The following is a 54483-nucleotide window of genomic DNA, read 5'->3' as shown; positions in this document are numbered from 1 at the left end:
CGCGCAACTCCGATTGCGGATCGGTGACCGCGTCGCGGGCCCAGGTCTGCCCGCGGGAATCGACGTGGATCGCCGGGCTCGACGCGACGAAGACGTTGCCATCGACGCGGTTGTCGCGCCCGCCGCCGAGGAAGACCGGCTGGTCGACCCGCAGGAAGAGGTTGCCGGTGACGGTGAACCCGCTCGCCATGTCGTCGAGGTAGACCCCCTTCACCTCGGTCTCGGGCCCGCCCCGGATGTCGTGCAGGAGGTTGTTCGCGATCACGCCGCCCCGGGCGGTCCAGTCCCGGCCGGAATAGATCGCCCCGCTATCGGTGGCCCCGGCGAGCAGGTTGGCGACCTCGTTCCCCGTCACCCGGTGGTCGTTGCCGCGGATGTGGACCGCGTAGGCCGGCGAATCGTGGATGTAGTTGCCCGCCACCTCGGCGCCGACGCCGTCCAGCGCAACGGCCGGGTGCTGCGTCCGCTCCCGGCGGGCGTAGCCGGTAAGCCGGCTGTCGCGCAGGAACAGCCCGCCGGGGGTGAGCGTGCGCCGGTCGCCGCCCGAGAGCACCACGCCCTCGGCACCGGTCCCGGCGATGTCGCAGCGCTGGAGCCCGCTGTCTTGCGTGCCCGTGAACACCGCCCCGCGCCCGCCGGTCAGCGAGAGCACGCTGTCGGCGATCACCACGTCGCGCCCGCCGCGTACGGTCACGAGGTCGCCCCGGGCCATGGCGAGGCGCAGCGATTCGACCCGCAGGTGGGACGCGCCCTCGACCGACAGCAGCGTCTCGGCGACCGACACCTCGACGGTCTCCTCGGCCCCCCGCGGCCAGGCGAGCAAGATCCCGGCCTTCGCGTCGCGCCACCACGTCCCGGGCCGGTCGAGGCCGGCGAGCAGGTGGACGAGGCGGACGGGCGCGCCCGGGCGGATGCCCTCGTAGGGCGTGCGGTCGAGGGTAAGGCGCGTGCCCGCTCCCGTCGGCGCGGTGCGGATCACCGGCAGCGCCTCGAACAGCCAGCCCCAGCGCCAATAGCCTTCCGCCCACAGGTCGGGCTCGCCACTGAGCGCGCCCGGCGGGAGGCCCGACACGGTGAAGGCCGGCCCGTCGCCGCCTTCGGCCTTGGCGAAGCCCTCCGCCGGCCAGCGCGCCGGATGCATCGCGCCCTCGCCGTCGAAGACCTCGAAGGCGGGGGGTGTCGGCGGACCGTTGAGGACGATCGGCGCCTGGATTCGCGCCGGCGCCTTGGCCGAGGGGGGCAGCCGGTAGGCCCGGACATGGCCCCGCGCCGCCGCCGGCAGGCGGGCCGCCAGCGCCGGATCGAGCGGAACCGGCGCGAGGCGCCGGCTGCCGACGAGGCGGGCCGACCCGTCGGCGGGGCCGCGGATCACCAGCGGCGCCCCGGCTTTGCCGCCATCCTGGCTCCCGAGCCGCACGGGGGCGGCGAGGCGGTGCGTGCCGGAGGACAGCGCGACGACGATCGCCGCGCCGGGATCGCGGGCGCGCCGGCGGCGGGCTTCACCCAGGGCCTCGGCGAGGGTGGCGGTGCCGCCCGGCGAGGGCCGCGCGCCCTCGGCGGCGACCCGGATCTCGATCGGGGCGGCCATGGCCGGGGGGCGGCGAGGAGGGCGGCGAGGAGGAGCAGGGTCCGCATGGTGGGGTGTCTCGGAGCCTGGCGGGTTCGGGGGCGGGATGCGGCCCTGTCGCGCCTCGAGTCGCGATATGAGGCGCCTGAATCGTCTTTACCTCGTGACCGAGGCGATCCGGGGACAGTCGAGGCGCGGGTTTTCCCTCCCCCCTGTGCGGCAGGGCTGTCCGGGGAAAATCCCCTTTAGAACCAAGCGCGGGATCCCCTCTCCCGTGTGGGAGAGGGGTAGGGGTGAGGGTGCTACGGTGCCGCGTATAGCGCGTACCGTAGAGCTGCCAGCACAACGTTTACAGCCTTGCACGGAAGCGCGTCACCCTCACCCCCGACCCCTCTCCCACACGGGAGAGGGGAGGCGCGCCACAGTTTTCCCCGGACAGCCCTGCCTCTGCGGGGGAGGGTGACCGGCGGAGCCGGGGCAGCGGGACGCAGTCCCGCCGAGAGGGGCAGCGCGACGCTGTTCCAGATGGCGCCCTTCAGAACGGTCCAGTCTTATCCGGAAGCGGCGTCCCCTCTCCCGGCCTGGCACGAGTGCTGCGCACTCGCCGCAGGCCACCCTCCCCCGCAGAGGGGGGAGGGGGAAACCCGCGCCTGTTCTTTCCCCTAAACAGCAACGTCTTGGGAGAACGGCATCCCCCTACTCCCGCAAATCCGCATCCGTCACCACCACCCGCGGCCGCCGGCCTGGGCCGATCGCCTTGAGCGCCCGGTCCACCGCCGAGAACCGGCTGCGCCGCGCGCTGACGGCGAGCAGCAGCATCGGGATGCGCTCCTCGGCGATCAGGCGCTCGGTCACCACGTCGCCGCCGACGAGGCCGAGATCGACCACGACGAGGTCGGCGTCGCTGCGCAGGAGCGCGTCGGCGAGGTTGCCGGCGAGGTCCCGCGGCAGGCCGGCGGGGCGGGGCAGCACCCTGAGGCCGGACGGCAGGGTCACCAGGGCGTCGCCCAGCGGCGCGCGGCTGCGCAGGAGGCCGGCGAGGTCCCGGGGCGCGGCGGCCCCGAGGTCGCGGGTGAGCAGCCCCTTGGGGTCGGCATCGACCAGGATCACCCGCTCACGGTCGGCCGCCGCCGAGAGGGCGAGCGAGCGGGCCAGCACCGACTTGCCGGCCCGGTCGTCGCCCGCGGTGACGAGGACGACGAGGGGCTTGGCCCCCGGTTCGGCGGCGGCGAGGCGGTGGCGCAGGCGCGAGACCGCCACCTCGTAGGGAAGATCGCCCCGGGCGCTGCCGAAATCGGCCTTGAGGGCGGCGGCCTTCGCGGCCGTGCGGGGGGCACGCGGCAGGGCATCGAGGCCGGAGCGGCCGAGATGGCCTTCCAGGCGCCGGCGCGAGCGGACCCGGCCGGCGAGCAGTTCGAGCGCGAGGGCGCCGACGAGGCCCAGCCCCGAGCCGGCGACGAGGGCGGCCACGAACAGGACTGGCGTCGGCGGGCCGATGCGCTTCTCCGGCGGCGAGGCGGCCGAGATGATCCGCGAGGCCGAGGTGTCGAGGCGCTGCTGCTCCTGCAACTCCCGGGCGCGGACCAGGAAGGCCTCGTAGACCGCCCGGCTCGCATCGGCCTGGCGCTCCAGCTCGCGCAGCTGCACGAAGTCGTCGCCGACCTTCAAGGCATCGGCCTTGCGCCGCTCCAGCGTGGTGGCCAGCACCTTCGCGCTCGCCTGGGCGGCCTCGAAGTCGTTGCGGCTCGCCGCCGCGATGCGGCGGATCTCGGCCTCGATCGCCGCGCGCAGGGCCTTCTCCTGCACCAGAGCCGCCATGTAGCTCGGATGGCGCTTGCCCAGCGTCTCCTCGGCATCGGCGCGCAGGCGCTCGACGCCGGCGAGCTGGCCGCGCAAGGCGGTGATGGTCGGGTTGGTGACGATCTCGTTGGCGGAATCGAAGCGCCCGCCGGTGAGCACGCCCTCGACCTGGCGCATCCGGGAGCCGGCCTCGAGCGCCCGGGCGCGGGCAGCGCCGAGCTGCTCGCTCAACTGGGTCAGCTGCTGCTCGCTCACCAGCTGGGTGCGGGTGCCGACGAGGTTGTGCTTGGCCCGGAACGCCTGCGCCTTGTCCTCGGCCTTGCGCAGGTCGGCCCGCAGCTCGGCGAGCCGGCTCTCGATCGCCGCGCCGGCCTTGCGGGTCGTCTCGGAGCGGGTGGCGGCATCGCGGGCGAGGTAGGTCTCGGCGATGCCGCCGGCGAGGCGGGCGGCCTTCTCCCGGTCGTCGGAGGTCACGCCGAGCTCCAGCACGAAGCTGCGCTCCAGGCGCCGCGCCCCGACCCGGTCGCGCAGGATGCGGAGCGCCGTCAGCCGGGGCTCGACCGGCGGCTCGGTGCGCCCGGTGATGCGCGCGACGAGGTCGCGGGCCGCGCCGACCAGGGTGAAGCGGCCCTGGAACTCGGGGTCGCGGGCGAGGTCGAACCGGTCCACCACGCGGCCGAGCACGTCGTCGGAGGTGAGCACCCGGAGCTGGCTGTCGACGAAGAGCAGGCTCGCGTCGCTCGCCTGGTCCGGCGGGGTCAGGCCGTCCTTGACCACCTGCAACCCGCGCGGGTCGATCAGGATCTGCGTCGAGGCGGTGTAGAGCGGCGGGTTCAGGTGCATCCAGGCCGCGGCGAGGCCGAGGCACAGGAGCACGGGCAGGAGCACCGTGAACCAGCGCAGGCGCACGGTGCGCAGGATCTCCCGCGGATCGAGGAACCAGGGCTCCCGCGTGCGCTCCCCGTCTTCCTGTCCCTCCCGCGGGGCGGCGCCGACGAGCAGCCCGCTGCGGACATTCTCGACCATGGTCATGATGGGCCCGAGGCTCCCCAAAGGCTCTCGCTGCGGGTCGGACCTGTACCATTCCGGGACGATCGGAGCGGCAGGCAGGCCCTTTGCCGCCTGCGCTTCAAGCCGCGGGCCAGGCCCGACCCGTCCCCCGTGGGGACGGGAGCGGAGCGGCGATCTCCCGTCGGCCGGCCTCGGCCTCGCGCCGCGCCGCCCGCGCGGTGGCGAGCACCGCCACGTAGGCCAGCACGTTGACGTTCCAGTCCTGGAACAACCCGGGCGTGGTCAGCCCGTTGAGGGCGAGCATCAGGATCAGGCAGGCGACGATGCGGCGGGTGCCGCGATCGGTGCGGGCGGCGAAGCGGATCGGCTCGATCAGGGTCATGATCGCGAAGGACAGGCCGATGATCCCGGTGCCGGCCCAGGCGCTCAGGAACATGTTGTGCGAGCTGGTGATGAACACCGCGTCGCGGCCGAGCTCGTCGGCGAGTTCGGTAGTCGGGATCAGGAGCTGCACGAAGCGGTCGGCGGCCGAGAAGCCGGAGCCGAGCAGGCGGTCCTGCGTCGCCGCGATGAAGGTCGGCCAGAACTGGCCGCGGCCGGTGGCGTTGGCGAGCTCCACCCGGGGCTTCTGGAGGATGACCGAGAGGGCATCGAGGAGCGCGGGAAAGCTCGACAGGCCGACCATCAGGAACAGGAACAGCGCGATCGAGACGAGCGCCAGCACGATGCCCGCGACGCGGATGCCTGGGCGCCGCGAGGCGATCATCAGGGCCGGGCCGACGCCGATCAGCGCCCCCGTGGAGGCGGCCGAGCCCGCGACGACGAAGCCGATCGCGGCCAGGACCAGGTAGCGGCCGCGGCGCCGGTTGGGCGGCCCGAACCAGGCGGCAAAGCCCAGCAGCGCGCAGACCAGCGGCATCATGTTGTTCTTGGCCGAGGAGAACACGATGCCCGAGGCCAGGCTCTGGAGGATCTCCGGCGTCACCGCGGCCAGCCAGGCGAGCGTCACCATCGCCAGGATGTCGGCCAGGCGGTGGCGGATGTCCGGCCGGTCGAAGATCAGGATCGACGAGAGGGTGAACACCGCCAGTTCCGCGGTGCGGTAGAGCGTGTAGGTCGGCACGATCGACCAGGCGGCGCTCATCCCGTTCACCAGGATCATCAGGGTGAACGGCAGGTAGGGCATCGCGAAGGGCAGGAGCAGCACGCGGCGGTCGGCCGCGACCTTCACGACGAGGTAGAAGGCCGTGAGGCCGGTGAGCACGATGGTGACGAGGTTCGAGGCCGTCAGACCCTGCTCCAGCACGGCGTTGCCGTCCTCGCGCGGCACCGTGAAGACGAGCGGCATGAAGGCGAACACCACCGTGAGCGCCAGCGGCCAGAACAGGGGCGCGCCGCCCGACGGCAGATGGGTCTCGAGGCGGCGGCGCAGGACCGGATAGGCGACCGTGAACCAGGTCGCGACCGCGACGGCGATGAGGGCGTTCAGCATCGCGGGCTCTCCGGGCTCGAGGCCTGGGCCGTGTGGCTCGGGGCTCGGGGCGCCGGGGCTTTCGCCAGGGCCGCCACGAGGGCGACGAGCGAGGCGCCGTGCGCCAGGGCCACGACCGCCGCGGCACCCACGGCGCCGTAGCGGGCGAGCAGCGGCTGGATCAGCACCAGCGACACCGCGAGGCTGGCCGCGAAGGCACGAAAGATCACGTCGGTGCGACGCCGCGCCCGGAAGATCTGTGCCACCATGTCCCGCAGGAAGATGAAGACCACGCCGAGCGCCAGCCAGCGCAGGCAGGATGCGTAGGCGGCGTAGGGCGCACCGAAGACGAGGCGCAGCCAGAGATCCGCCGGGAAAGCCACGACGGCGAGGAGGAAGCCCACCGGAACCCCGAGGCGCCGGGTGACGCCGAGGAGATAGGCCCGCAGCGCCGGCTCGCCGCCGGTCTCGTAGGCGCGGCCGGCGCCCGTCGGCACCACGTTCTCGGTGGCGGCGAGCATCAGCAGCACGAGGCCGACGAGGTACTGGGCCGCCCGCAAGCCCCCGAGGGCTTCGTCGCCGAGGGCACCGCCGGCCAGGATCCAGATCAGCTGCTCCTGCCCGAAGGTGACGAGGACGACCGGCAGCAGCCAGCGGGCCATCTGCCAGTGGCGTCGGGCGGTCAGCGCGAGGCGCCGGCGCCCGGTGCGGGGGGCTTGGCGGAGGAGCACGGGCAGCGTCGTCAGGAACGCCGTCACGGCCAGGACGGCGACGAGCCCCGCCGCATCGAGCGGGATCCCGGCCGCCCACAGAACGGCGACCGTAAGCGGGGCCGCCGCGGCCCGGGCCACGTCCATCGCGAGGGCCCTGGAGCCCCCGTCATAGGCGAAGAGCAGCCGCCGGGCGGTGAGCTGGAGGTTCTGCGACAGGGTGAGCGCGCCGGCGGCCGCGACGAGGCCGACCGGGACCTCCTCGCCGCGGGCCGAGAAGTACAGGGCGAGCACCCCCGCGACCCCGAGGCTCAAGACCGCCGCCAGCGCGACGGCGCCGGCGCCGACCGAAGCGGCGTAGCGGGCCGGATCGCGGACGGAGCCGGCGAGCGTCATCAGCGGCGCGGTGACCAGCGCATTGTGCAGCCCCTGCGCGAAGCCCGCGACGATGAGCACGAGGGCGAAGCGCCCGAACCCCTCCATGTCGACCAGGCGCGCCGCCGCGATGCCGGCGAGGAAGCCGAAGCCGCTCACGGCCCCCTGGTCGAGGAGCGAGAGCAGGGCCGGGCCGCGCAAGCGGGCCCGGAGGGCGGACGAGACCGTCACCGGGCGAGCACCGCCCCGGCCGCCGCCGTGACGAGGCGGTGGCGGCCATGGAGCCAGAGCGGCCCGCTCGACGCGACGTTGCGGGTGAGCCCGCGCTTGAAGTCGTAGACGCCCCGGTTGCCGGCCGGGTCGATGCCGCCGAAATCGAAGATCCGGCACCCCTCCTCGGCGGCGCGGCGGATGAAGCTCCATACGGCCAGATAGGCGGCGGCATTCGCCTTGGCCCGTTCGGTCGAGGCGGTGAAGAAGTCGGTGAAGCGGTCGCGGCTGAGATGCGCGATCCGCACCAGGCACAGTTCCTCGCCGTCCCGCACTTCGAGCATGACGTGGCGCGGATCGTTCGCCGCGAGGTCGCGGTAGGCTCCGGGATCGAAGTCGTTCGAGAAGCCCTTGCGGCTCTTGAGCAAGGCATACATCGTCGTGAAGGCGTCGAAGGCGGCCAGCCGCTCGGCCGGGTCGTCGAGGAAGCGCACCGTCAGGGCCGGGTTGCGCTCGGCCTTGCGCAGGGCCTTGCGCCAGCGCTGCTCCATCCCGGCCTGCACCGCGTCGAGGCCGCCGGCGAGGTCCACCTCCAGGGTATGCCTGCCGGCGGTCGTGACAGGCCGGAACCCCGTCGCCAGCAGGCCCAGCACCGTGCCTGGGCTCTCGGTACGGTTGGCATCCGCCACCAGCAGATCCAGCGGCCCGAGGTCCAGATGGGCGAGGAGCGCGCGCAGGACGGCCTCGCCGTGGCGCTCGCCCTTCGCGGTCAGGAGCGGCCCGCCCTGGACGTAGAAATGCCGGACCGGGCCGCGGCGGCGGCGCTGCACCTGTGCCAGGCCCATCACGTCGCCGTTCTCGTCGACGACGCTCAGCCGCTCGATGGCCGCGCCGCGCCGGGACTTGTAGGTACCCCAGCCCGACGCCGCGAAAATGCTGCCGCGGGCTTGCTCCCACACGGCTTCGTCCCAGGTCGGGACATCGGTGACCGCCAGGACCCGCAATCCCGTCTCACGTTCCGTCTTGGTCATGGATGGTCCCGTGCCAGGATGTGACATCGTCCGTATCTGATGCCGCCAGGACGCAAGCGGCGCACCGCGCCCCCCGTCGGCGGGCCGAACGGCACGCGCGATCGGCCGCCATCGACGGGGTTTCCCCGGTCTACGTGATTTTCTTGGATTGTCCCTGCACTGGGCCGGTCTCACCTACGGCGGACGTCTTTTCGATGGTGGCGGACGGGATGCTGCACTCCCTCAAGACCCTCGCCCGCGACAATCCCGTGGTCCGGGCCCTGCTGCTGCGCGGGCTTTCGCGCTGGCGGCGCCTCACCCATGCCCCGCCGGGCCTCTACACCCTGTGCTACCACCACGTCCCGGAGCGTCATCGCGCCGGGTTCGCGGCGCAGGTCGCCTTCTTGCAGCGGCACGGCCGCTTCGTCGGGGCGGACGAGGCGGTGGCGCTCCTGTCGTCCGGCGAGATCGCGCGGGAGCGGCACTTCCTCGTCACCTTCGACGACGGCTATGCCGACACGGTCGAGGTCGCCTTGCCGGTCCTGCGCGCCGCCGGGGTGCCGGCGATCCTGTTCCTCGTCGGCGACTGGCTCGATGCCCCCCCGGAGAACCCACCCGGCCCCTATGCCGGCCGGGCCCTGGTGGACGACTGGCTCGCCGCCGGGATGGAGATCGGCTCGCACAGCGCGAGCCACGCCCGCATCGCCACCCTCGACGATGCCGAGGCCGAGCGGGAGATCGCCGGGTCGCGGACCGCGCTCGAAGCCGCCCTGGGCCGGCCGATCCGGCACTTCGCCTGCCCCTGGGGCGTCGCGGAGCGCGATTACCGGCCGGGCCGCGACCCCGCCCTGGCGCGCGGCGCGGGCTACACCACCTTCTTCACCACCCGCCGCGGCGTCGCCACCGGCGCCGACGATGCTTTCGCGATGCCCCGCCACGTCCTCGAGCCGGAATGGCCCCTGCACGAGCTCGACGCCCTGATGGGAGCCCCCCGTGCCCGCTGAGCGTCCCGTCGTGGTGGTGACCGGCGCGCTCGCCCCCTACACCCAGGTGCTGTACCGGGCGCTCGCCGCCGCCCTCGACCGGCCGCTCACCGTGCTCGCCTGCGCGGCCCGGGAGCCCGCCCGGCAATGGGACCTGGCGGCGGCGGACGGCTACCGCTTCGCCGTGCTGCCGGGCCTGCGCTGGCACCGCGACGCGGTCCGCAACCTCTACGTCAATCCGAGCGTCGTCCCGCGCCTCGCGCAAATGCGGCCCTCGGCGGTGATCCTCAACGACTTCTCGCCCACCATGGCGATGGCAGCGCTGACCGCCCGGGCCCTGCGCATCCCCTACGCGATCCGGACCGACGGGGTACCGGAGACCGATCCCGGCGCCCGGTCCGCGGCGCACCGCGTCTTGCGCCGGGTGATCGTGCCGGGCGCCGCCTTCGGCCTCGCCGCGAGCGAGGGCAGCCGGACTTTGCTCTCCTCCTACGGGCTCGCCCCCGAGAGAATCCACCGCGCACCGCTCTTCCCGGCCTGGGAGCCCGCGCCGCCCCTGCCCGATCCCGAGACCCGGCCCTACGACGTCCTGTTCTGCGGCATCCTCAACGAGGAGGTGAAGGGCGCGCGGTTCTTCACCGACGTGATGCGGGCCTGCGCCGCCGCCGGGCGCCCGTTGCGGGTGCGGGTGGCCGGCGATGGCCCGCTCCGCGCCGAGATGGCGGCGCGCCTTGACGAGGCCGGCATCCCGGCCCGGTTCGACGGCTACCTCGCGCAATCGGCCCTGGCCGAGGCCCATACCTCCGCCCGGCTGCTGCTGTTCCCGAGCCGCGGCGACGTCTGGGGCATCGTGGTCAACGAGGCGTTGCAGAGCGGCACCGCCGTCCTCGCCTCGCCCCATTCGGGCGCCGCCCGCGAATTGCTGGAGGCCCGCGGCTGCGGCACGGTGCGGCCGCTGGATGTCGCGGACTGGGCGGGCACGACGCTGGCGCTCCTCGACGATCCCGGAGGGCGGGCGCGCCTGCGGGAGGCGGCGGAGCGGGCGCTGCCGGATGTCTCTCTGGCGCGCGCGGTCGAGGCGTATCGGGCGGGGTTGGCGTCGGTGGCGTGAGGCGAGCCTGTCGAGCGCGCGCGACCCCTTCCCGCAGAGAGCGGGGCTGCCCGGGTAGAATCCCTTTAAGAATCAAGCGTGGGATCCCCTTTCCCGTGTGGGAGAGAGGTAGGGGTGAGTGTCACGTTCTTTCCCCTCCCCCTTGTGGGGAGGGGTCAGGGGTGGGGGTGGTGCAGAAGGCACCGCTCAGGCTTCTCCGGCACCACCCCCACCTCCAACTCCTCCCCACAAGCTTGAGCGATCTCGGGCAAGCCCGAGATCGCCTGGGGAGGAGAGGCGCGCTACCTCCAAAGGGGAAAGCACTCAGACCGAGATGTGTGAATACGCTAGCCCGCAGAGGGGGAGGGTTCGGACGAGTACCGTCACTATCTCAGCCTCACACCCCATTCCGGTCCAGCCCCGCCGCAGCGAGCAATGCCTGGTCGAGGCCGTCGGCGCCGGCCGACAGGGCCTCGCGCAAGGCCGCCTCGTCGGCGTAGATCATCACGTCGCAGGTCGGATCGCTCCCGAGATGCAGGCAGGTACGGATCGCGTAGCCCTGGTCCGGGGTGCGGTAGAGCGTCTGCGTGACCGGCACGGGATCGCCCGGCGGGCTCGTCGTCCGCCCGATCGGAACCGCGAACAGGCTGACCGGATCGAGTGCGGTCGCGCCAGGCGTCTCACCGGGAGCCGCTTCCCGGGATCGATCCGGATCCCGCCGCGACGGTGACGGCGTTCGCCGGAGAGGCTCATGACGATCGGGGTCACGACGACGAGAGTCTCGGCGGTCAGGCATCGTCATCCCTCTGTCTCGGAAATCGGGCAATCATCTCGAAGAGTGTCTGTCGGATTGCACCTCGCGCGCGCGATCTTCATTCACTGCGACAACTTCAAGTTTCATTGCCGTGTCGGGGCGGTCCGGATGGATTGTCGCTCCACGTCGGGATCATAGCCTAACGCGGCCGTCACCATACCTTCATTCGCGGGCATGACTGGCGTCAACAGGCAGTCTTCACGGTTAAATTGTACGCAGGCGGCGCGAGCGGCCGCGTCGTCACGCGTCCGGCGCGGCTCCGTCGAGGGGTGCGATCGGCTCGTCCTTGATCTGGTCGAGGGCGAGCGCGGTCCGCACGGTGCGCACGTTGGGCAGGCCGGTCAGATGGCCGACGAGCTGCTGGAAGGCGCCGAGATTCGGCGCGACGCATTTGAGCAGGAAATCGGTCTCGCCCGAGAGCGTCCAGCATTCCCGCACCATCGGCCAGTCGCGCATCTGCGCCGCGAAGGCGGCGAGCTCCGCCTGGCCCTGCGCGGCGAGCTGCACCATGGCGAAGCACACCACCTCGTAGCCCAGCGCCTTCGGCTCCAGCAGGGCGCGGTAGCCGCGGATGATCCCGGCCTCCTCCAGCGCCCGGACCCGGCGCAGGCAGGGCGGCGCCGACAGGCCGACGCGGCGGGCCAGCTCCACGTTGGTGATGGAGCCGTCGGCCTGCAGCTCCCGGAGGATCGCCCAGTCGATGGCGTCGAGGCGGGCGGGCAAGGTGGCGGGCGATCCTGGCGGCGGGAGGGAGCCCCGGTGAGTACCCGCCCGCCGGGGCCGGCACAAGGTGACGCGACGGCGAACGAGCGTCGGTTGCCCGCCGCCGGCTCGTCTCTTATGGGGGGCTGTCCCGCGTGACTGGCGAGGTTCAAGGTGGTCCAACCACCGGGGAGCGCGGGACGTCGCTGCCGCTCGCCTGGGCACCCTCCCCGCACCGCTCGACGGGTGACCCGTGACGCCGATGTTCTCGCCCCCGCTCTCCGACCCGTCTCCCCTGCCCGCCACCCTGGACCGCCTCGACCGCCTGACCGACTGGGAGAAGCGGCCGCGGGGCGGGATGCGGGTCGGGCTCGCTCCGATGCGCGACCTGCTGGCCCGGCTCGGCGCGCCGCAGGCCTCCTTGCGGGTGATCCATGTCGGCGGCACCAAGGGCAAAGGCTCGGTCTGCGCGCTGATCGAGGCCGGGCTGATGCGGGCGGGCCTCCGGGTCGGACGCTACGCCTCGCCCCACGTCGAATCGGTGACCGAGCGGGTCTGCCTCCAGGGCCGGCCGGTCGCGGATGCCGCCCTCGCGCGGGCGCTGACCCGGGCGCTCGACGCCCACGAGGCGGCGCGCCGCGACGGCACGGCGGGCGCGGACGCGACCTGGTTCGACGTGCTGACCGCCGCCGGCCTCGCGATCTTCGGCGAGGCCGGGCTCGACTGGGCGGTGATCGAGGTCGGGCTCGGCGGGCGCCTCGATTCGACCAATGCGGTGGATGGCGAGGTTGCGGTCGTCACCAATGTCGGCCTCGAACATACCGAAATTCTGGGGCAGACCCGCGCGGCCATCGCGGCCGAGAAGGTCGGCATCCTCAAGCCCGGGGCGGCCCTCGTCACCACGCTCGACCCCGACGACGAGGCCGGGGCGGTCGCCGCCGCCCGCGCCGCCGCGCTCGCATGCCCGATCCTGCGGCCGGCGATCCCGCCGGGCGCCCCGATCGCCGAGGAGAACGCGGCCCTCGCCGGCCTCGTCCTCGACCATCTCGGCCGCCGCGGCGCGCGCGGGCGCGACTGCCTCCCGTTGCGCGCCGCTCTCCTCGACGCGGAAGCCCGTGCCGGCGCCCGCCTGCCCGGGCGGCTCGAACGGCGGACGATTCCAACGGCGGCCGGCCCGGTGCCGGTGGTGCTCGACGGCGCCCACGTCCCGTTCAACCTCGCGGCGGTCCTGCGCGACCTCGCCCGCGCGCCCGACCTCTCCGGCCCCTGCATCGCGCTCGTGGCGATGGCGGCGGACAAGGATGCGGCGGGCTTCCTCTCGGCGCTCGCCCGGTCCGCCGAGGCGGTCGTCTGCACCGAGATGCCGGAGCGGCGCGGCCACGGCGCCGCTGCGCTCCGGGCGCTCGCCGCCGCCGCGGGTCTGGAGGCCGAGGCGATGGCGACCCCGGAGGCCGGCCTCGCCCAGGCGGCGGACCTCGCGGCGGCGCGCGGCGGCTGGCTTCTGGTGACGGGCTCGCTCCACCTCGTCGGGGCGTTGCGGGGATCGACGCAGGCTTAGCGCAGGAATCCCAGCGCCAGCGGCACCAGCACCGCGGTGAGAAAGGCGTTGAGGCCCATGGCGATGCCCGCGAAGGTGCCGGCGACCTCGCTGACCTGGAAGGCCCGGGCGGTGCCGATGCCGTGGGCGGCGAGCCCCGCCGCGAAGCCGCGGGCGCGGTAATCCGTGATGCCGAGACGGTCGAGGAGCGGCGTCACCATGATGGCGCCGAGGATGCCGGTGAGGATCACCAGCACGGCGGTCAGCGTCGGGTCGCCGCCGAGCGCCGAGGTGATGCCCATGGCGACGCTGGCGGTGACGGATTTCGGCGCCAGCGCGATCAGGATCGGGTCCGGCACGCCGAGGAGCTTCGCCGTGCCGATGCCGGTGACGAGGGCGGCGGTGGAGCCGACGAGAAGCGCGGCGAGCATCGGCACCAGGACCCGCGTCACGGTCTTGCGGTGCTCGTAGAGCGGGATCGCCAGCGCCACCGTGGCGGGGCCGAGCAGGAAGTGCACGAACTGCGCGCCCTCGAAATACACCGAGTAGGGCGTGCGGGTGACGACCAGCACCAGGCCGACCATCCAGATCGCGTGCAGCACCGGGTTCGCCAGGGGGTGGCGCCCGGTGGCGGCGGAGACCCGGTCGGCGACGACGTAGGCCGTGAGCGTCACGGTGAGCCACAGGAGCGGCGTACGCGACAGGAACACCCAGAGGGCGAAATCCCCGGTCATCGCCCGGTCCGCTTGGCGACGAACTTGGCGACGGTGGAGAAGGTCAGCACCGTGGCGACGAGGGCGACCGCCGTCGAGACCACGAGCGAGACCGCAAGCGCAAGGCCGTGGGCGGCCAGCACGTCGAGCCGGCCGATCACCCCGGCGCCCGCCGGCACGAACAGCAGCGAGAGATGGGCGAGCAGTCCCTTGCCGGTGCGCTCCAGCGTGCCGTCGGTCAGCGGCGCCGGCAGCCCGCCGGGCCGCCGGTCGCGCAAGGCGAGCACCGCGAGGAGCAGGGCCATGCCGACCACCGGGCCCGGGACCGGCAGCGCGAAGGCGCGGGCCAGGATCTCGCCGGCGAGCTGGCAGAGCAGCAGAAGGGTCAGGCTGAGGATCATGATGCGGCCTGCGGGCTCCCCGTCCCGGCGAGCCAGTGGTCGAGGAAGGCGTCGAGCCAGGCCACCACGCGGCCGTCATGCATGAACCGGCCCTCGATCTGCCGCGCCCGGTCCTGCGCGCCGGGCAGGCGCAGGCGCTCGGCGGCCCGCACGGTCCAGCAGCAGATCATCGCGTGGGTGACCTCGGGGTGGAACTGCAGGCCGAAGGCCGACGGCCCGACCCGGATCGCCTGGGTCGGAAAATCGTCGCCGGTGGCGAGCGTGTCGGCGCCGGACGGGCAGGTGAAGCCCTCCCGGTGCCAGTGATAGACGTGGGACGGCCAGGGCTGGCCGATCTCGCCGGCGAAGTCGCGCCCCGCCTCGGTCGGCAGCAGGGGATAGTAGCCGATCTCGGCCCGCCCCTTGGGATGGGCGCAGACCGTGGCGCCGAGGCACTTCGCCAGCATCTGCGCGCCGAGGCACAGGCCGAGGAACGGGCGCTCCTCGCGCAGGGGCACCTCGATCCAGTCGATCTCCCGGCGCACGAAGGCGTCGGGGTCGTTGGCGCTCATCGGCCCGCCGAAGATCACCGCGCCGGCATGGTCCCGCATCGTCTCCGGCAGCGGGTCGCCGAAGCGGGGGCGGCGGATGTCGAGGGGGTAGCCGCGCTCCTGGAGCAGCCGGCCGAGGCGGCCGGGGGTGGATTGCTCCTGGTGCAGGACCAGCAGCACGGGCCGGCGTCCGGGCTCCGGCATCACGACGGAACTCACCATCGCCGAATCACCGGGCCGGCACCTGCTGCGCCGGCAGCCCCGCCAGGGCGACCGCCCGCGTGGCGGTGATCGCGGCATCGTCGAAGCCGAGGAGCTGGCCGACGCGCCAGACGAGGTCGTCCTCGAATTCATGCACCTGCCCGTCGGCGGCGGCGACCGCCCAGGCGAGGCCGAGGAGGCCGCGCCGTTCCTCCTCCGGCACGTCGCGGCCGATCAGCTCGACGAGCTCGGCCACGTCGCGGGTCTCGTTGTCGAAGCTGATCGCCCGCTCGATCAGCGCCCGCGCCCCCGCCTCGGTGGGCGCGAAGCGGTGGATCAGCAGGCGCGCGAGCCGGTCGCGCTCCACCGCCGCGAGCGTGCCGTCGACCCGCGCGACGTGGACGAGCAGGGTCACGGCGGCGAGATGCTGCTCCGCCTCCGGGTCGGGCGGCGAGGCGGGCGTGCCGAACATTTCGGCGGCATAGGCGCGAAGGCGGGCGATCAGGGGCATTCCGGGGATTTCGCGAGGAGGTCTTGGCACTTGCGGTTGACCCATGGTCCGGAATCGGCGGCCCACCGTCAAGCGCCCCGGGCGCCTGACGGCGGCGCCGAGCCCTGCATCCGCGGTCTGCGCCGCCTCAATCCCCGGACGGTCCGGCGCGGCATCGCGGACCGCCCCCATGGCCGAGGACCCCGTCGAGAGCCTTGCCAAGGAGAGCCTTGCCAAGGAGAGCCTTGCCAAGCCCCCGCCCCGCGGGTATGAGGACGCCACTGACCGCCGGCCCAGCCGACCTGGTCGACGCCGCAATAGCTCAGCTGGTAGAGCACCTCATTCGTAATGAGGGGGTCGGGGGTTCGAATCCCTCTTGCGGCACCATTCTCTTCAAGCACTTAGGCTTCGATCTAGTGTTTGCGCAGGGGTTCACCAGAACCCTTGAACCCCAGACGACCGTCCCAACAGGTTCAGATCATCCCACCGTTCGCAGCCGGGGCCGCCCGACTTCGAGCGCTTGCGACGCTCTTCGCAGGTGCGTTGGGCTCAACTTGGCGTAGACCCTCTGCGTGATTTTGTCGTCGCTGTGACCAAGGTAGGTCGCGATCTCGCTCATCGAGGCGCCATCCTCCGCCATCCAGACGGCCGCCGAGTGCCGCAGCACGTGCGGTGACAGGCCGACAATCTTCGCCCGCGCCGCCGCCTTGCCGAGCGCGGTCCGAACGCTCTTCACCGGCTCGCCTGCCCACTCGATGACATGGTCGGTCCGAGCGCCCTCCTTAGCCGCGAAGAGCGCGGCGCGAACCGTGTCCGTCATGGGGACGGTCGCTCGCCCCTTCCTTGGCCGCAGGGCATCCTTCACGCCGAGGTAGATCAGGTTACGCTCGAAATTCACGCGGTCCCATGTGAGCTCCAGGATGGCTGCGTTCCTTCCCGCCGTGGCGATGGCGAGGTGCAGGTAGAGCACGAGGTGCGGCGTGCTCGCGGCCGACAGCAGCGCGTCGAATTCCGCCCTGGTCAGGTGCCGCTCCTTGGGCGTCGAGGCCGGCGGCATTTCCATGGCTGGCGCCTTGGTGATCAACCGCGCCTTCTCGGCCCAGAGCAGGGCGGTGCGCAGTTGGTTCATCTCCGTGCGGATCGAGCCGTTCTTCCGGCCCAAGGCGCTGCGCTTGGCGATGTAGGCGCGGCACACCTTGATCGTGATGTCCTCTGGCTTCATGTGCCCGAAGAACGGCAGAACGATCCGGCCTGAGGCGGCCATGTTCTTCGCGATCCGCCGTCCGGCCTTGTCGGCGCAGTAGGCCTCCCACAGTTCCTTCACAGTCGGATCGACGGGGCGCGTCAGTTCCGCGACGACGCGGGCGAACTCCGCTGCCGCGCTTGCCGCATCGCGGCTCTTAAGTCCCTGGCGGCTAATTCGCTTTCCGCCTTCGTAGGCAGAGCAGGCCCACCCTCCTCGGAACCGCTGCAGCTTGTACTCTGGCATCGCTCGTAGTCCTCGATCGCTGACCCCTTGATGCGTAGAAGTTTGCCGCCGAGCCGGAAAGCTTCGAGTTCGCCGTTGGTGATGAGGTTGCGCACGTGGGCGGCCGAGCACTTCCAGCGCTTCGCGACCTCGTCCGGGGTGTAGGTGTCGCTCGCCACGTCAGTCTCCTTTTGGGGTAGGGCTAGTGCAGTCCGCCGGAGCCGCCGTCGACCTCGGCTTGCGCGCGGGCCAGGAGCGCGAGAACAGTCGGCACCTCGGCCAAGGCCTCGGCCATCGTCTGCCCAGTGCAGAGCAGACCGCGCGGGTTTGGCGATGTCACAACAAACATCCCGGATGGGCATTCCTCGACCCAGAGCGTCAGCCGCTCACCATCGGGAGCCGGGCCGTTCTTCGTCTGGTCGGGCAACGCAGCTTCGTTCTCGGTCATCCTCTACCCCTCCTCTTGTTCTGGGGCCGGGGCGGTGGGGCGGGGCCGGCGCGCCAGGGCAACCCGGGCTCGGGTGCCGCCATCGGCGTCCAGAGCCTGCCGGCCGGCATCGCCCTCCGAGTGGACGAGGCGGCAGAGCCGCGCCTGTTCGCCGTACCAAGACAGCGCATCGCGAAGCATGGCGTTGTCGGCCTCGACCTGCGCAATGCTGGCCGGCTGTGCGGGAGCGCCCCAAGCCCGGCCACGTAATCGCGCATTTCCATTGCCGCCATGTCGAGGTGCATCCGCAGCGTCTCGGCCGGCACCCACCGAAGAGCAGGGTCTGTCGCCATGCCGAGGCGGGTCAACTCGCCGTCGATCATGCGGACACGGCGGCGGATCTCGTCGAGTTGCTGGTTGAGGTCAGTCATCCTCACCTCCCTGGACCGGGATACCGGAGGCGCGGGCGCGGGAGAGAAGAACCCGGTTTGCTGCCTGGATCGCCTCGACGAATGCCGGGCCCGGTCCCATTTTGCCGCCGTGCCGCGGGCGCCACGTATCCCACGCTGCGGCGATCATCTCGGGGTCGGGCCGCTCCAGTCCTGCGATGAGGACGCGCAGCCCTGCCTTGGTGCTATCGGTCATGGGAGGGCTCCGGGATCGCTTCGCAGGAGAGGCCGGCGGCGAGTTCGAGCAGCACGTCGGCATGGCAGGGGTCGCCGGCCCGGCACCAGCAGGCCGCATTATGACCAGCGAGTCGCGGCAGACCGACAGTGCGCAGCCACTCGGGCCAGGCGTAGTGCAGGCCGTTCGCGTGAACGTTCCGGGCAAACTGGAGCCCGTCCGGTCCCATCTCGAAGCTCTGCGTCCCACCGCGGCAGTAGCGCCGGAATGCCTCGACCGCCTGCGCCGTGTCGGTAGCGTGGACGAACGGGTTCCCGAAGAGCGTGGGCCGCGCCACGTTGACAGCCGGCAGCCCGTTCATGGATCGGCTGTGCGCTTGGAGGTCAAAGCCCTTCCGGCGCGAGAGTTGGAGGCGGACAGGCTGAGTCACGACTGCCCCTCCCTCTTCAGGGTCGGGGTGGGGGCTTGGAAAGCCGCCGCCTCGAACAGGGCTGCACGGTTCGGCCGATCGGGGCTGGGCGGGATCCAGCCATCGCGCCGAGCCTTGGCGAACCGCACAGCCTGCCGGATCAGCTCGTCCCGGCAAGCCGATGTGGAGACCAGTCCGCAGGCCTCCCGCATGTGCGGCCACGCCCGGCGAATGTCGGCCGCCGTCACGGTGTCCGTGTCGAGGTAGCCGCGTTCACCGGTCATTCTCGACCTCCTGGGTGATGAGGGCGGGGAGGAGGACCGCCCTCCGGTACGTCCAGGACGGACGGCATGGTCTCTCCACCCTCGCCAGCAGCGCCCGCAGATCGTCAGCTCTCGACATGGGGTGTCTCCTGGGTGGGGGTGGCGAGACGAGCGGTTCGAGCCTCAAGCGCCCCGGACCACAGAATGTCGGCTTGGCCGAGCGTGAGGCCGCAGCGCTCGCCAGCACGCTGGAGGTCAACGAGTTGTACGGCCTGGGTCTTGGCGCGGTGCAGGTCGTCTCCAAGAGCCGCGAGGCGATCGAGGCTGCGAAGGTGGGCTGCCTGGGCTTCGGCGCGGCCGGCATTCGCCATGGCAACCTCGGGACAGGCGCCGGGGCGCTCCCCCCTCTTGCGCTCGCTTTCCGCGAGGGCGGCTTCGGCTGCCTTGGCCCGCTTCACGGCCTCGCGGCGTTGGCGCCACAGCCGCAGCAACAGCGTGTCGCCCGGCCACTCCTCCAGCATCCGCATGGTCCAGAGATCCGCGTCACACTGGACATCTGCCGCCTCGCGACGCGCCTTCACCATGGCGCCGCGCAGGCCACCCGCATCGTCCAGGATCACCTTGCGCCGAAGCTCGGTGCCGAGCGGGCCGGGTTTGAAGCCGATGGCGGCCAACAGCGCATCGCGATCGGCTTCTGCCTCGTCACGCTCCCGCGTCAGGCGGGCGATCGTCTGCTCGGTGGCGCCGGCCGCAAGCCGGGCGCCATCACGCAGAAGACACGCGAGGCGGCTGAGCGGCTGATCGCCGACGGCCTGACCCCGCTCGACTACATGCTCGGCGTGCTGCGCGGCACGATGCCCTACGACCAGCACCGGTTCACGGCTGCCGAGAAGGCTGCTCCCTTTATGCACCCCCGCCTTGCCTCGGTGCAGCACGCTGGCCCCGGCGGCGGAGCCATCCCGATCGCCAACGCCGACCTGACCAACGCCTCACCCGAGCAGCTTGATGCCCTCGAAGCTTTCTTCGGTCGCCTTGCCGGCGCCGCCGGCGGTGCTGCTGAGGATGGTGAGGGAGGAGAAGGCCCGGCGGGCGGCTGAGCGCGAGCGGCAGGCGCTGGCGCAGGATGCGGAGCGGATCCGGGCCCGGTGCCAGACCCTGGCGGGCTTCGTGCGGGAGGCGTGGCATGTGCTCGAACCGAACACGCCGCTCGTCTGGAACTGGCACCTCGATGCGATCTGCGCCCACCTCGAGGCGGTCTCAGACGGGCGAATCAACCGGCTCCTCATCAACGTCCCGCCCGGCTCGTCGAAGTCGCTCCTGACCTCGGTCCTCTGGCAGGCATGGGAGTGGGGGCCGCTCGGGCGTCGCTCGCTCCGGTACCCGGGTGCCCGATGGACGTTCTGGGGCGCGAAGGTGGCCTCCGGGTCGTGGCGCGGTCGCGCCGGGCGCACGATGATCTGGAACCGCGCCCTTCTGCCTGCTGAGATGAAGAACCTCATGCAGCAGTGGCGCGACTATTACGGCGTGCTCGTCTGATGGCCGCGCCCGGTCCGCCAGCTACGCGAACCGTGATCCGGCCGTAGGCGGCGCCGCACCACCCACGACAATCTGGAGATCCTGATGACGATCGCTGAGATCCAGCGCGCTCTGATCGCGCGCGGCTATGACCTCGGGCCGGGCGGCGCCGATGGTGACGCCGGCCCCCGTACCATCACAGCCGTGACCGCGTTTCAGCGCTCGGCCGGCCTCGTCGCGGACGGGATCGCCGGGCCGCTCACGGTCAAGGCACTGGGCAGCGTCGATCTTACCGAGCGCCGAGCCGAGCCCGAGCAGCCGGCGTGGCTCGCCCTAGCGGCGCACGAGGTTGGCACTCACGAGGGCGTCGGCAAGGCGAACAATCCGGTTGTGGTCCGGTACTTCGCCGACGCCGGCTTCTCCGGGGTCAAGGACGACGCCACCGCCTGGTGTGCGGCTTTCGTCGGAGCCATGCTGAAGCGGGCGGGTCAGACGCCCTCCGGCAGCCTCGCAGCGCGGTCCTATGAGACATGGGGCGTCGGGCTGAAGGATCCCGCCCTCGGCTGCATCGCCACCAAGAAGCGTGCGGGCGGCTCCTGGCAGGGTCACGTCGGCCTGGTCGTCGGCGCCAACGCCTCGACCATCTACCTGCTCGGCGGGAACCAGGGCGATGCTGTGTCGATCGCTGGGTTCAAGCGGTCCGAGTTCACCTCCTTCCGCTGGCCGGCCGATATGCCGCTGCCGGTGGCGATGAAGCTCCCGACCACGATTGCTGGCGCCCGGTCGGGCGTAAGCGAGGCATGATGCGCGCCCGCCGCCTCACCCCGCCGAACGAGCCGGTCCTGCCGGCCCGGCTCACCGGGCCGATGCCACTCGGCGACGCGCAGGACCCGCCGGTGGACGCCCTGGCACTCGCTGCCGCGCGGGAGATCGGCGACCTCTGCACGCTCCAGCCCGGCGCCCTCCGCACGGCCCGCATCCAGATCCTTGTCGCTGCGGCGATCACCGAGGCGCTGGACCGGTGCCAGGCGCTCGGCGGGCGGCGGACGCGATGACCAACCGCCCGGGATTTCCGGGTAGTTCACCCCTCAACAGGAGAGCGCAATGCGACGCTGGCTCGCGAAGCTGATCTGCCCGGAAGCCTTCAAGGAGGCGGCCGACACCGCAGACCGCCTGCAATATCTCCGCCACAGCCTCGATGAACTCAAGCAGTGGTGCGGCTACGGTTTTCCTGAAATCGCTGCGGCGGTCGAGTGGACGCAGAAATCCGAACGCGTTCACTTCATGCCGCTCGCGGAATACGACGCCGCGGTGGCTGAGGCGCAGAAATCCGGCAACTGGTCGCCCATCATGGTCGGTGGCATCGACAAGTTCCGCGACGAAATCAGCACGCGCTTCGACCGGCGCCCGGGCCGCGCCGCCTGACCAACCCTTCGGAATTCCCGAAGGGTTTGCCTGCGCAGGCCGGGCGATCAAATACCCGCGCCGGCCGGGCCAGCCGAGCACCTTGTCCCTTCTGCCTCCTCAGATGAGGCCGGAAAACGGGACATCCCCCACCAGGATCATCAACATGCACCGCATCATCCTCGCGGCGCCGGCGCTCGCCTGCGTCTGCTCTCCCGCCATGGCCGGCGCCGGCCCGATCGCCGAGATGCTGCCCATCGGCGGCAACCCGGCCCACGGCCTCGCCTTCGGCCTCGTGCTCATCGGCGCGCTCGCGCTGGCCGGCGGCGTCTGCCTCGCTGCCCGGGTCCGGCCGCCCATCCTCGGCATCCTGGTCGCGGCGCTGATCGCCGTCATCGCCGGGCCGGCGTTCGCCGCCGAGGTCGCCACGGTCGGCGGCACGTCGGTCGATCTACCCTGGGGCGCCTGGCTGGCGGCGGCGATGCCCTCGGTCGCCTCGGTCGCCGTCACGATCCTTGGCGGCGTCGCCTCGGCCGCACTCGCGAAGCTGGCGCCCTGGGCGACGCTCTTCATCAGCCAGAAGCGTATCGAGGCGACGATCCAGACCGGGCTGGACTACGGCATCAACGCCGTGCAGGGCGCCACCAAGGACGCCAAGCTGACGGTGCCGGTCGGCTCCCAGGTGCTCGCCGTCGCGCTCCAGCGGATCATCGACAGCACGCCCTCCAAGATCATCGATGCGGTGGGCGGTCCGGCCGAGATCGCCAAGCGGCTGTTCCGGGCCATGCACCTCGACGAGAATTCGTCCGCGGCGCTGATCCTGGAGCCGATCCTGGCGCGCCTGCCGGCGACGGTGAAGTAGCTCCCGCCACCAGCCAGCAGCATCAGGAGACGCGCCATGCGCTTCAACCGCGGTCGCTGCTGGCTGGCTTACCTCGCCCCCTGGCATGACGGAACGATGCTCCACTACGATCCCGATCCCGTCCTCAACGAGCGCATCCGCCGCGCCGTCCGCTACGGACAGACCCGATGGGCCGAGGTGTGGCTGAGCGCCATCATGGTCACGGTCGGCCTCGTGATCCTCTCCCCGGCGCAGACCTTCGTCGGGCCGCAGTGGCGGGTGATCGCCTCGTTCGTGACCGAGGCGCAGGCCGGTACGATCTCGGTCCTGGTCGGCTCGGCACGGCTCGCCGCGCTGATCATCAATGGGCGACGCGGTCGGGAAACGAGCTTCGTCCGTACCATCGGGTGCGTGGGCGGATTCGCTTTCTGGCTGGCGCTGTTCGTCGGCTTCGCCCTTGCCTACCCGCCGGCCAATATCGGCATCGCGATGTTCTCGGTCTTCGCCATCGCAGAGCTGCACTCCTCCGGCCGGGCCGCCTCCGACATGGCGGCCGAGGACACGTTCGGGCTGCGGAAGAGGCGGCGTGCGGCGGCCGAGGCGCAGGCTGAGGAGAGGAGGCGGCGCCTTGGCGGATCCGATTGCAACGCTCGATAGCTGGCCCGCCATCGCCATTGGCATCACCGCCGCGGTGGCCGGCGCTCTCGTCCCGATCAACGCCTTCGTGAAGACCATGCTGGATTACCGCATCGAGGCGATGAAGGCGGAGGCCCTGAAGCCCGAGACGGCCCGGGAAATCGCAGGGGCCACCGGAGGCGCGGCGGTCTTCGACAGCATCGCCATCGCGGATCTCACGACAGCCATCAAGGGCCTGACGGCCGCGATCGTCGCCGACACCGCCGCCGACCAGGCCGCCCATGCGGATCAGCTTACGAACGTGCTGTCGCGGCTCGTTCCCGTCCTCGAGCGGTTCGACGAGCGGGAGCCGCCGCCGACGCGACCCGGCCGGCAACATCGCTGATCCGGAACCCATCCCGCCTTCAGCCCCGCCGGCAGCCGCCGAGCGGGGCGTTTTTCGTTTCAGCCACACCCCTCTGAATGGGATTTGCGCAGGGGTTCAGTTGAACCCCTGGCGTCGCGTAAACGGTATGTGAGTTGCGCATGTAGCGGAACCTGTCGCGCACATAGCGCAAACGAATAATGAACATCAGCCGGGACGGCTTTTTCGTAATGAGGGGGTCGGGGGTTCGAATCCCTCTTGCGGCACCATTCTCTTCAAGCGCTTAGCCTGAATACTGCCGAGGGTGCAGCCCGGAAACCGTTCCGGGAGCGCAGAGCGACCCGTTGCATCCCAGGGCTCTCGCATCCGCAATCCGCGACAATCGGCTGCGCTCCGAGCCGGGCGCTTCGGTTTCCATGATTCGCCTCAGCCGCTCGGTCGAGGGCAGACTTTCGGCGGCCGGCCCCTGGCGACACCAACAGCCCGTTCAGGCTCGGCAGAGTGGTTCTCGGCGATGGCCGTGCGGCCATTTCGGGTGCTGGACCGGCGCAGCAACGGACTTCGCCGCCGCACTCGCGGTCGTCGAGGCTCGCCGGCGGCCCCCAACGAAGGCGATAGAGTTCGCACGAGTCATCCACCTGCGCCGTCTCGGGCTCGCGATGATCCATCGGGCCGAGGTTGCGAAGGTGTACCTCCGCCAGGATGCGGCGGATGCGCGTCGAGCGCGTCTCGTTGGATCCGCACCACGACCCGGAGCCTGCCCCCGCCCATCGGCGATCACGGTCCTCCTCCGCCTCGCCGTGCGGGGGCGGCGCTCCCGCCCGCTACGCCGGAAGGTCCCGCCGCATCAGGGCGTAGGTCCGGTCCCGGTAGGGAAAGCGCTCGACCGTGCGCCATCCGATTCCAGCGTAGAGCCCCTCGGCGGTGCGGGTGTAGAGCCACAGGGTCGCGACGCCGAGGGACGCGGCATGCGCCTCGACCGCCGCGACCAGCAAAGCGGCATATCCCCGGCGTCGAACCCGCGGGGCCACGAAGACGCCGGCGAGCCAGGGGGTCAGGTCGGGCCGCGGATCGAGGTCGTGCGCGGCCAGGCTCGCCATGCCGACGGGCTCGTCGTCGACGAGGAGCACGACGGTGCGCGGCATCGGGCCGGGGCCGGCGGCGCCCTCGGATTCAGCCGCCGTCACCTCGGCGAGGCTGCGTCCCTGGCCCTGCGCGAAGGCCTCCCAGCGCCAGCGCGCGGTGACCGGGACGAGATCGGGCCGCTCGGTGGTGGTGACGATCGCGTGAGGCATCGGGCGCTTCCCCCGGACCGGCTGGGCTGCGCGTCGCTCCGGTCAATGCCACCCTTGCCCGAAGCGGCCGGTCGAGTGCAGCAGGGTGTGCCCGCATTCGAGGCAGAGGTAGCGGGTCTCGACGCCGCCGCCGAACGCCTCGATCACCGGGGTCGAGGCCACCACCATCAGGCGGGCATGGGGCCGCTCCTGCCAGTGCGCGCGCATCTGCCCGCAGCAGGCCCGGCAGGCCGCGTCGTCGGCGCTCATCGCGGGCGGCGGCCCGAACCGGGTCTCGAAACTCTGCTGGGCCATGCGGCGTCGATCTCGTGCGGTTCGGGCCGCATCCGAAACGATCCCGGATGGAAGGCCCGTCGGCCCCACGGGATCTGCAAGAACGGGACCGGCGAGAAGGATGGGTTCGGGCGGGCGGAGGACCGTCCGCTCGGGGCGTGACCGGGCGGACAGGCGCCGGCCCGACCGATAGGGCCAGGGCTCTTCCACGTCACTCCGCCAATCGGAGGATAGCACTGTTTCGCGGGATTGCGGCAAGACTGTGCGGAGGGCAGCCCCGCGCGGCGCGACCGGCTTTGGCGGAACCGTGGCCGGGAGCGGCGGTTGTCCCGCGGCCGGAGGAGCGGACCTTCGCGTCGCGGGAGGAGCCGTTTCGTGGGGCGTCGCCGGATCGCAATCTGGCTCGGAGGAGCGGTTCTCCTCGCGGCCGTCGGGTTCGCGGTCGCAGCCTGGCGGCCCGTCCTCGCGCCGGGCGGTCCGACGCCCGCCGAGACCGCCCCGGAGCTGGTCCGCAAGGGCGCGGTGCTCGCCGCGCTCGGCTATTGCGCCTCCTGCCACACTGCGGAACACGGCCGGCCCTATGCGGGCGGGCGCGGCGTCGGCACGCCGTTCGGGACCCTCTACGCCACCAACATCACGCCGGACCCGGAGACCGGCATCGGCCGCTACTCGCTCGCCGCCTTCACCCGGGCGATGCGCGAGGGCGTCGACCGGGAGGGGCACCACCTCTACCCGGCCTTCCCCTACACCCATTATGCCGGCCTGACCGACGCGGACGTCGCCGCCCTCTACGCCTTCGCGATGACCCGCGAGCCGGTGCGGCAGGAGGCCAGGGCCAACGCCCTGCCCTTCCCGCTCTCCTGGCGCCCGCTGCTTGCCGGCTGGAAGCTGCTGTTCGTCCGCGAGCCCGAAATCCCGGCCGATCGGCGCCGGGACGCGGCGTGGCACCGCGGCGCCTATCTCGCCGAGGCCCTGAGCCATTGCGGCGCCTGCCACAGCCCGCGCAACCTGCTGGGCGCCGAGATACGGACCAGGGCCTATTCCGGCGGCGAGGCCGACGGCTGGTGGGTGCCGCCCCTCGACCGTTCCTCGCCCGCGCCGCTCGCCTGGAGCGAGGCGGATCTCGCCCGCTACCTCACCGAGTGGGACCCGCTCCATGGCGGGGCCGCCGGCCCGATGCGCCCGGTGGTCGAGGCGCACCGGACCGTGCCGCCCGACGAGATCCGGGCGCTCGCGGCCTACGCCGCCACGCTCTACGGCTCCGGCCCCGCCGGCAGCCGCGCCGGCCCGGTCGACCGGGAGATCCCGGCCGACGATCCCGCGCTCGCCCGGGGTGCGGCGACCTATGCGGGCGCCTGCGCGATCTGCCACGAGAGCGGCGGCGGCGCGAATGGCGGCGTGCCCTACACCACCGCCTCGCTCGGTCACCGCACCACCCTGCGGGCGCCCGATCCGCGCAACCTGATCCTGGTCCTGCGCGACGGCATCGCCCCGCGGGCCCACGCGCCGGGGCCGATCATGCCGGCCTATGGCGCCGTTCTGAGCCAGGCCCAGATGGCCGAGCTTGCTGCCTACCTGCGCGCCCGCTTCAGCCCCGACGGGCCGTGGCCCGGGCTCGACGGGACGGTGCGGGACCTGATGCGCGAGGCTCCCCGCCCCGGCGCCCGGGCCGAGGCCGGGAGGTGAGACGGAGATGCCGATGCCGAACCTGACGGTGAACGGCCGCACGCAGCGGGTCGCGGCGGAGCCCGAGACCCCGCTCCTCTACGTGCTGCGCGACGAGTTCGGGCTCGACGGCGCCAAGTTCGGCTGCGGGCTCGGCCAGTGCGGCGCCTGCACGGTCGAGGTCGAGGGCCGCGCGGTCCTGTCCTGCCTCACGCCGATCGGCGTGCTGGAGGGCCGGCCCGTCACCACCGTCGAGGGCCTGGGATCGCCGGAGAATCCGGGCCCCCTCCAGGCCGCCTTCATCGCCGAGAACGCGGCGCAATGCGGCTACTGCATCGCCGGCATGGTGATGCGGGCCCATGCCCTGCTGCGCTCGAACCCGCATCCGAGCGAGGCCGAGATCCGCGAGGCGTTGCGGCTCAACCTGTGCCGCTGCGGCACCCACATGCGGATCCTCGCCGCCGTGCGCCGCGCCGCCGGGGGCAAGCCCGCCTCCACGGGAGCGACGCCGTGACCGCGCTCACCCGCCGCACGCTCCTCGTCGGGGGCGCGCTCCTCGTCGGGATCGGGCTGAGGCGGCCGGCCGAGGCCGCACCCCTCCCCGGCACCCTGCCCGGAAGCCTGCCCAAGGCGCCGCGGATCGATGCCTGGATCCGGATCGGCGAGGACGGCGCCGTCACGGTGATGACCGGCAAGGCGGAGCTCGGCCAGGGGATCAAGACGGCGCTGATCCAGGTCGCGGCGGAGGAACTGGGGCTGGAGCCCGCCGGGTTGCGCCTCGTCACCGCCGATACCGAGCTGACCCCGGACGAGGGCTACACCGCCGGCAGCCATTCGATGCAGGATTCCGCCACCGCGATCCGGCATGCCGCCGCGGCCGCCCGGGCCCTGCTCCTCGAGGCCGCCGCACGCCGGTTCGACGTGCCGCCGGGCTCGCTGCGAATCGACGGCGGCGCGGTCGCCGCGCCGGACGGCCGGCGCCTCTCGCTCGGCGAGATCACCCCGGAGGTCGAGCGCGACGCGCCGGTGCCGGAGACGGTCCCCTTGGCCGACCCGGCGCGCTACATCCGCGTCGGCCGGGCGCTACCGCGGGTCGACATTCCGGCCAAGGTCGCGGGCGGCGCGGCCTATGTCCAGGACATCCGGGCGCCCGGCATGGTCCATGCGCGGATCGTGCGCCCGCCCCGCCCCGGCGCCCGCCTGGTGAGTGTCGATGCGGAGGCGGTCGCCGCCCGCCCCGGGGTGATCCGGGTGCATCGCGACGGCAGCTTCCTGGCGGTGCTGGCCGAGCGCGAATACGCCGCCGTGACGGCGATGCGGGCGCTGGCCAAGGGCGCGGTCTGGCAGGGCGGCGCGAAGGTGCCGGAGCCCGACGCGCTCTTTGCCGACCTGGCCGGTCTGCCGGCGAAACGGACGATCATCCACGCGGCCGGCCTCGATGCGCCGGTGCCGCCGGGGCGCCGGATCGGCGCCCGGTACCGACGGCGCTACCAGATGCACGGCTCGATCGGCCCGTCCTGCGCGGTGGCCGAGTACGACGGCGGCCGCCTCACCGTGTGGTCCCACGCGCAAGGGATGTTTCCCCTGCGCAAGGCGCTCGCCGAGATGCTGTCCCTGCCCGAGGAGCAGGTGCGCTGCATCCATGTCGAGGGCTCGGGCTGCTACGGCCATAACGGCGCCGACGACGCAGCGGGCGACGCCGCGTTGCTGGCCCGCGCCCTCCCCGGCCGGCCGGTGCGGGTGCAATACACCCGCGAGCAGGAGCACCTGTGGGAGCCCTATGGCGGGGCCATGACGACCGAGGTGTCGGCCGTGCTGGGCCCGGACGGGCGGATCGCCGACTGGGATTACGCGGTGCGCAGCCCGACCCATCTCACCCGCCCGCCGGGGGCCGGCCAGCTGCTCTCGGCCCGGATGCTGGAGACGCCGTTCCCGGCCCCGCCCCCGAAGGCGCTGCCGCAGCCCGAGGGCGGCGGCGACCGCAACGCGATTCCGCTCTATCGCCTGAACCGCGCCCGGGTGGCGCATGACTTCGTCACCGAGATGCCGCTGCGGGTCTCGGCCCTGCGCAGCCTCGGCGCCTACATGAACGTGTTCACGATCGAGAGCTTCTGCGACGAGCTGGCCGAGGCCGCGGGCGCCGATCCGGTCGCCTTCCGGCTCGCCCATCTCGACGATCCGCGGGCCCGCGCCGTGATCGAGGCCGCCGCCGAGCGCTTCGGCTGGGGACAGGGCCTGCCGAAGGGACGCGGCGCCGGCTTCGCCTTCGCCCGCTACAAGAACCTCGCGGCCTATTGCGCGCTGGCGGTCGAGGTGGCGGTCGAGCGCGAGAGCGGCCGGGTCCGGCTGGTGCGGGCGCAAGCCGCGGTGGATGCCGGCCAGGTCGTCAACCAGCACGGCATCCGCGACCAGATCGAGGGCGGAATCATCCAGGCGATGAGCTGGAGCCTGTTCGAGGCGGTAGCGCACGATGCGGAGGGGCCGACGAGCCGCGACTGGAGCACCTACCCGATCGCCCGCTTCCCCGACATTCCCGAGCGCCTGGACGTCCACCTGATCGACCGTCCCGGCCAGCCCTTCCTCGGCACCGGCGAGGTCGCGCAGGGCCCGACCGCCGCGGCTTTGGCCAACGCGATCCGGCAGGCGGCGGGAGTGCGCCTGCGCGAATTGCCGATGCGGCCGGAGATGGTGAAGGCGGCGATCGGGGTGTGAGAACCTGTTTGATCGACTCAAGCACTTACTCCCACACACGACCTCATCCTGAGGTGTCAGTCGATTGAAAATCGACTGACCTCGAAGGAGCTCCAGGGATCGCGAAGACTTCTCGAGCCCTCCTTCGAGGCTCCTTTCAGTCGCACCTCAGAGTCTGTTTGAGCAGCGTGATTTGACAAAAACTGAGAAAAATCAGGAGATATCCTACCATTCCACCTCATCCTGAGGTGTTAGTCGATCGCAGATCGACTGACCTCGAAGGAGGGCTCAAGAGGCCTCTGCGATCCCTGGAGCCCTCCTTCGAGGCTCACTTCGTTCGCACCTCAGGATGAGGTTGGCGGGTAGGATGATCACGTCTGCCTCAAATATCGCGTAGAAATCCTGCTCAAACAGGCTCTCAGGATGAGATCGCGAGAGGGATGGAAAAGGTCGTTGCAGCTAAATTTTCACAAATCAAACAGGCCATGAGAGATCGCGGAATCGATCCCTACAGATCTCGAACCCGCCACGTCGTTCCGGGGCCGCGAAAGCGGAGCCCAGGATGACGCGGAGGGTATTTGGACTGTCGCGGCGGTCATACGGACCTGGTCCAGGTCCCCACGGGCCGGCCAGGCCGGCCCGTGGGCGGTCTTCCGCTCAATCGCGGTCGAGAACTTCCTTCGAGGCGACGGTGGTGTCGTCCTTCAGGTGGTAGACCAGCGGCACGCCGGTATGGAGTTCGAGGCCGGGAATGGTCTCGGTGGTGAGGCCGTCGAGCACCATCACCAGGGCGCGCAGCGAGTTGCCGTGGGCGGCGACCAGCACGCGCTCGCCGCGCATCACCCGGGGCAGGATCTCCCGCATCGTGTAGGGCAGGACCCGGGCCACGGTGTCCTTCAGGCTCTCGCCGCCGGGCGGGGGCACGTCGTAGGAGCGGCGCCAGACATGGACCTGCTCCTCGCCCCACTTGGCGCGGGCATCGTCCTTGTTGAGGCCCGACAGGTCGCCGTAATCGCGCTCGTTGAGGGCGGCGTCGGCATGGGTCGGCAGGCCGGACTGGCCGAGCTCCTCCAGAATCAGCGCGCAGGTGCGCTGGGCCCGGCCGAGATCCGAGGTGAAGGCGACGTCGAACTGCACGCCCTTCGCCTTCAGCCGCCGCCCGGCCGCCCGCGCCTCTTCGACGCCGAGCTCGGTGAGCCCCGGGTCCTTCCAGCCGGTGAACAGGTTCTTCAGGTTCCACTCGCTCTGGCCGTGGCGCGCGAGGACGAGAAGGCGCTCCATGATGCGTATCGCTCCGTGATCTCGGGGAAAAAGGTTCAGAGGCCCAGCACGTCGTTCATGCCGTAGAAGCCGGGCTCGCGGGATTGCGCCCAGAGGGCGGCCTTGACGGCGCCGGCGGCGAACAGGCCGCGGTCGCTCGCCAGATGGGTAAGCTCGATGCGCTCGCCGGCGCCGGCGAAGATCACGCTGTGCTCGCCGACCACGCTGCCGCCGCGCAGCGTCGCAAAGCCGATCGAGCCGGGCTCGCGCGGGCCGGTATGGCCGTCGCGCACCGCGACCTTGCGCTCGGCCAAGGCCACGCCCCGGCCTTCCGCCGCCGCCTCGCCGAGGAGCAGCGCCGTGCCGGAGGGCGCGTCCACCTTGTGACGGTGGTGCATCTCCAGGATCTCGATGTCGTACTCGTCGCCCAGCGTCGCCGCGACCTTGCGCACCAGCCCGGCGAGCAGGTTGACGCCGAGCGACATATTGCCCGACTGCACGATGCGGGCGTGGTACGACGCCGCCTTCAGCTTCGCAAAGTCGTCCGGCGACAGGCCGGTGGTGCCGACCACGTGGACGATGCGGGCCTGGGCGGCGAGTTCCGCGTAGAACACGGTCGCGGCCGGCGCCGTGAAGTCGAGGACGCCGTCGGCCTCGGCGAAGGCCGGCAGCGGATCGTCGGTGACCGGAACCCCGAGCGGGGCCAGCCCGGCGAGCGCGCCGGCATCCTGGCCGAGCGCCGGCGACCCCTCGCGCTCGATCGCCGCCGAGAGCGTGCAGCCCTCGGCCTCGGCCACGGCCTGGATCAGCATCCGCCCCATGCGCCCGGAGGCGCCGACGACGACGAGACGCATGGGTCTTGATCCTTGTGTTCGCGGCGCGCGACCGCACGTCCGGGCCTCGTACAGGGGCCGGCGGTTGCTGCCAAGGAGAGGGCGAGATCGAGGACGGGAGAAAGCGCAACCCGGCGGAAGGACCGAAGGTCCGAGAAACACGCCCCCCGGGGATATGCGCGGGACCGCCATGGCCCCATCTTATGCCGCAGTGCAGCAATCGCGCCGGAGCTCCCATGGCCTTTCGGTTCGTTCCCGGACGCACGACCCGCCGCGCCGCCAGTGGCGCCGTGCGGCTCCTGCGCGCCACCGCCAAGGCGAATGCCGCCGCCGCGCGCCGCACCGGCACCCTGATGCAGCGCGGCGCCGAGGCGCTGAAGACGGCGGAGCCGGCGCACAAGCCGCCGGGCCGCTTCATCGAGGTCGACGGGGTGCGGGTGCATGCCATCGTCCGCGGCAAGGGACGGCCGGTGGTGCTGATCCACGGCAACGGCACGATGGCCGAAGACTTCGTCATCTGCGGCCTGGTGGAGCAACTGGCCAAGCATTACCGGGTCGTCGCGATCGACCGGCCGGGCTTCGGCCATACCGAGCGGCCGCGGCACTGGGTCTGGACCGCCGCCGCGCAGGCGCGGCTGATCGGGCACGTGCTGGCCGCGCTGAACGTCGAGCGGCCGGTGGTGGTCGGCCATTCCTGGGGCACCCTGGTGGCGCTCTCCCTCGCCATCCACGAAGGCCTCGACCTGCGCGGGCTGGTGCTGCTCTCCGGCTATTACTATCCGGGCCGGCGGGCCGACGTGGCGCTGATCGCACCGCTCGCCCTGCCCGGCCTCGGCGACGCGGCCCGCGCCCTGACGCCGGGGGCGGTCGGGCAGATGCTGGCGCCGCAGGTCTTCCGCCACGTGTTCAAGCCGCAAGCCGTGCCGGCCCGGTTCACCGCGCGCTTCCCCGTCGCGCTCTCGCTCTCGGCCACGCAAGGACGCGCGAGCGCCGAGGACACCGCCGGCATGAACGCCGCCGCCGCCCTGCTCCAGCCGCGCTATGCGGGATTGCGGCTGCCGGTGGCGATCCTGTCGGGGGATGCCGACGCGGTCGTGGAGCCGGGCGAGCAATCCTGCCGCCTCCACGCCGAGGTGGCGGGCAGCACCCTGACCCTGCTGCCGGGCCAGGGCCACATGATCCACTATTCGGCCAAGGCCCGGATCCTGCGGGCGGTCGAGGCGCAGATGGCGCTCACGGGACGGCGCCTGTCCTGGCAGTCGCGATGAGCGGTCCCAGCACGTCGGTAATTCCGGTCAGCGTGATCTGGGTGCCGACGCAGAGGAGCAGGAAGGCCGCGAGCCGCCCGAGCACCCGGGCCCGGGCATGGCCGAGCCGCTCGACCAGCCGGTCGGCCGAGGCGTAGGCCAGCAGGACCATCAGGGCGATGACGAGCGAGGCCGCCGAGGCGCCGGCGAGATAGGCGATCCGGTCGGCGCCGCCCTCCGGCCGTCCGGCGCCGAGCGCGATCGCCACCGCGATGGTGCCGGGCCCGGTGGTGAAGGGCAGCGTCAGGGGAAAGAACGCGATCTCGGCGAGCGCCGTCGGCTCGGGGCCGTCCTCGCTGCCCTGGACCGGCTCGGCCTGCGCGGTCTTGCGGGCCTCGCGCTGCTCGGGCGTGGCGAGCAGGCTCCAGGCCTGCGCCGCCACCACGAGGCCGCCGGCGATGCGCAACGCCGAGAGCGAGATGCCGAAGAAGCTCAGCACCGAGGCCCCGGCCCAGAGCGAGACCAGCATCACCGCCGCCGCGTAGACGCCGATGCGGCGCGACAGCCAGGTGCGCTCGTCGTGACTGCGGCCGGCCGTCACCTGCGCGAAGATCAGCGCCGCCCCGGGCGGGTTGACGATCGAGAACAGGGCCGAGAAGGCCAGAAGGAAGCTCTGCAGCGCGGCCTCGGCGCCCGGAAACGGCATCACGCGCCGCCCGGCACGGGGCGGGCACCGGCACGGAGACCGGCAGCATCCGGGCGCGCAGGCGCGCCGCCTTGCGGGCCTGGACCGCCACCGGGCGGTGGAGCTGCTTCGTCGCCTCGACCACGTGCAGGCCGGCGAAGGGCAGCGACAGGCCGGTGCCGACCCGCTCCCAGGCGCTCGCGGTCTTCACGGTGAGCCAGCCCTCCACCGGCGGCACGTACAGGGTCTCGGCCCAGTCCTCGGGGGAGAAGAGCGTGTCGCGCATCAGGCGTCCGAGCTGCGAGCGGCTGTAGGGCTGGCCGTGGCCGAAGGGGGTCGCATCCCGCCGCGCCCACAGGCCGCGGCGGTTCGGGACCGCGACGATCAGCCGGCCGCCGGGGGTGAGCACGCGCCACACCTCCTGCATCAGCTCGGCCGGGCTCTCCACCGCCTCGATGGCGTGGATCAGCAGCACCCGGTCGAGGGCCGAATCGGGCAGCGGCATCATGGTCGGATCGACGAGGCAGGAGGCCGAGCGGCCGGAGACCGGCCAGTTCGTCACGCCCTGCGCCGCCGGCATGAAGGCGAGCGTCCGCTCGGCGGCGTGCCGCACCGGGCCGAGATAGGGCACCGCGTAGCCGAGGCCCATGACCCTGAGCCCCGAGACCGAGCCGAGCATGCGGTGGACCGTGCGGCCGACGAGACGCTGCGCCACCGCCCCGAGGGGGCTGGCGTAGAAGGTGCGCAGGTCGGTGACGTCGAGGCTCATCGGGTCTCGGGGTTGCGGGGCGGCGGGCGTGAGCGCGCTCATGCCGTGGAAACCATGAATGGGGAGTGGCGCGAAGCGCGGCAAGGCGTCAACCCCGAGGGGGCGCCATGGCGGCCCGCGCATTCCCCGCCATTCGCCACGGCCCGGTCGCGCGGGCACGCGGTCGCCCTATCTCGCTGCAGGAGGCTCCCGCCGGGAATCCGGCGGAGAATCCTGTCCCGAGACCCCTTCGAGGAGGCGCCGCCATGCCCGAGATCCGTCCCGAGATCCGCACCTTCCTGTGCCGGAGCGACAATATCGGCGTGCTGATGCGCGATCCCGAGACCGGTGCCTGCGCGGCGATCGACGTACCGGAGGCGGCGGCCGTCCTGCGCGCCCTCGACGAGACCGGCTGGCGCCTGACCGACATCCTGGTCACCCACCGCCACGGCGACCACGTCGAGGGCATCCCCGAGGTGAAGGCGCGGACCGGGGCCCGGGTGACGGCGCCGGCGCGGGCCGGCAGCGCCGTGCCGCAGGTGGATGCGACCGTGCACGAGGGCGACGTGGTGACGGTGGGCTCGCTCGCAGCGACCGTCTGGGAGACCCCCGGCCATTGCGACGACCACGTCACCTACTGGTTCGAGGCGGCCGGCGTCGCGTTCGCCGGCGACACCCTGTTCACCCTCGGCTGCGGCCGGGTGCTCGAGGGCCCGCCCCAGGTGCTGTGGCGCTCGCTGTCGCGCTTCCTGCCCCTGCCCGACGAGACCGTGATCTATTCCGGCCACGACTACGTGCTGTCGAATACCCGCTTCGGGCTCGCCGCCGAGCCGGGGAACCGCAACCTCGCCGACCGGGCGGCCCTGGCCGAGAAGGCCAGGGCGGAGGGGCGCTTCCTGGTGCCGACGACGCTCGGAGAGGAGAAGGCCACCAACCCGTTCCTGCGCGCCACCGAGCCGGCGCTCGCCCGCGCCGTCGGGATGGAGCCCGGCGCCGACCCGGCGGCGGTGTTCACGGCCCTGCGCGAATGGAAGAACCGGTTCTGACGACGATGCACAACCTGACTGCCCCGAATCTCACCGCCTCGGAGGTCGTGCGCCTGCTCGACCTCAAGCCCCACCCGGAGGGAGGGCATTACCGCGAGACGTTCCGCGATTCCCGCGAGGTCGACGGGCGTCCCGCCTCGACGGCGATCTACTACCTGCTCGATGTCGGCGAGACCTCGGAATGGCACCGGGTCGACGCGACGGAGGTCTGGCTCTGGCATGCCGGGGCGCCGATGGTCGTCACCACCAGCCCGAACGGCCACGACGCCGAGGCGCGCCATCTCGGCCCCGACCTCGCCCGGGGCCACCGGCCGCAGATCGTGGTGCCGGCCCATCACTGGCAGACCGCCACCAGCCTCGGCGCCTGGACCCTGGTGAGCTGCACCGTGGCGCCGGGCTTCCGCTTCGAGGGCTTCGAGATGGCGCCGCCGGACTGGCGGCCGATGCCGCGCTGAAGGCCGGCCGGGGGCCTGCGGCGCTCCCGGCCGCTTCTCCTTTCGGGGCTGCGGGGTCCTTCTTCCGGGGCTGCGCAGCCCGTGGCCGACCGGAGCGGGGGCGACCCGACGGCCTGCCGGCGCGATGGCTCGTGAGACGGGGCGCACGAAGAATAAGACGCCCGGCATGGTATCCGCCGTTTCAAATACAGGCGTTTCGTGCTTCAGACCAAGCCAATCATTGCCGATCGGTAAACGTTTCTATGCTGTAGAATCCAAGTCCGGCATTTGATTAACCGGGCAGGTGTTGCAGAAAGATCATATCGCATCTCTGCGGCATCGGGCATGTTGCCGATCGCAGCACTCCTTTCCCGGTTGTATCCATGAACAAGTTCCTGGCCTCGCTGGCCGCCGCCACCGCCCTCACCTCGGCTGCCGCCGCGGCCGACCTGCCGCGCCGCGCGGCCCCGCCGCCGGTCTTCTCCCCGGTGCCGGTCTTCACCTGGACGGGCTTCTATCTCGGCGTGAATGCCGGCTACGGCTTCGACGCCAACAGCCGCAGCACCTCCCGCTACAACCTTCCGGCCGGATCGGTGATCGGTTCGGAGACCACGAACGGCGTCGTCTCCCTCAACACGAACCGGACCGACAATTCCGGCTTCACCGGCGGCGCGCAGATCGGCTACAACTACCAGTTCACGCCGGGCTCGGGCTTCGTGGTCGGCATCGAGGCCGACGCGCAATACGTCGACTTCGCCCGCCGCACCCGTGGCACGCTGAGCTACGGCTTTGCCGGCAATACCGGCCTGGCTTTCGCGCCGCCCGCGGCCACCGTCTTCACCAGCGGCAACGGCCTCGACTATTTCGGCACCGTCCGCGGCCGCCTCGGCTACGCCTTCGACCGCACGCTCGTCTACGGCACCGGCGGCTTCGCCTACGGCTCGGGCAGCGAGGACCAGAACTTCGCCGGCGGCCGCTTCCGCGACAGCTTCCGCACCGGCTACGCGGCCGGCGGCGGCATCGAGTACGCCCTGCCCACCGACTCGTTCCTGAACTTCTTCCGGTCGAACGCCGTCACGCTGAAGGTCGAAGGCCTCTACGTGAACCTCGACAGCAAGAAGGACGCCTTCCGCGGCTTCTACGATCTCGGCACCAACGCCGTGTACCTGCGCGGTGCCGCCGCCAACACCGAGTTCGCCGTCGTCCGCGCCGGCCTGAACTACAAGTTCGGCTCGTACTAGGACCGGGCGCGCGCTTCGGCCGGCGAACCGGGCTCCGGTTCGCCGGACGACATGCGGCACGGTCGACGACGACGGATCGGCGCCCGATCGCGATGATCGGGCATCGTCCCCGGCTCACCGGGCGCCCGCCGGGAAACCGGCGGGTCCGATACCACGAGGAGGCCGCGCGATCTGACATGAGCGTCTGATCGACCTTCCGGATCCCCAGCCCCGATCACCTGGCCCGCGAGGTCGAGCCCCGGACGCAGTCGCTGCATCCGGGGATTTCGATCGTTCCGGCGACGGGAATCACTGCGCTCTCGGATCGGCGTCCGTCGCCGGGCCTCGCCCGGCAGGCGAGGCATCGATCGGCCGAACGCTCCACGACCATGGCGTGGAGCGTGGCGCCACGGATCTTTCCCATCCACACCCCCATGCCGATGCGAGTGCCGTGTGATCGGACCCGCCTCGCTGTGAACCGGCCTGTGGGTCGATGCGCCGCCGTGGCCTGCCGCTTTCGAAAGGGACGCCGTGGCCGCCGACCGCAAAGCCGGTGCTCGACAGGGCCATCACCGATCAGCATGAGCCGGAACGCGAATTCGCGCAGCTTTGCACGCCCTTGAGCGACCGCCCCGATCTCACAAGTCGATGATCGATGACGGACCGATAAAACCAAAACGAAATTTCGTTATAAATCGATGACGTCCTCAAATTTCGGACCCGTTCAGAGCTTGATCGACTTTCTCGACGGTCTGCATACCCTCATTGCCCTTTCGCGTCCCGCTTTCGCGGCCCTGGAATGACGAAGGGGGCTTGAGATCTGTACGGATCGATCAAACGGGATCTCGAAAAATTCCCGACCCGAACCCTGCGACAACGCGACACCGTGAGCGGAGGAGCGTCGGTCTCCCGACGCAAGTCCGCTCGGATTCCCGACCGGTCGCGTCGGGCGATCTACAAGCCGATCAGTTCGGCGATCAGGTCGGCGCCCGCGGCCGGCGAGCGCTCGCCGGCCGCCACCCTGCGCTCGGCCTCCGCCGTCGTCTTGCGCACCTCGGCGCTGCCGGTGAGGCGCTGGTGCAGCCGCTCGTGGACCAGCGCCCACATCCACTTCACGTCCTGGTCCCGGCGCTTCGCGGCGATCTCGCCGGTGGCGGTGAGCTTGCCGCGATGGTCGAGGATCGCGTCCCACAGGGCGTCGAGCCCCTGGCCGGCGAGGCCCGACATCGTCGTCACCGGCGGCGACCAGGTGGCGCTCGCCGGGGTCAGGATGTGCAGGGCCGCCCGGTACTCGGCGGCGGCGGCCAGCGCGCGGCGCATCCCCTCCTCGCCGTCGGCCTTGTTGACCGCGATCATATCGGCGAGTTCGAGGATGCCCTTCTTGATGCCTTGCAACTCGTCGCCGGCGCCGGGCAGCATCAGCACCAGGAAGAAGTCGGTGAGATCCGCCACCGCCGTCTCGGACTGGCCGACGCCGACGGTCTCGACCAGCACCACGTCGAAGCCGGCGGCCTCGCACAGGATCATCGTCTCGCGGGTCTTGGCGGCGACGCCGCCCAGCGTGCCCGAGGAGGGCGAGGGCCGGATGAAGGCGTTGGGATCGACGGCGAGCCGCGCCATCCGGGTCTTGTCGCCGAGGATCGAGCCGCCGGTCCGCGACGAGCTCGGATCGACCGCCAGCACCGCCACCTTGTGGCCCCGCGCCGTCAGGGCGGCGCCGAGGGCGTCGATGGTGGTGGACTTGCCCACCCCCGGCACGCCGGTGATGCCGACCCGCACCGCCTTGCCGGCATGCGGCAGGGCGGCATCGAGGAGTTCGCGGGCGGCGGCGCGGTGATCGGCGCGCTTCGACTCGACCAGCGTGATGGCACGGGCGAGGGCGGCGCGGTTGCCGGACAGGATCTGGGCGAGGTCGGGGGCCGGAACGGTCATGCGACCTTTCTGCCGCCTCGCCGCGCGCCCGTCGAGGGCCCGGGCCTGTGGACGAAGGGAGGACAGGCGTGACCTTCGGGCAACAACCGTCACTTTGCCCGGCTACGACGCGCCACGGCCACGATGGTGCCGCATCGCCGGCCTGAAAGCGTGAGGACAGACCGGCCCCGCGCCGGGGACGAGTGGGACGACATGACAGCGAACGCCGTGCCGACGCGCCGGGGCCTGGCCCGCCTCGGCCTTTCCGCCTTCGCCAGCCTGTCGCTGGGCGGCTGCCTCGGCGGTGGGTTCGGTGGCGGCCTTCTGGGCGACGCGCCGGGGCCGGAGAAGCAATCGGCGCTCGACGTCAGCCCGGTGCTGCTCGTCGCCACCACCCGCCGCCCCGCCGACCCGGCCGGCCGCCCGCCCTACTTCACCGACCAGCGCGGCCGCGGCCTGGCCTTCGCCACCGTTCGCCTCGCCCCGCCCGACCGCTCGCTGCTCGGCAAGGTCTCGTCGGTGGTCACCGGCGACTGGCGCATCGCCTCGGCACCCCGGGTGGTGACCGGCCCCGAGGCCGCCACCGCCTTCGCGGAAGCGGCGCTGGGCCGCGACGTGCTGATCTACGTCCACGGCTACCGCGAATCGTTCGAGACCGCCGCGGTGAGCGCGGCGCAGCTCTCCGACGGCATCCGCTTCCGCGGCGTCTCCGGCCTGTTCACCTGGCCCTCGGCGGGAAAAACCTTCGATTACGGCTACGACCGCGAGAGCGCCTTGTGGTCGCGCGACGCCTTCGAGGACCTGCTGCGGGCGCTCGCCACCGCGCAGGGCGGGCGCATCCACATCGTCGCCCATTCGATGGGCACGCTGCTCACCCTCGAGACCCTGCGCATGCTGCGGGCCGATGCCGGCGAGGCGGCCCTCGACCGGATCGGCGCCATCGTGCTCGCCGCACCCGACATCGACATCGACCTGTTCACCAACGGCATCGAGCGATTGGGCACCGCGGCGCAGAAGATCACGGTGATCTCCTCCACCAACGACCGGGCGCTCGAACTGTCGAGCACCATCGCGGGCGGCGTGGTGCGGGCGGGGGCGGCCGATCGCAGCCGTCTGGAAGCGCTCGGCGTGCGGGTCGCCGATGCCTCGGAATATGGCAGCGGCTTCATCAACCACGACCTGTTCCTGTCGAACGTCGAGGTGCAGCAGGTGATCAAGCGGGCGGTGGCGCGGGCGGATGGGCGGTGAAGGTCATCAATCGGTTGTATGATCTCCGCTGAATAGACAGGAAACATGAAGTCGCGGGATCCCCTCTCCAGGCGATGCCGGGCTTGCCCGGTATCGCTGCAAGGTGTGGGAGAGGGGTAGGGGCGATCGAAGATCGCGCGAGGGTGCTACGGTGCCGCGTATAGCGCGCACCGTTGAGCTGCGAGCACCACGCTCAGCGGTTTACACGGAAGCGTGTCACCCTCACCCCTAACCCCTCTCCCACACCTTGCAGCGATACCGGGCAAGCCCGGCATCGCCTGGAGAGGGGGACGCGCTTTACTTTAGAACTTCAGTGGAAGCGGGCACCCGGCCCTCACGTCCCCAGCCGCACCGCCACCTCGTTCCGCCGCAGGAACGGGATCGCGAAAGGCGGGTCGTATCCCATGAAGAAGGGCGCAGCCGCCGGAACTTTCCCTGCCGCCCGCAGCACATCGGCCAGAATCCGTTCCTGTTCTGCCCTCGCCTCCGGCGTGATGCGGCCGGAGAAGCGCAAGGCCGCGATCCGCTCCGGCGGCACCGTAATGAGGCGAACCCCGGGCTCGGTCGGCTCCGGCGCGCCGGCGGCCGCGACGGCATGCGGCAGGAAGAACCGCATCGTGCCGCCGGTCACCTGCTCCACCGGCACCGTCATTGCGATGCGCTGGCCGCCGGCCTCGACGGGGGCGGTCATGGCGATGCGGTCGCCGGCCCGGTTGGCGCCGGTGATGTAGCGGAAGAGCCGCCCGAAGGCCTCGCCGTCGCCCTGCCCACGGGCGTCGGTCTCGACCGCGACCCGCGTCTCGTAGGACCGGATCTCGACGCCGCGGTCGAGCCGTTCGACCACCGCGTAGCGCGGCTGGTCGTAGAAGGCGCGCACCCCGAACACGCCGAGGACCGATTCGACCAGGGTGACGGCGTAGTAGAGAACCTTGTCCATCGGCTCAGACCGGCAACGGGTGGTGGATCAGCACGACCGGGCGCCGGACATGATCGCCGGTCTCGATCTCCCGAACGATGAATTGTGCCACGTCCGCCCGGGCGATCAGCCCGTTCGTCCACGAGGACGGCCGGTCGAGCACCTGGTAGCGCCCGGTTGCCGACCCGCCGGTGAGCACGCCGGGGCGGACGAGGGTCCAGTCGAGACCACTCTGCCGGATGCGGATTTCCTGTGCGTCCTTGTCGTCGTAGGCGCGGCCGAAGACGAGGCGGAACGGCAGGCGCTGGAGCGGGCCGATCGCCGCGCGGCTGTCGCCGGTGCCGAACCCGGTGACCGCCACCAGCCGGCGGATCCCGGATTTTTCCATGGCCGGCACCAGCACGTTGGTGGCGTCCGAGAACAGCCGTACCGGCCCGAACAGGTCGCGGAACGGCACGCCGAGGGCCTGCACCACGGCATCGACGCCATCGAGCGCAGCCGTGATGTCGGGCGCCGACAAGGCGTCGCCGGGGAAGCGTTCGAGATTCGGGTCCGAGAGGGCGATCTTGCCCGCCGAGCGGGCGAAGGCGCGAACCCGGTGCCCCGCGGCGAGCGCCGCCTTCACCGTTTCCAGCCCGATGCCCTGGCTGGCGCCGATGACGAGGAGATGGGCCATGCTGCGTCCTGGGTGAGCGAGGGAATCGATCGACCTAGGAAACGTCCGGGCGCGGGATGGTTGCTGGCGGCGGGGTAGATTTCGGAATGGGCGTCGTCGTCGCGGCGATATGACTGAGGTGGGGTTGCACCATCTCCAACCGCGCTGTCCACCTGTCGCGCGATTTAGAATAGGAAGCGCACTTAAAAGGCACTTCTCAAAATAAATTTGATCTGCTCTGGCAGTACTTGCACCCTGCGCGTCATTCCGGGGCCGCGCAGCGGAGCCCGGAATCCAGAAACACAGGCGGGAAAGGATGAAGCGGACCGCGATCCGCCTTCTTCCAACCGCTCAGCGGTTATGGATTCCGGGCTCCGCTGCGCGGCCCCGGAATGACTCGATGGGTGTCAGATTCCGTTGGCCCATCGATAAACCATCAGAACGACAGCCTGCCCGACCTCCCGGCCGGGCAGGCCTCCAACCCTCAAACCCGCGCTTCCTCGAAGGCCCGCACCCACTCGGCACAGATCCCCGAGCGCACGATGTCGTCCAGGCCGAACTCGACGATCGGGACCGGCATCATCCGGCTCTTGACCAGGTGAATCACGGTGCGCAGCCCCGACGTCTCGCGCAGGTCGGTCTGCGAGACGTCGCCGTTGATGATGACCTGGGTGTCGTCGCCGATCCGGGTCAGGAACATCTTGATCTCGGCCGGGGTGGTGTTCTGGGCCTCGTCGAGGATCACCAGGCAGTTCTTGAACGTGCGCCCGCGCATCACCTCGAAGGGGACAACCTCGATGTCGCCGGCCTTGACGGCGATCTCGAAGGCACCTTCGCCCATGCGCTCCTTCATGGTCTCGGTCAGCGGCGCGACCCAGGGCGCGATCTTGTCTTCCAGGGTGCCGGGGAAGAAGCCGAGGGAGCGGCCGGAGGGCACGTTCGGCCGGGTGATGACCACCTTGGCGACCCTGCGCTGGCGCAGCAGGTCGGCGGCGCGGGTTCCGGCGATGTAGGTCTTGCCGGTGCCGGCGGGGCCGAGCACGATCACTTGCGGGTGGGACCCGAGGGCGTCCAGATACTCGGCCTGACGGGCCGTCATCGGCTGAATCGGTGGCGGGTTGCGCTCCTCCTCGAAGCGAGTGCGATGCACTCGGATCGGGCGGTCATCAACCAGTTCAAGTCGTGCGCGTCGTCTCTTCACGGATCAACACTCCCACTGGACTTGCGGTGCCGACTATGGTGTGCCCTCTGGTGTCCCGGATCTCCTGTGTTCTTGCAACGACTCAAAGTCTGATCGGCCGTGACGGTTCCGGTCGGGGTTGACGCAGGCGGTGGACAAGTCCGCCTGTTTCGACCGACAGGGTAAGCAGCCGATGATGAACGAGCAATTGTCGCGCCGCACCATGCCCATGCGAAATCGGCGCGTGCGGCACCGCACGATCGGCTGTGATGAAAACCACACACAGGTGGAGGGGGGATAGCCCGACGGCGTCACGGCGATACCGGTGCGGACCTGCTGGCTGGACGAGGTCGCCACCTGATCGCCGCTCCCGGTCTGGCGCGGGCGGCGCCTGCGCGGGACGGCTTCAGCCCGAGCCCGGCTGGACGAAGCTGTCGAGGACCATTTTTCGGCCGGCCTTGTCGAAGTCAACGGTGAGCTTGTTGCCGTCGACGGCCGCCACCGAGCCGGGTCCGAATTTGGTGTGGAAGATGCGCGCCCCCACCTCGTAGGCCGACGGCGTGCCGGTGGACTTCGCCACCAGCGTGCCCTCGATCTGCTGCGGGCCGCGCCGGCCGGGCGAGGAACCGCGCCCTCCCCCGCCAAACCCGCCCTGGCCGTAGCGATCCTGCCCGGCGGTCTGCGCCTGCGCCCGCTGCCAGCCCGGGGTGGAATAGGACGAGCCGAAGGCCGGCGCCTGCCGGTCGAAGCGCGACGGGCCTTGCGAAAAGCTCGCCGGCGCCTCGAGCACCGCGACGCTGGCCTCGGGCAACTCGTCGATGAAGCGGCTCGGCACGGTCGAGGACCACAGGCCGTGGATGCGGCGGTTGACCGCGAACGAGATCTTGGCCCGCTTGCGCGCCCGGGTGAGACCGACATGGGCCAGCCGCCGTTCCTCCTCCAGGCCGGCCCGCCCGCTCTCGTCGAGGGCGCGCTGGTTCGGCATCAGGCCGTTCTCCCAGCCGGGCAGGAACACGGTGTCGAATTCCAGGCCCTTCGCCGCATGCAGCGTCATCAGGCTGACCCGGTCGCCGCCCTCGGCCTCGTTGACGTCCATGACGAGGGAGACGTGCTCGAGGAAGCTCGCGAGGTCCGGGAACTCCTCCATCGAGCGCACCAGCTCCTTCAGGTTCTCCAGGCGGCCGGTGGCGTCGGCGGTGCGCTCCTTCTGCCACATCTCGGTATAGCCGGATTCCTCCAGGATCGTCTGCGCCACCTCCGTGTGCGGCTGGTCCTCCAGGAGCTTGGCCCAGCGGGAAAAGCTCTGGCACAGGGCGCGCACGGTCGAGCGGGGCTTGGGCTTCAGCTCCTCGGTCTCGCTCATCATGCGGGCCGCCTGGAGCAGCGGCACCTTGGCGCGGCGGGCGAGCCCGTGCAGGGCCTGGAGCGTCGCGTCGCCGAGGCCGCGCTTCGGCGTATTGAAGATGCGCTCGAAGGCGAGGTCGTCGGAGCCGTTGGCGACGATGCGCAAATAGGCCAGCGCGTCGCGGATCTCGGCCCGCTCGTAGAAGCGCGGGCCGCCGACGACGCGGTAGGGCAGGCCGAGCTGGACGAAGCGGTCCTCGATCTCGCGCATCTGGGCCGAGATGCGGACCAGCACGGCGATCTCGGACAGCTTGTGGCCCTTGGCCTGGAGGCTCTCGATCTCCTCGCAGACGAGGCGGGCCTCCTCCTCCGAATCCCAGGCGCCGGTGACCGTGACCTTCTCGCCCTCCGGGCTGTCGGTGCGCAGGGTCTTGCCGAGCCGGCCCTCGTTATGGGCGATCAGCACCGAGGCGGCGGCCAGGATGTGGCCGGTCGAGCGGTAGTTGTTCTCCAGCCGCACCACCAGGGCGCCGGGAAAGTCGTGCTCGAAGCGCAGGATGTTGTCGACCTCGGCGCCGCGCCAGCCGTAGATCGACTGGTCGTCGTCGCCGACGCAGGCGACGTTGCGATGCCCTTGGGCGAGCAGGCGCAGCCAGAGATACTGGGCGACGTTGGTGTCCTGGTACTCGTCGACCAGGATGTAGCGGAAGCGCTGCTGGTAATTGGTCAGCACGTCCGGGTTCTCGCGCCACAGCTTCAGGCAGAGCAGCAGCAGGTCGCCGAAATCGACGGCGTTGAGCGACTTCAGCCGCTCCTGGTAGGCGGCATAGAGCCCGCCGCCCTTGCCGAAGCCGAAGGCCGAGGCCTCGCCGGCCGGCACCTGCTCGGGCGACAGGCCGCGATTCTTCCAGCCGTCGATCGTGCCGGCGAGGCTGCGGGCCGGCCAGCGCTTCTCGTCGAGATCGGCGGCGGCGATCACCTGCTTCAAGAGCCGCAGCTGGTCGTCGGTGCCGAGAATCGTGAAGTCGGAGCTCAGGCCCACCAGCTCGGCGTGGCGGCGCAGGATCTTGGTGCCGATGGCGTGGAAGGTGCCGAGCCACGGCATCCCCTCGCCGGCCGGGCCGATCAGCGTGCCGATCCGCTCCTTCATCTCCCGGGCGGCCTTGTTGGTGAAGGTCACCGCCAGGATGTCGAAGGGCCGGGCGCGCCCGGTCGAGATCAGGTGCGCGATGCGGGTGGTGAGCACCCGGGTCTTGCCGGTGCCGGCGCCGGCCAGCACCAGGACCGGCCCGTCCGTCGCCTCGACGGCGCGGCGCTGCTCGGGGTTGAGCCCCGTGAGGTAGGAGACGTCCTGCGGCACCACCGCGGCGCGGGCGCGGGCGGAGATCGAGGTCGGGGCGGTCCCGGCGGACAGTTCGCGAGTCATGCCCGCATCACTGGACCAAAACGCGAACGGCGTCGAGGGTGGCGGGCGCATGCCTGTGGGGGAGGCATCGGAACCTTGCCAAGCGAGCGGCGTCGTTCTCCATGGACAGCCCTTCGCCCGAGGAAAGGACCCCGATGCGCGCACACACCCTTCTGATGCTGGCCCTTGCCGCCGCGCCGCTCCCGGCGCTGGCGCAGAACCAGGCGCCCACCAACCGCGCCCAGCAGAGGGTCGAGGGAATCAACCGCTCGATCGAGTCGCAGGCCGAATCGCGCAGCTTCCAGCAGCAGAACCGGTTCGAGACCAACCAGATCCAGGGCCAGATCCAGCGCCAGCAGAGCATCGCGCCGCCGCCCCCGGCGCCGATCATCCTGCCGCACCGCTGACAACGCAGGCTCAGTGCCTGACCCGGGCTCCGGCGGTCGCGAAGGCCATGGTGTCCGGCCGGGCAGTGTGGCCCTCGCGGCCGCGGGCCGGGATGCCGATCACCCGGCCGAGATCGTCGGGCCGCGGCAACCTCGCATGCGAGCCGAGCATGACCGAGAGGTTGGCCTGGATGTCCTCGGGGAACGGCGCGACGCGCCGGGTCGCGGGATCGACGTGGAGCGACAGGTTCTCGGAACTGGCGGCGACCCAGCCCTCGGTGGCGTGGCGGATCTCGGAATAGAAGTGGATCCGCTTCTCGTCGAAACCGATGAGTTGCAAAGTCACCCGCACCGGGTCGTCGAGCACCAGTTCGCGGCGGTAGCGCACATGGACCTCGGCGGCGAAGGTCGTGCCGCGCCCGGAATCCATGTAGTCGGGCCCGAGGCCGACGACGCCGAACGCCTCGTCCACCGCCCGGTCGAACAGGACATGGTAATAGGCCATGTTCAGGTGGCCGTTATAGTCGATCCAGCCCGGCTCGATCGCCATCGTCGACGACACGAACGGCGCGAAGAAGAAGACCGAAGCGGGGCGGTCGTCAGCCATTGTGGGGCTCCCGATCAGGCGCATGCGGGATGACAAGGGCGCCCTGGCACGTACCACGCTTGAGGAGGGGATGCACCCCCGAATGGGTTGCACCTTGGGGCAAGGTGGCGGCCATCCAGCGCACTTCTCCGTGACCGGGCCGCCGGATATGCCGGCTGGGAAGCGGCTGCTAGAACACCGGCAAAAGGCCGGCGGATCCGTCTGGACAGCCGCACCCTCCGCCGAAAGAACCGTCCGGGAGATCCGCATGAACGCCCAGAGCCCCAGCCCGTCGCGCCAGCGCCCGGCGCCCGAGACCGTGGACGCGGTGATCCGCGAATTGACGGCGCAGTTCGGCAACCGTGTCGTCACCTCGCAGGCGGTCCGGGAGCAGCATGCCAGCACCCTGACCTGGGTCGCCAATCAGCCGCCGGACGCGGTGGTCTATGCCGAGAGCACCGAGGACGTGCAGGCGATCGTGCGGGTCTGCGCCGCGCACAAGATGCCGGTCGTCGCCTTCGGGACGGGTACCTCGCTCGAGGGCCACGTCAACGCTCCGTTCGGCGGCATCTCGATCGACATGAACGGGATGAACAAGGTGCTGGCGGTCCATGCCGAGGATCTGGATTGCGTCGTCCAGCCCGGCGTGACCCGCAAGGGGGTGAACGAGCACCTGCGCGACCAGGGCCTGTTCTTCCCGATCGATCCCGGCGCCGACGCCTCGCTGGGCGGCATGGCGGCGACCCGGGCCTCGGGCACCAACGCGGTGCGCTACGGCACGATGAAGGACAACGTGCTGTCGCTGACCGCCGTGATGCCGAACGGCGACATCGTCCGCACCAGCCCGCGGGCGCGCAAGACCTCGGCCGGCTACGACCTGACCCGGCTGATGGTCGGCTCGGAGGGCACCTTCGGCATCATCACCGAGCTCACCCTCAAGCTCGCCGGCATCCCAGAGGCGATCTCCGCCGGCGTCTGCCCGTTCCCGAGCATCAAGGCGGCCTGCGACGCCGTCATCGTGACGATCCAGTCCGGCCTGCCGGTGGCGCGGATCGAGCTCCTGGACGAGGTCCAGGTCGCGGCCTGCAACGCCTATTCGAAGCTCACCCTGCCGGAGATGCCGCTCCTCCTGGTCGAGTTCCACGGCACAGATGCCAGCGTGCGCGAGCAGGCCGAGCGCTTCGGCGAGATCGCCGCGGAATTCGAGGGCGGGCCCTACGAATGGGCGACGAAGCCCGAGGACCGCACCCGCCTCTGGCAGGCCCGCCACGACGTCTACTGGGCGGCGGTCGGCATGCGCCCGGGCGCCAAGGTCATCGCCACCGACGTCTGCGTGCCGATCTCGCGGCTGGCGGAGTGCGTCGAAGAGACCAAGCGCGACATCATCGCGAGCGGCATCACCGCACCGATCGCCGGCCATGTCGGCGACGGCAACTTCCACACCTCGCCCCTCGTGATGATGGATGATCCCGACGAGATCGCCCGGGTCACCGGCTTCATCGAACGCCTGGTCGCCCGCGCCGTCGCCATGGAGGGCACCTGCACCGGCGAGCACGGCATCGGCCAGAAGAAGATGCGCTTCATGGAACTGGAGCACGGGCCGGAGGCGCTGAACCTGATGCGCACGCTCAAGCGCGCGATCGACCCGGACAACATCATGAATCCGGGGAAGGTGGTGGTGGTGTAGGACCGCCACGGGATGGCCGGCACTGCCGATCGGGGCGGTGCCGGCCATCCCTGCATTCACGGGGAATGTTTGGTGCAAGAACAGGCGCCGGTTTCCCCTCCCCCCTCTGCGGGGGAGGGTGGCGAGCGAAGCGAGCCGGGAGAGGGGACGCCGCTTCCGGATAGGTCGCGACCGCGATGAAGGGCGCATCCTGGATCGACGTCGCGCTGCCCCTCTCCCGCCCCACTCCGTGGGGCACCCTCCCCCGCAGAGGGGGGAGGGTGACACCCGAGCCTCTTTCGTTCGCGAACCGGCCGGTCCTGGCCCCTATCGCAGCTTCAGCGTCGCCAGGCCGAGCAGCGCCAGCACCACCGCGATGATCCAGAACCGGATCACCACCTGCGGCTCCTTCCAGCCCTTCTGCTCGAAATGGTGGTGGATCGGCGCCATGCGGAAGACGCGCTTGCCGGTGAGCTTGAACGAGGCGACCTGGATGATGACCGACAGGATCTCCAGCACGAACAGGCCGCCGACGATGCCGAGCACGATCTCGTGCTTGGTCGCCACCGCCACGGTGCCGAGCAGGCCGCCGAGCGCCAGCGACCCGGTATCGCCCATGAAGATCTGGGCCGGCGGCGCGTTGAACCACAGGAAGCCGAGTCCCGCCCCGATGAGCGCCCCGCAGACCACCGCCAGTTCGCCGGTGCCCGGGACGTAGTTTACCTGGAGATACGAGGCGTAGATCACGTTGCCGACGAGGTAGGCGATGATCCCGAAGGTGGCGGCGGCGATCATCACCGGCACGATGGCGAGCCCGTCGAGGCCGTCGGTGATGTTGACCGCGTTGCCCGCACCCACGATCACGAAGCCCGCGAAGGCGACGTAGAACAGGCCGAGATTGATGATCGCGTCCTTGAAGACCGGAAAGGCGAGCCGGTAGGACAGGCCCGGCGCCGAGTATTCCGCCACCGCGACGCAGGCCGCCACCGCGATCAGGGCTTCCAGCCCGAGGCGGAACTTGCCGGAGAAGCCCTTGTGGCTCTGCTTCGTGACCTTGAGATAATCGTCGTAGAAGCCGATGGCGCCGAAGCCCAGCGTCACCATCATGACGATCCAGACGTAATGGTTGCGCGGGTTGGCCCAGAGGATCACCGCCACCATCACGCCGGCCAGGATCATCAGCCCGCCCATGGTCGGCGTGCCGCGCTTGGTCAGGAGATGCGATTGCGGGCCGTCCTCGCGGATCGGCTGGCCCTTGCCCTGGCGCAGGCGCAGGAGCGAGATGATCCAGGGCCCGAACCAGAACACGAAGAAGCCCGCCGTGAACAGCGCGCCGCCGGTCCGGAAGGTGATGTAGCGAAAGACGTTGAGCGGCGAGAACACGCCGCTCAGGTCGGAGAGGAGGTAGAGCATCCCGGATTCATCCGATCGTGGGCGCGCGGCAGCCCCGGGGCCTGAACCCGCGCCGCCGCGTCAGAAGTCCTTTGGGGGTCGCTCAGCCGGATCGGCCGACGGCGAGATCCTGGTCCGCGGCCCCGCCGTAGCGGGCTTTGAGCGCCTCGACAATCCGGCCCATGCGGGTGCTGTTCGAACCCTTGACCATCACGGCGTCGCCGGGGCGCAGAGCCTCGAGCACCGGATCGACGAGCTCGGCCGAACCCGGCCGGGCGCCGGCGCGGCGCGAGGCCGGCAGCGCCTCAAACAGCTCCTGCATCAGCGGGCCGGCGGTGAAGACGAGGTCGATGCCGTGCTCCTCGACCGCATCCGCCAGTTCGCGGTGCAGGCGGGGCGCGTCCGCACCCAGTTCCATCATGTCGCCGAGGACCGCGATGCGCCGGCCCGCGGTCTCGACGCCGGCGAGCGTGCTGAGCGCGGCCCGCACCGAGGCCGGATTGGCGTTGTAGCTCTCGTCGACGAGGAGCGCTTCGCCGCCCGCGACCTGGAGGACGTGGCGGGCGCCGCGCCCGACTGGCGGGCGGAGTTGCGCGAGCGACAGGGCCGCGAGCGCGAGATCGGCGCCGAGCGCCTGCACGGCGGCGATGACCGCGAGCGAGTTCAGCGCCGTGTGCCGGCCCGGGGTGCCGAGCTGGTAGGTGACGGGGAGCCCCATCGCCCGCACGTCGACGATCGACAGGTCGGGCCGCATCACGATCCGCTCGGCCCGCACGTCGGCCTCGCGGTGCTCGCCGAAGCTCACCACCCGGCCGGCGCGGGAGGCCAGCGCGTGGGCCTTCAGCCGCTCGAAATTCGGGTTGTCGCGGTTGATGATCGCGACGCCGCCGGGCTCCAGGCCATAGAAAATTTCGCCCTTGGCGTCGGCGATGCCCGACAGCGAGCGGAAATGCTCGATATGGACCGGCTCGACCGTGGTGACGATCGCGATCTCGGGCCGCACCAGCCGGGTCAGCGGCGCGATCTCGCCGGCATGGTTCATGCCGATTTCGAACACCCCGAACGCGCTCGCGGCCGGCATCCGGCTGAGCGTCAGGGGCACGCCCCAATGGTTGTTGTAGGAGGCGACGGAGGCGTGGGTGGTGCCTTGCGCGGCGAGAACGTGGCGCAGGGCCTCCTTGGTGCCGGTCTTGCCGACCGAGCCGGTGACGGCGAGGATCCGTGCGCCGGTGCGGGCGCGCGACGCGACGGCCAGACCCCGCATGGCGGCCAGCACCCCGTCCTCGTCACGGGCGGGTACGGCGATCAGCGGGCCGGCCTCGGAGAGGTCGGCGGCGCGCTCCTCGGCCACCACGGCGGCGCCGGCACCGCGGGCGAGCGCGTCGCGCACGAAGTCGTGGCCGTCGCGGGCCTCGCCGCGAATCGCAAAGAACAGGTCCCCGACCTTCAGGGTGCGGGTGTCGATCGAGATGCCTACGAGCGCGCGCGACGCGGAGGCGTCCGCGACCACGCGGCCGCCCATGGCGGCGGCGGCCTCGTCCAGGGTCCAGAGGGGCTCGGTCATGCGCGGGTCTCCTCGATCGCGCTGAGGACCGCGTCGCGGTCGGAGAAGGGCAGCGTCCGGTCGCCGATGATCTGGCCCGTTTCATGACCTTTGCCGGCTACCAGCAGCACGTCGCCGGCCCGCAGGTCACGGATCGCCGTCCGGATCGCCTCGGCCCGGTCGCCGATCTCCTCCGCACCCGGCGCCGCCGCCAGGATCGCGGCGCGGATCGTCGCCGGGTCCTCGCTGCGGGGATTGTCGTCGGTGACGATGACCCGGTCGGCCTTCTCGATCGCGATCCGGCCCATCAGCGGGCGCTTGGCCCGGTCGCGGTCGCCGCCGCAGCCGACGATGCAGACGAGGCGCCCGGCGGTGAAGGCGCGCAGCGCGTCGAGGACGTTGGCGAGCGCGTCGGGCTTGTGGGCGTAGTCGACGATGCAGAGCGCGTCGCGGACCGTGCCGACCCGCTCTAGCCGCCCCGGCACCCCGGCGAGGTGGCCGAGAGCCGCGATCACCTCCGCCTCGCGCCCGGCGCCCGCGGGGGTCGCGAGAACGAGGCCGGCGGCGAGCAGCGCGTTCTCGACCTGGAACGTCCCGACGAGGGGCAGATCGACGGTGTGGGTCGCGAGGCCGATCGCGATCTCCAGGCGCTGCGCGAACCCTTCCGTGTGGGCGGAGACGAGGCGGATCCCCTCCCCGGCCCGGCCGGTGGTGACGAGCTTGACGCCGCGATCCCGCACGGCGGCGATCACCGCCCCGCTCTGCGGCCCGTCGGCATTGACCACCGCCGTGCCGCCGTCGGGCAGGAGCGTCGTGAACAGCCGGAGCTTCGCCTGGAGGTAGGCCTCCGGCGTGCCGTGATAGTCGAGATGGTCGTGGCCGAGATTGGTGAAGCCGGCGGCCGTCAGGCGCACCCCGTCGAGGCGGCTCTGCTCGATCCCGTGCGAGGAGGCCTCCATCGCCAGTTCGGTGATGCCGTCATGGGCGAGCCGGTCGAGGGTCCGGTGCAGCGTGATCGGGTCGGGGGTGGTGAGCGAGCCGTAGGCGGCCCCAGACGTGGTGATGACCCCGAGCGTCCCGAGGCTCGCCGCCTCCCGGCCGAGGCGGCCGAAGATCTGGCGCACGAAATCCGCCACCGAGCTCTTGCCGCTGGTACCGGTGACCGCCACCACGGTCTCCGGCTGGCCCAGATGCAGCCGGGCGGCCGCCTGCGACAGGGCGCGGCGCGCATCCGGCACCGCGAGATAGGCGACCGAGGCGGGCAGGTCGGCCGGGCGCCCGCCCTCCGCCACCATCGCGGCCGCGCCGGCCGCGGCGGCCTCGGCGGCGAAGAGCCGGCCGTCGGCGGCGGTGCCGGGCACCGCCAGGAAGACGAAGCCGGGCTCGACCTTGCGGCTGTCGGCGGTGAGGCCGGTGACGGGGAGACCGGCAGCTTGGCCGGCCTGCGCGAACAGGTCGCCGAGGGTGGGGCTCATTTTCCGTCCAGCATGTTCACGTGGTAGGCGCCGAGCTTGACCATCAGCGGGAACGGCTTCGCCGGCGGCTCGAATTGCGGCGGCAGGCCGAGGATCGGCGCGACCCGGGCGATCGTCCGGCCGGTGACGACGCCCGAATTGTAGGCGGCGGTGGCGTAGGGGCCGGATTCCGCCGCGACGGGCTGCGGCTCGTCCATGACCGTGACGAACAGGTATTTCGGCTTGTCCATCGGCGCGGCGGCCATGAAGGTGGTGAACAGCCGGTTCTTGACGTAGCGGCCGCGGATCACCTTCTCGGCGGTGCCGGTCTTGCCGCCGACGTAGTAATAGGGAATCGCCGCCTTCTTGGCCGAGCCCTCGGTGGCGTTGAGGCGCATGATGTAGCGCATCGCCTCGCTGGTCTGGGGCGAGAGCACCTGCGTCGCCTTCTCGCGCGCCTCGGCCTCGGTCCGCTTGAGGAAGGTCGGCGTCATCAGGAAGCCGCCATTGGCGATCGCCGCCACGGCGGCGGAAGCCTGGAGCGGCGCCACCGCGAGGCCGTGGCCGAACGCGATGGTGATGGTGTTGATCTCGGTCCAGCGCGGCGGGATGATCGGCTCGGCGCTCTCCGGCAATTCGGTGCGCAGGCGATCGAGCAGGCCCATCTTCTTCAGGAAGGCCTTGTGGCCGGGCACGCCGATGCCGAGCGCCATCTTGGCCGAGCCGATGTTCGACGAGTGGGTGAACACCTCCGGCATCGTGATGACCCGGTTGGTGCCGTGATACTCGTGGATCTTCTGCCGGCCCCAATGGAGCACGCCGCCGCGGGTGTCGAAGGTCGAGTTGACGGTGAATTTTCCGGAATCGAGCGCCATGGCGAGCGTCATCGCCTTGAAGGTCGAGCCCATCTCGTAGACGCCGACGTTCATCCGGTTGATCCGGTCCGGATCGAGGGCGTCCTTCGGCTCGTTCGGGTCGAAATCGGGCAGGGAGGCGAGCGCGATCACTTCGCCGGTGGTCACGTCGAGGATCAGCCCCGCCGCCGCCTTGGCGCGGTAATGCTCCATGCCCCAGGCGAGCTCGTCGCGCACCGCGTGCTGGGCGCGCAGGTCGATCGAGAGCTGGACCGGCGCCATGTCCGCCGACTTCGCGACGAAGCCGAGGCTGTTGAGGTCGCGCAGGCCCTGGCGGTCGATGTACTTCTCCATGCCGGCGATGCCGACATTGTCGAGGTTGGTCACGCCGAGGATGTGGGCGGCGGCCGTCCCGTTCGGGTAGACCCGCTTGTGGTCGGACAGGAAGCCTATCCCTGGGATGCCGAGGCGATGCACCTCGGCCTGCTGGCGCGGCGTGATCTCGCGCTTGACCCAGACGAAGCCCTTCTTCGACGACAGTTTTTCGCGAAGGTCGCGGGCGTTGATGTCCGGCAGGACGGCGGTGAGGAGTTCCACCGCCTCGTCCTTGTCGTAGATGTTCTTCGGCTCGGCGAAGACCGAGACGGTGCGGATGTCGGTGGCCAGGATCTCGCCGTTGCGGTCGACGATGTCGGGCCGCACCTGCGTGGTGCCGCCGGCCTCGGCCCGGCGGGCCTGGGCCGTGCCCGGATCGTCCGGCATCATGGCGAAGCTGGCCAGCCGCCCGATCAGCGCGAGGAACACCGTGCCGAAGACGAGGCCGACGAGGCCGACGCGGGCGGCGCTGCGCTCCACCGACAGGCGGAACATCGCCGCCACGCCGCCGCGGAGCAGATCCGCGAGGCTGCGCCGGGGCGCGGCGGGCTCCCGCGCCGGATCGACCTCGGGGCCTTGCGGGGCGTGAGCCTGCGGGTCGTGAG

The 54483-nt window shown here is 71.3% G+C and carries 52 protein-coding genes, 1 tRNA gene, 2 pseudogenes and 1 riboswitch (2 of these 56 cut by a window edge); of the genes and pseudogenes, 22 read left to right on the top strand and 33 right to left on the bottom strand.

Annotated elements, in window-relative coordinates:
• The 5 genes from F1D61_RS21305 to F1D61_RS21285 form a co-directional block, all read right to left on the bottom strand.
• Window positions 1-1588 carry the 5' portion of a right-handed parallel beta-helix repeat-containing protein gene (locus F1D61_RS21305; protein ID WP_203153948.1) on the bottom strand. It extends 353 nt beyond the left edge of the window, so 1588 of the gene's 1941 nt are visible here — the first part of the coding sequence; it begins with the start codon at window positions 1586-1588; its stop codon lies off the left edge, out of view.
• A 675-nt stretch (window positions 1589-2263) separates the two neighbouring features.
• The gene (locus F1D61_RS21300; protein WP_203153946.1) at window positions 2264-4399 is read right to left on the bottom strand and encodes a GumC family protein; all 2136 of its coding nucleotides are present in this window, start codon (window positions 4397-4399) and stop codon (window positions 2264-2266) included.
• 97 nt (window positions 4400-4496) lie between these two features.
• A complete protein-coding gene (locus tag F1D61_RS21295; RefSeq protein ID WP_203153944.1) occupies window positions 4497-5870 on the bottom strand; it encodes an O-antigen ligase family protein in 1374 nt (457 codons plus the stop codon).
• Complete coding sequence (locus tag F1D61_RS21290; protein ID WP_203153942.1) at window positions 5864-7165, bottom strand: lipopolysaccharide biosynthesis protein; 1302 nt, start codon at window positions 7163-7165, stop codon at window positions 5864-5866. The genes F1D61_RS21295 and F1D61_RS21290 overlap by 7 nt, the downstream gene beginning before the upstream one ends.
• The gene (locus F1D61_RS21285) at window positions 7162-8175 is read right to left on the bottom strand and encodes a lipid II:glycine glycyltransferase FemX (protein WP_203153940.1); all 1014 of its coding nucleotides are present in this window, start codon (window positions 8173-8175) and stop codon (window positions 7162-7164) included. The genes F1D61_RS21290 and F1D61_RS21285 overlap by 4 nt, the downstream gene beginning before the upstream one ends.
• A gap of 194 nt (window positions 8176-8369) precedes the next feature.
• Between F1D61_RS21285 and F1D61_RS21280 the strand changes: the two genes are divergently transcribed.
• Window positions 8370-9158: a polysaccharide deacetylase family protein gene (locus tag F1D61_RS21280; protein WP_246775452.1), complete on the top strand. Its 789-nt coding sequence runs from the start codon at window positions 8370-8372 to the stop codon at window positions 9156-9158.
• Window positions 9148-10248: a glycosyltransferase family 4 protein gene (locus F1D61_RS21275; protein ID WP_203153938.1), complete on the top strand. Its 1101-nt coding sequence runs from the start codon at window positions 9148-9150 to the stop codon at window positions 10246-10248. Before F1D61_RS21280 ends, F1D61_RS21275 begins: the two co-directional genes overlap by 11 nt.
• 376 nt (window positions 10249-10624) lie before the next feature.
• Here F1D61_RS21275 and F1D61_RS21270 read toward each other — a convergent pair whose 3' ends face one another.
• Window positions 10625-10825: a hypothetical protein gene (locus F1D61_RS21270; RefSeq protein ID WP_203153936.1), complete on the bottom strand. Its 201-nt coding sequence runs from the start codon at window positions 10823-10825 to the stop codon at window positions 10625-10627.
• Between the two features lie 456 nt (window positions 10826-11281).
• Window positions 11282-11764 (bottom strand): Lrp/AsnC family transcriptional regulator, encoded by a 483-nt coding sequence (locus F1D61_RS21265; protein WP_203153934.1) that lies wholly within the window; start codon window positions 11762-11764, stop codon window positions 11282-11284.
• Between the two features lie 124 nt (window positions 11765-11888).
• Window positions 11889-11973: riboswitch (ZMP/ZTP riboswitch) on the top strand.
• A 32-nt stretch (window positions 11974-12005) separates the two neighbouring features.
• Between F1D61_RS21265 and F1D61_RS21260 the strand changes: the two genes are divergently transcribed.
• Window positions 12006-13301 carry a bifunctional folylpolyglutamate synthase/dihydrofolate synthase gene (locus F1D61_RS21260; RefSeq protein ID WP_246775451.1) on the top strand — a complete coding sequence of 432 codons (1296 nt, stop codon included), beginning with the start codon at window positions 12006-12008 and terminating at the stop codon, window positions 13299-13301.
• Here F1D61_RS21260 and F1D61_RS21255 read toward each other — a convergent pair.
• From F1D61_RS21255 to F1D61_RS21240, 4 genes are read right to left on the bottom strand one after another with little or no spacing between them, the layout of a single operon-like run.
• The gene (locus F1D61_RS21255) at window positions 13298-14014 is read right to left on the bottom strand and encodes an LrgB family protein (protein WP_203153931.1); all 717 of its coding nucleotides are present in this window, start codon (window positions 14012-14014) and stop codon (window positions 13298-13300) included. The two genes, F1D61_RS21260 and F1D61_RS21255, sit on opposite strands and share 4 nt — an antisense overlap.
• Complete coding sequence (locus tag F1D61_RS21250; protein ID WP_203153929.1) at window positions 14011-14394, bottom strand: CidA/LrgA family protein; 384 nt, start codon at window positions 14392-14394, stop codon at window positions 14011-14013. Before F1D61_RS21250 ends, F1D61_RS21255 begins: the two co-directional genes overlap by 4 nt.
• A complete protein-coding gene (locus F1D61_RS21245) occupies window positions 14391-15146 on the bottom strand; it encodes a glutamine amidotransferase (RefSeq protein WP_246775450.1) in 756 nt (251 codons plus the stop codon). The genes F1D61_RS21250 and F1D61_RS21245 overlap by 4 nt, the downstream gene beginning before the upstream one ends.
• Window positions 15147-15153: 7 nt before the next feature.
• Window positions 15154-15636, bottom strand: coding sequence for a TerB family tellurite resistance protein (locus tag F1D61_RS21240; protein ID WP_203153926.1), 483 nt, complete (start codon window positions 15634-15636; stop codon window positions 15154-15156).
• Between the two features lie 290 nt (window positions 15637-15926).
• On the opposite strand from F1D61_RS21240, the gene F1D61_RS21235 reads away from it, so the two are divergent.
• A tRNA-Thr gene (locus F1D61_RS21235) sits at window positions 15927-16002 on the top strand.
• Window positions 16003-16093: 91 nt separating this feature from the next.
• On the opposite strand, the gene F1D61_RS21230 is transcribed toward F1D61_RS21235, so the two are convergent.
• The 6 genes and pseudogenes from F1D61_RS21230 to F1D61_RS21210 form a co-directional block, all read right to left on the bottom strand.
• Window positions 16094-17104 carry a tyrosine-type recombinase/integrase gene (locus F1D61_RS21230; RefSeq protein WP_246775449.1) on the bottom strand — a complete coding sequence of 337 codons (1011 nt, stop codon included), beginning with the start codon at window positions 17102-17104 and terminating at the stop codon, window positions 16094-16096.
• A 17-nt stretch (window positions 17105-17121) separates the two neighbouring features.
• Window positions 17122-17262 (bottom strand): annotated as a pseudogene (locus tag F1D61_RS35425) (helix-turn-helix domain-containing protein); the annotation flags it as partial.
• A 23-nt stretch (window positions 17263-17285) separates the two neighbouring features.
• Window positions 17286-17531 (bottom strand): hypothetical protein, encoded by a 246-nt coding sequence (locus F1D61_RS34380; protein ID WP_246775448.1) that lies wholly within the window; start codon window positions 17529-17531, stop codon window positions 17286-17288.
• Window positions 17532-17933: 402 nt separating this feature from the next.
• Window positions 17934-18155 carry a hypothetical protein gene (locus F1D61_RS21220; protein WP_203153920.1) on the bottom strand — a complete coding sequence of 74 codons (222 nt, stop codon included), beginning with the start codon at window positions 18153-18155 and terminating at the stop codon, window positions 17934-17936.
• Window positions 18145-18564, bottom strand: a complete 420-nt coding sequence (locus F1D61_RS21215) for a DUF4326 domain-containing protein (RefSeq protein ID WP_203153918.1) — start codon at window positions 18562-18564, stop codon at window positions 18145-18147. Before F1D61_RS21215 ends, F1D61_RS21220 begins: the two co-directional genes overlap by 11 nt.
• On the bottom strand, window positions 18561-18827 hold the full coding sequence (locus F1D61_RS21210; protein ID WP_203153916.1) for a hypothetical protein: 267 nt from the start codon (window positions 18825-18827) through the stop codon (window positions 18561-18563). Before F1D61_RS21210 ends, F1D61_RS21215 begins: the two co-directional genes overlap by 4 nt.
• 191 nt (window positions 18828-19018) lie before the next feature.
• Between F1D61_RS21210 and F1D61_RS34375 the strand changes: the two genes are divergently transcribed.
• The 8 genes from F1D61_RS34375 (at window position 19019) to F1D61_RS21170 (ending at window position 23587) form a co-directional block, all read left to right on the top strand.
• Entirely contained in the window at window positions 19019-19903 is an 885-nt protein-coding gene (locus tag F1D61_RS34375; RefSeq protein ID WP_246775447.1) for a hypothetical protein, read from the top strand.
• Window positions 19869-20342: a hypothetical protein gene (locus tag F1D61_RS21200; protein WP_348649377.1), complete on the top strand. Its 474-nt coding sequence runs from the start codon at window positions 19869-19871 to the stop codon at window positions 20340-20342. Before F1D61_RS34375 ends, F1D61_RS21200 begins: the two co-directional genes overlap by 35 nt.
• Before the next feature lie 84 nt (window positions 20343-20426).
• The gene (locus F1D61_RS21195; RefSeq protein WP_203153914.1) at window positions 20427-21125 is read left to right on the top strand and encodes a TIGR02594 family protein; all 699 of its coding nucleotides are present in this window, start codon (window positions 20427-20429) and stop codon (window positions 21123-21125) included.
• Window positions 21125-21376 carry a hypothetical protein gene (locus F1D61_RS21190; protein ID WP_203153912.1) on the top strand — a complete coding sequence of 84 codons (252 nt, stop codon included), beginning with the start codon at window positions 21125-21127 and terminating at the stop codon, window positions 21374-21376. The genes F1D61_RS21195 and F1D61_RS21190 overlap by 1 nt, the downstream gene beginning before the upstream one ends.
• Before the next feature lie 49 nt (window positions 21377-21425).
• On the top strand, window positions 21426-21746 hold the full coding sequence (locus F1D61_RS21185; protein ID WP_203153910.1) for a hypothetical protein: 321 nt from the start codon (window positions 21426-21428) through the stop codon (window positions 21744-21746).
• A 145-nt stretch (window positions 21747-21891) separates the two neighbouring features.
• Window positions 21892-22587 carry a hypothetical protein gene (locus tag F1D61_RS21180; RefSeq protein ID WP_203153908.1) on the top strand — a complete coding sequence of 232 codons (696 nt, stop codon included), beginning with the start codon at window positions 21892-21894 and terminating at the stop codon, window positions 22585-22587.
• Between the two features lie 36 nt (window positions 22588-22623).
• Entirely contained in the window at window positions 22624-23223 is a 600-nt protein-coding gene (locus tag F1D61_RS21175; RefSeq protein WP_246775446.1) for a hypothetical protein, read from the top strand.
• Complete coding sequence (locus F1D61_RS21170; RefSeq protein ID WP_203153906.1) at window positions 23195-23587, top strand: hypothetical protein; 393 nt, start codon at window positions 23195-23197, stop codon at window positions 23585-23587. Before F1D61_RS21175 ends, F1D61_RS21170 begins: the two co-directional genes overlap by 29 nt.
• A gap of 803 nt (window positions 23588-24390) precedes the next feature.
• Here F1D61_RS21170 and F1D61_RS21165 read toward each other — a convergent pair.
• On the bottom strand, window positions 24391-24861 hold the full coding sequence (locus F1D61_RS21165; RefSeq protein WP_203153904.1) for a GNAT family N-acetyltransferase: 471 nt from the start codon (window positions 24859-24861) through the stop codon (window positions 24391-24393).
• A 42-nt stretch (window positions 24862-24903) separates the two neighbouring features.
• Window positions 24904-25155, bottom strand: a complete 252-nt coding sequence (locus tag F1D61_RS21160) for a hypothetical protein (protein ID WP_246775445.1) — start codon at window positions 25153-25155, stop codon at window positions 24904-24906.
• A gap of 354 nt (window positions 25156-25509) precedes the next feature.
• Between F1D61_RS21160 and F1D61_RS21155 the strand changes: the two genes are divergently transcribed.
• From F1D61_RS21155 to F1D61_RS21145, 3 genes are read left to right on the top strand one after another with little or no spacing between them, the layout of a single operon-like run.
• Complete coding sequence (locus F1D61_RS21155) at window positions 25510-26820, top strand: cytochrome c (protein ID WP_246775444.1); 1311 nt, start codon at window positions 25510-25512, stop codon at window positions 26818-26820.
• Between the two features lie 13 nt (window positions 26821-26833).
• A complete protein-coding gene (locus F1D61_RS21150) occupies window positions 26834-27313 on the top strand; it encodes a (2Fe-2S)-binding protein (protein ID WP_203153902.1) in 480 nt (159 codons plus the stop codon).
• Window positions 27310-29511, top strand: coding sequence for a xanthine dehydrogenase family protein molybdopterin-binding subunit (locus F1D61_RS21145; protein ID WP_203153900.1), 2202 nt, complete (start codon window positions 27310-27312; stop codon window positions 29509-29511). The genes F1D61_RS21150 and F1D61_RS21145 overlap by 4 nt, the downstream gene beginning before the upstream one ends.
• Before the next feature lie 636 nt (window positions 29512-30147).
• On the opposite strand, the gene F1D61_RS21140 is transcribed toward F1D61_RS21145, so the two are convergent.
• A complete protein-coding gene (locus F1D61_RS21140) occupies window positions 30148-30771 on the bottom strand; it encodes a 2,3-bisphosphoglycerate-dependent phosphoglycerate mutase (RefSeq protein WP_203153898.1) in 624 nt (207 codons plus the stop codon).
• Between the two features lie 35 nt (window positions 30772-30806).
• Window positions 30807-31604 carry a 4-hydroxy-tetrahydrodipicolinate reductase gene (dapB, locus tag F1D61_RS21135; RefSeq protein ID WP_203153896.1) on the bottom strand — a complete coding sequence of 266 codons (798 nt, stop codon included), beginning with the start codon at window positions 31602-31604 and terminating at the stop codon, window positions 30807-30809.
• A gap of 215 nt (window positions 31605-31819) precedes the next feature.
• On the opposite strand from dapB, the gene F1D61_RS21130 reads away from it, so the two are divergent.
• A complete protein-coding gene (locus F1D61_RS21130) occupies window positions 31820-32851 on the top strand; it encodes an alpha/beta fold hydrolase (protein ID WP_203153894.1) in 1032 nt (343 codons plus the stop codon).
• Here the strand turns inward: F1D61_RS21130 and F1D61_RS21125 are convergent.
• Together F1D61_RS21125 and F1D61_RS21120 are read right to left on the bottom strand one after the other, a co-directional pair.
• Window positions 32817-33539: a MarC family protein gene (locus F1D61_RS21125; RefSeq protein WP_246775443.1), complete on the bottom strand. Its 723-nt coding sequence runs from the start codon at window positions 33537-33539 to the stop codon at window positions 32817-32819. The two genes, F1D61_RS21130 and F1D61_RS21125, sit on opposite strands and share 35 nt — an antisense overlap.
• 13 nt (window positions 33540-33552) lie before the next feature.
• A pseudogene (locus tag F1D61_RS21120) lies at window positions 33553-34284 on the bottom strand (methyltransferase domain-containing protein); the annotation flags it as partial.
• Between the two features lie 245 nt (window positions 34285-34529).
• On the opposite strand from F1D61_RS21120, the gene gloB reads away from it, so the two are divergent.
• The 3 genes from gloB to F1D61_RS21105 all read left to right on the top strand — a co-directional run bounded on the left by gloB (window position 34530) and on the right by F1D61_RS21105 (window position 36984).
• Window positions 34530-35309: a hydroxyacylglutathione hydrolase gene (gene gloB / locus F1D61_RS21115; protein WP_203153884.1), complete on the top strand. Its 780-nt coding sequence runs from the start codon at window positions 34530-34532 to the stop codon at window positions 35307-35309.
• A 5-nt stretch (window positions 35310-35314) separates the two neighbouring features.
• Window positions 35315-35764, top strand: coding sequence for a cupin domain-containing protein (locus F1D61_RS21110; protein ID WP_203153882.1), 450 nt, complete (start codon window positions 35315-35317; stop codon window positions 35762-35764).
• Window positions 35765-36126: 362 nt separating this feature from the next.
• A complete protein-coding gene (locus F1D61_RS21105) occupies window positions 36127-36984 on the top strand; it encodes an outer membrane protein (RefSeq protein WP_203153880.1) in 858 nt (285 codons plus the stop codon).
• Between the two features lie 933 nt (window positions 36985-37917).
• Here the strand turns inward: F1D61_RS21105 and meaB are convergent.
• Window positions 37918-38895 (bottom strand): methylmalonyl Co-A mutase-associated GTPase MeaB, encoded by a 978-nt coding sequence (gene meaB / locus F1D61_RS21100; RefSeq protein WP_203153879.1) that lies wholly within the window; start codon window positions 38893-38895, stop codon window positions 37918-37920.
• 192 nt (window positions 38896-39087) lie between these two features.
• On the opposite strand from meaB, the gene F1D61_RS21095 reads away from it, so the two are divergent.
• Entirely contained in the window at window positions 39088-40122 is a 1035-nt protein-coding gene (locus tag F1D61_RS21095) for an alpha/beta hydrolase (protein WP_203153877.1), read from the top strand.
• A 334-nt stretch (window positions 40123-40456) separates the two neighbouring features.
• Here F1D61_RS21095 and F1D61_RS21090 read toward each other — a convergent pair whose 3' ends face one another.
• The 4 genes from F1D61_RS21090 to F1D61_RS21075 all read right to left on the bottom strand — a co-directional run bounded on the left by F1D61_RS21090 (window position 40457) and on the right by F1D61_RS21075 (window position 45643).
• Window positions 40457-41059 carry an SOUL family heme-binding protein gene (locus F1D61_RS21090; RefSeq protein WP_203153875.1) on the bottom strand — a complete coding sequence of 201 codons (603 nt, stop codon included), beginning with the start codon at window positions 41057-41059 and terminating at the stop codon, window positions 40457-40459.
• Window positions 41060-41063: 4 nt separating this feature from the next.
• Window positions 41064-41714, bottom strand: a complete 651-nt coding sequence (locus tag F1D61_RS21085; RefSeq protein ID WP_203153873.1) for an NAD(P)-dependent oxidoreductase — start codon at window positions 41712-41714, stop codon at window positions 41064-41066.
• 463 nt (window positions 41715-42177) lie between these two features.
• A complete protein-coding gene (locus tag F1D61_RS21080; protein ID WP_203153871.1) occupies window positions 42178-42894 on the bottom strand; it encodes a PhoH family protein in 717 nt (238 codons plus the stop codon).
• A gap of 385 nt (window positions 42895-43279) precedes the next feature.
• On the bottom strand, window positions 43280-45643 hold the full coding sequence (locus tag F1D61_RS21075; protein WP_203153869.1) for an ATP-dependent helicase: 2364 nt from the start codon (window positions 45641-45643) through the stop codon (window positions 43280-43282).
• Between the two features lie 134 nt (window positions 45644-45777).
• Here F1D61_RS21075 and F1D61_RS21070 point away from each other — a divergent pair, with 134 nt between their 5' ends.
• A complete protein-coding gene (locus F1D61_RS21070) occupies window positions 45778-46029 on the top strand; it encodes a hypothetical protein (protein ID WP_203153867.1) in 252 nt (83 codons plus the stop codon).
• A gap of 10 nt (window positions 46030-46039) precedes the next feature.
• Here the strand turns inward: F1D61_RS21070 and F1D61_RS21065 are convergent, their stop codons facing one another.
• Window positions 46040-46615 (bottom strand): thioesterase family protein, encoded by a 576-nt coding sequence (locus F1D61_RS21065; RefSeq protein ID WP_203153865.1) that lies wholly within the window; start codon window positions 46613-46615, stop codon window positions 46040-46042.
• A 247-nt stretch (window positions 46616-46862) separates the two neighbouring features.
• Here F1D61_RS21065 and F1D61_RS21060 point away from each other — a divergent pair, with 247 nt between their 5' ends.
• Window positions 46863-48281 carry an FAD-binding oxidoreductase gene (locus F1D61_RS21060; RefSeq protein ID WP_203153864.1) on the top strand — a complete coding sequence of 473 codons (1419 nt, stop codon included), beginning with the start codon at window positions 46863-46865 and terminating at the stop codon, window positions 48279-48281.
• A 306-nt stretch (window positions 48282-48587) separates the two neighbouring features.
• Here the strand turns inward: F1D61_RS21060 and mraY are convergent, their stop codons facing one another.
• From mraY to F1D61_RS21040, 4 genes are all read right to left on the bottom strand, one after another.
• Window positions 48588-49673 carry a phospho-N-acetylmuramoyl-pentapeptide-transferase gene (gene mraY, locus F1D61_RS21055; protein ID WP_203153862.1) on the bottom strand — a complete coding sequence of 362 codons (1086 nt, stop codon included), beginning with the start codon at window positions 49671-49673 and terminating at the stop codon, window positions 48588-48590.
• Between the two features lie 82 nt (window positions 49674-49755).
• Entirely contained in the window at window positions 49756-51216 is a 1461-nt protein-coding gene (locus tag F1D61_RS21050) for a UDP-N-acetylmuramoylalanyl-D-glutamyl-2,6-diaminopimelate--D-alanyl-D-alanine ligase (protein WP_203153860.1), read from the bottom strand.
• On the bottom strand, window positions 51213-52670 hold the full coding sequence (locus F1D61_RS21045) for a UDP-N-acetylmuramoyl-L-alanyl-D-glutamate--2,6-diaminopimelate ligase (RefSeq protein WP_203153858.1): 1458 nt from the start codon (window positions 52668-52670) through the stop codon (window positions 51213-51215). The genes F1D61_RS21050 and F1D61_RS21045 overlap by 4 nt, the downstream gene beginning before the upstream one ends.
• Window positions 52667-54483 carry the 3' portion of a peptidoglycan D,D-transpeptidase FtsI family protein gene (locus F1D61_RS21040; protein WP_432443159.1) on the bottom strand. It continues 25 nt past the right edge of the window, so only the last 1817 of its 1842 coding nucleotides appear in the window; its start codon lies off the right edge, out of view; the stop codon is at window positions 52667-52669. The genes F1D61_RS21045 and F1D61_RS21040 overlap by 4 nt, the downstream gene beginning before the upstream one ends.

Source organism: Methylobacterium aquaticum (genome assembly GCF_016804325.1).
Taxonomy (GTDB): Bacteria; Pseudomonadota; Alphaproteobacteria; order Rhizobiales; family Beijerinckiaceae; genus Methylobacterium; species Methylobacterium aquaticum_C.
The sequence above is the reverse complement of the archived record's forward strand: the minus strand, read 5'-3'. Positions and strand labels throughout refer to the sequence as shown.

What these genes read in the sequence shown, in the direction of transcription:
- F1D61_RS21300 (WP_203153946.1), bottom strand. Translation starts at nt 4,399, where the DNA reads ATGACCATGGTCGAGAATGTCCGCAGCGGGCTGCTCGTCGGCGCCGCC.
- F1D61_RS21295 (WP_203153944.1), bottom strand. Translation starts at nt 5,870, where the DNA reads ATGCTGAACGCCCTCATCGCCGTCGCGGTCGCGACCTGGTTCACGGTC.
- F1D61_RS21285 (WP_203153940.1), bottom strand. Translation starts at nt 8,175, where the DNA reads ATGACCAAGACGGAACGTGAGACGGGATTGCGGGTCCTGGCGGTCACC.
- F1D61_RS21280 (WP_246775452.1), top strand. Translation starts at nt 8,370, where the DNA reads ATGGTGGCGGACGGGATGCTGCACTCCCTCAAGACCCTCGCCCGCGAC.
- F1D61_RS21260 (WP_246775451.1), top strand. Translation starts at nt 12,006, where the DNA reads ATGTTCTCGCCCCCGCTCTCCGACCCGTCTCCCCTGCCCGCCACCCTG.
- F1D61_RS21255 (WP_203153931.1), bottom strand. Translation starts at nt 14,014, where the DNA reads ATGACCGGGGATTTCGCCCTCTGGGTGTTCCTGTCGCGTACGCCGCTC.
- F1D61_RS21250 (WP_203153929.1), bottom strand. Translation starts at nt 14,394, where the DNA reads ATGATCCTCAGCCTGACCCTTCTGCTGCTCTGCCAGCTCGCCGGCGAG.
- F1D61_RS21245 (WP_246775450.1), bottom strand. Translation starts at nt 15,146, where the DNA reads ATGGTGAGTTCCGTCGTGATGCCGGAGCCCGGACGCCGGCCCGTGCTG.
- F1D61_RS21240 (WP_203153926.1), bottom strand. Translation starts at nt 15,636, where the DNA reads ATGCCCCTGATCGCCCGCCTTCGCGCCTATGCCGCCGAAATGTTCGGC.
- F1D61_RS21230 (WP_246775449.1), bottom strand. Translation starts at nt 17,104, where the DNA reads ATGCCAGAGTACAAGCTGCAGCGGTTCCGAGGAGGGTGGGCCTGCTCT.
- F1D61_RS34380 (WP_246775448.1), bottom strand. Translation starts at nt 17,531, where the DNA reads ATGACCGAGAACGAAGCTGCGTTGCCCGACCAGACGAAGAACGGCCCG.
- F1D61_RS21220 (WP_203153920.1), bottom strand. Translation starts at nt 18,155, where the DNA reads ATGACCGATAGCACCAAGGCAGGGCTGCGCGTCCTCATCGCAGGACTG.
- F1D61_RS21210 (WP_203153916.1), bottom strand. Translation starts at nt 18,827, where the DNA reads ATGACCGGTGAACGCGGCTACCTCGACACGGACACCGTGACGGCGGCC.
- F1D61_RS21200 (WP_348649377.1), top strand. Translation starts at nt 19,869, where the DNA reads ATGGTGAGGGAGGAGAAGGCCCGGCGGGCGGCTGAGCGCGAGCGGCAG.
- F1D61_RS21195 (WP_203153914.1), top strand. Translation starts at nt 20,427, where the DNA reads ATGACGATCGCTGAGATCCAGCGCGCTCTGATCGCGCGCGGCTATGAC.
- F1D61_RS21190 (WP_203153912.1), top strand. Translation starts at nt 21,125, where the DNA reads ATGCGCGCCCGCCGCCTCACCCCGCCGAACGAGCCGGTCCTGCCGGCC.
- F1D61_RS21185 (WP_203153910.1), top strand. Translation starts at nt 21,426, where the DNA reads ATGCGACGCTGGCTCGCGAAGCTGATCTGCCCGGAAGCCTTCAAGGAG.
- F1D61_RS21180 (WP_203153908.1), top strand. Translation starts at nt 21,892, where the DNA reads ATGCACCGCATCATCCTCGCGGCGCCGGCGCTCGCCTGCGTCTGCTCT.
- F1D61_RS21175 (WP_246775446.1), top strand. Translation starts at nt 22,624, where the DNA reads ATGCGCTTCAACCGCGGTCGCTGCTGGCTGGCTTACCTCGCCCCCTGG.
- F1D61_RS21165 (WP_203153904.1), bottom strand. Translation starts at nt 24,861, where the DNA reads ATGCCTCACGCGATCGTCACCACCACCGAGCGGCCCGATCTCGTCCCG.
- F1D61_RS21160 (WP_246775445.1), bottom strand. Translation starts at nt 25,155, where the DNA reads ATGGCCCAGCAGAGTTTCGAGACCCGGTTCGGGCCGCCGCCCGCGATG.
- F1D61_RS21150 (WP_203153902.1), top strand. Translation starts at nt 26,834, where the DNA reads ATGCCGAACCTGACGGTGAACGGCCGCACGCAGCGGGTCGCGGCGGAG.
- F1D61_RS21140 (WP_203153898.1), bottom strand. Translation starts at nt 30,771, where the DNA reads ATGGAGCGCCTTCTCGTCCTCGCGCGCCACGGCCAGAGCGAGTGGAAC.
- dapB (WP_203153896.1), bottom strand. Translation starts at nt 31,604, where the DNA reads ATGCGTCTCGTCGTCGTCGGCGCCTCCGGGCGCATGGGGCGGATGCTG.
- F1D61_RS21130 (WP_203153894.1), top strand. Translation starts at nt 31,820, where the DNA reads ATGGCCTTTCGGTTCGTTCCCGGACGCACGACCCGCCGCGCCGCCAGT.
- gloB (WP_203153884.1), top strand. Translation starts at nt 34,530, where the DNA reads ATGCCCGAGATCCGTCCCGAGATCCGCACCTTCCTGTGCCGGAGCGAC.
- F1D61_RS21110 (WP_203153882.1), top strand. Translation starts at nt 35,315, where the DNA reads ATGCACAACCTGACTGCCCCGAATCTCACCGCCTCGGAGGTCGTGCGC.
- F1D61_RS21105 (WP_203153880.1), top strand. Translation starts at nt 36,127, where the DNA reads ATGAACAAGTTCCTGGCCTCGCTGGCCGCCGCCACCGCCCTCACCTCG.
- meaB (WP_203153879.1), bottom strand. Translation starts at nt 38,895, where the DNA reads ATGACCGTTCCGGCCCCCGACCTCGCCCAGATCCTGTCCGGCAACCGC.
- F1D61_RS21095 (WP_203153877.1), top strand. Translation starts at nt 39,088, where the DNA reads ATGACAGCGAACGCCGTGCCGACGCGCCGGGGCCTGGCCCGCCTCGGC.
- F1D61_RS21090 (WP_203153875.1), bottom strand. Translation starts at nt 41,059, where the DNA reads ATGGACAAGGTTCTCTACTACGCCGTCACCCTGGTCGAATCGGTCCTC.
- F1D61_RS21085 (WP_203153873.1), bottom strand. Translation starts at nt 41,714, where the DNA reads ATGGCCCATCTCCTCGTCATCGGCGCCAGCCAGGGCATCGGGCTGGAA.
- F1D61_RS21075 (WP_203153869.1), bottom strand. Translation starts at nt 45,643, where the DNA reads ATGACTCGCGAACTGTCCGCCGGGACCGCCCCGACCTCGATCTCCGCC.
- F1D61_RS21070 (WP_203153867.1), top strand. Translation starts at nt 45,778, where the DNA reads ATGCGCGCACACACCCTTCTGATGCTGGCCCTTGCCGCCGCGCCGCTC.
- F1D61_RS21065 (WP_203153865.1), bottom strand. Translation starts at nt 46,615, where the DNA reads ATGGCTGACGACCGCCCCGCTTCGGTCTTCTTCTTCGCGCCGTTCGTG.
- F1D61_RS21060 (WP_203153864.1), top strand. Translation starts at nt 46,863, where the DNA reads ATGAACGCCCAGAGCCCCAGCCCGTCGCGCCAGCGCCCGGCGCCCGAG.
- mraY (WP_203153862.1), bottom strand. Translation starts at nt 49,673, where the DNA reads ATGCTCTACCTCCTCTCCGACCTGAGCGGCGTGTTCTCGCCGCTCAAC.
- F1D61_RS21050 (WP_203153860.1), bottom strand. Translation starts at nt 51,216, where the DNA reads ATGACCGAGCCCCTCTGGACCCTGGACGAGGCCGCCGCCGCCATGGGC.
- F1D61_RS21045 (WP_203153858.1), bottom strand. Translation starts at nt 52,670, where the DNA reads ATGAGCCCCACCCTCGGCGACCTGTTCGCGCAGGCCGGCCAAGCTGCC.